Annotated in this window: 48 protein-coding genes and 2 pseudogenes (2 of these 50 cut by a window edge); 36 read left to right on the forward strand and 14 right to left on the reverse strand. The window is 71.5% G+C overall.

What is annotated here, in order from left to right; all coding sequences use genetic code 11:
- The 4 genes in view from ACZ6TV_RS32680 to ACZ6TV_RS32695 are tightly spaced (at most 10 nt apart) and all read left to right on the forward strand, a layout consistent with a single transcriptional unit that may run on beyond the window.
- Positions 1 to 1,288, forward strand: partial view of a branched-chain amino acid ABC transporter permease gene (locus tag ACZ6TV_RS32680; RefSeq protein WP_465301203.1) — the 3' portion only. 14 nt of this gene lie to the left of the window's left edge; 1,288 of the gene's 1,302 nt are visible here — the last part of the coding sequence; its start codon lies beyond the left edge, outside the window; its stop codon occupies positions 1,286 to 1,288.
- A gap of 10 nt (positions 1,289 to 1,298) precedes the next feature.
- A complete protein-coding gene (locus ACZ6TV_RS32685) occupies positions 1,299 to 2,294 on the forward strand; it encodes a branched-chain amino acid ABC transporter permease (RefSeq protein ID WP_465301205.1) in 996 nt (331 codons plus the stop codon).
- Positions 2,284 to 3,270 carry an ABC transporter ATP-binding protein gene (locus ACZ6TV_RS32690; protein WP_465301207.1) on the forward strand — a complete coding sequence of 329 codons (987 nt, stop codon included), beginning with the start codon at positions 2,284 to 2,286 and terminating at the stop codon, positions 3,268 to 3,270. The genes ACZ6TV_RS32685 and ACZ6TV_RS32690 overlap by 11 nt, the downstream gene beginning before the upstream one ends.
- Positions 3,267 to 4,067: an ABC transporter ATP-binding protein gene (locus ACZ6TV_RS32695; protein WP_465301209.1), complete on the forward strand. Its 801-nt coding sequence runs from the start codon at positions 3,267 to 3,269 to the stop codon at positions 4,065 to 4,067. Before ACZ6TV_RS32690 ends, ACZ6TV_RS32695 begins: the two co-directional genes overlap by 4 nt.
- A gap of 113 nt (positions 4,068 to 4,180) precedes the next feature.
- Here the strand turns inward: ACZ6TV_RS32695 and ACZ6TV_RS32700 are convergent, their stop codons facing one another.
- Positions 4,181 to 5,437, reverse strand: coding sequence for an ABC transporter substrate-binding protein (locus tag ACZ6TV_RS32700; RefSeq protein WP_465301211.1), 1,257 nt, complete (start codon positions 5,435 to 5,437; stop codon positions 4,181 to 4,183).
- 223 nt (positions 5,438 to 5,660) lie between these two features.
- Between ACZ6TV_RS32700 and polA the strand changes: the two genes are divergently transcribed.
- On the forward strand, positions 5,661 to 8,366 hold the full coding sequence (gene polA, locus ACZ6TV_RS32705) for a DNA polymerase I (protein ID WP_465301213.1): 2,706 nt from the start codon (positions 5,661 to 5,663) through the stop codon (positions 8,364 to 8,366).
- A gap of 111 nt (positions 8,367 to 8,477) precedes the next feature.
- Here the strand turns inward: polA and ACZ6TV_RS32710 are convergent, their stop codons facing one another.
- Positions 8,478 to 9,281, reverse strand: a complete 804-nt coding sequence (locus tag ACZ6TV_RS32710) for a class I SAM-dependent methyltransferase (protein ID WP_465301556.1) — start codon at positions 9,279 to 9,281, stop codon at positions 8,478 to 8,480.
- A gap of 263 nt (positions 9,282 to 9,544) precedes the next feature.
- Here ACZ6TV_RS32710 and rpsA point away from each other — a divergent pair, with 263 nt between their 5' ends.
- The gene (gene rpsA / locus ACZ6TV_RS32715) at positions 9,545 to 11,047 is read left to right on the forward strand and encodes a 30S ribosomal protein S1 (RefSeq protein WP_344503470.1); all 1,503 of its coding nucleotides are present in this window, start codon (positions 9,545 to 9,547) and stop codon (positions 11,045 to 11,047) included.
- A 527-nt stretch (positions 11,048 to 11,574) separates the two neighbouring features.
- On the opposite strand, the gene uvrB is transcribed toward rpsA, so the two are convergent.
- Positions 11,575 to 13,728 (reverse strand): excinuclease ABC subunit UvrB, encoded by a 2,154-nt coding sequence (gene uvrB / locus ACZ6TV_RS32720; protein ID WP_465301215.1) that lies wholly within the window; start codon positions 13,726 to 13,728, stop codon positions 11,575 to 11,577.
- 292 nt (positions 13,729 to 14,020) lie between these two features.
- A pseudogene (gene coaE, locus ACZ6TV_RS32725) lies at positions 14,021 to 14,590 on the reverse strand (dephospho-CoA kinase); the annotation flags it as partial.
- A gap of 137 nt (positions 14,591 to 14,727) precedes the next feature.
- On the opposite strand from coaE, the gene ACZ6TV_RS32730 reads away from it, so the two are divergent.
- Both ACZ6TV_RS32730 and ACZ6TV_RS32735 read left to right on the forward strand, forming a co-directional pair.
- Complete coding sequence (locus tag ACZ6TV_RS32730) at positions 14,728 to 14,970, forward strand: hypothetical protein (RefSeq protein ID WP_465301217.1); 243 nt, start codon at positions 14,728 to 14,730, stop codon at positions 14,968 to 14,970.
- 287 nt (positions 14,971 to 15,257) lie between these two features.
- Positions 15,258 to 16,103, forward strand: coding sequence for a hypothetical protein (locus tag ACZ6TV_RS32735; RefSeq protein WP_465301219.1), 846 nt, complete (start codon positions 15,258 to 15,260; stop codon positions 16,101 to 16,103).
- A gap of 4 nt (positions 16,104 to 16,107) precedes the next feature.
- Here ACZ6TV_RS32735 and ACZ6TV_RS32740 read toward each other — a convergent pair whose 3' ends face one another.
- Positions 16,108 to 16,401 (reverse strand): antibiotic biosynthesis monooxygenase family protein, encoded by a 294-nt coding sequence (locus ACZ6TV_RS32740; RefSeq protein ID WP_465301221.1) that lies wholly within the window; start codon positions 16,399 to 16,401, stop codon positions 16,108 to 16,110.
- A 21-nt stretch (positions 16,402 to 16,422) separates the two neighbouring features.
- Between ACZ6TV_RS32740 and pnuC the strand changes: the two genes are divergently transcribed.
- From pnuC to ACZ6TV_RS32775, 7 genes are read left to right on the forward strand one after another with little or no spacing between them, the layout of a single operon-like run.
- Positions 16,423 to 17,037, forward strand: a complete 615-nt coding sequence (gene pnuC, locus ACZ6TV_RS32745) for a nicotinamide riboside transporter PnuC (protein ID WP_465301223.1) — start codon at positions 16,423 to 16,425, stop codon at positions 17,035 to 17,037.
- Positions 17,034 to 18,095: an AAA family ATPase gene (locus tag ACZ6TV_RS32750; RefSeq protein ID WP_465301225.1), complete on the forward strand. Its 1,062-nt coding sequence runs from the start codon at positions 17,034 to 17,036 to the stop codon at positions 18,093 to 18,095. Before pnuC ends, ACZ6TV_RS32750 begins: the two co-directional genes overlap by 4 nt.
- Before the next feature lie 45 nt (positions 18,096 to 18,140).
- Positions 18,141 to 19,070, forward strand: coding sequence for an STM4015 family protein (locus ACZ6TV_RS32755; protein ID WP_465301227.1), 930 nt, complete (start codon positions 18,141 to 18,143; stop codon positions 19,068 to 19,070).
- Complete coding sequence (locus ACZ6TV_RS32760) at positions 19,067 to 20,722, forward strand: STM4014 family protein (protein WP_465301229.1); 1,656 nt, start codon at positions 19,067 to 19,069, stop codon at positions 20,720 to 20,722. The genes ACZ6TV_RS32755 and ACZ6TV_RS32760 overlap by 4 nt, the downstream gene beginning before the upstream one ends.
- Positions 20,719 to 21,513, forward strand: a complete 795-nt coding sequence (locus ACZ6TV_RS32765; RefSeq protein ID WP_465301231.1) for an STM4013/SEN3800 family hydrolase — start codon at positions 20,719 to 20,721, stop codon at positions 21,511 to 21,513. Before ACZ6TV_RS32760 ends, ACZ6TV_RS32765 begins: the two co-directional genes overlap by 4 nt.
- A complete protein-coding gene (locus ACZ6TV_RS32770) occupies positions 21,513 to 22,940 on the forward strand; it encodes an STM4012 family radical SAM protein (protein WP_465301233.1) in 1,428 nt (475 codons plus the stop codon). Before ACZ6TV_RS32765 ends, ACZ6TV_RS32770 begins: the two co-directional genes overlap by 1 nt.
- Complete coding sequence (locus ACZ6TV_RS32775; RefSeq protein WP_465301235.1) at positions 22,937 to 23,809, forward strand: STM4011 family radical SAM protein; 873 nt, start codon at positions 22,937 to 22,939, stop codon at positions 23,807 to 23,809. The genes ACZ6TV_RS32770 and ACZ6TV_RS32775 overlap by 4 nt, the downstream gene beginning before the upstream one ends.
- Positions 23,810 to 23,849: 40 nt before the next feature.
- On the opposite strand, the gene typA is transcribed toward ACZ6TV_RS32775, so the two are convergent.
- Positions 23,850 to 25,715, reverse strand: coding sequence for a translational GTPase TypA (typA, locus tag ACZ6TV_RS32780; RefSeq protein WP_465301237.1), 1,866 nt, complete (start codon positions 25,713 to 25,715; stop codon positions 23,850 to 23,852).
- A gap of 155 nt (positions 25,716 to 25,870) precedes the next feature.
- Between typA and ACZ6TV_RS32785 the strand changes: the two genes are divergently transcribed.
- Both ACZ6TV_RS32785 and ACZ6TV_RS32790 read left to right on the forward strand, forming a co-directional pair.
- Positions 25,871 to 26,764: a transglycosylase SLT domain-containing protein gene (locus tag ACZ6TV_RS32785; RefSeq protein ID WP_465301239.1), complete on the forward strand. Its 894-nt coding sequence runs from the start codon at positions 25,871 to 25,873 to the stop codon at positions 26,762 to 26,764.
- A gap of 11 nt (positions 26,765 to 26,775) precedes the next feature.
- The gene (locus ACZ6TV_RS32790) at positions 26,776 to 28,476 is read left to right on the forward strand and encodes a CocE/NonD family hydrolase (RefSeq protein ID WP_465301241.1); all 1,701 of its coding nucleotides are present in this window, start codon (positions 26,776 to 26,778) and stop codon (positions 28,474 to 28,476) included.
- Here the strand turns inward: ACZ6TV_RS32790 and ACZ6TV_RS32795 are convergent.
- Both ACZ6TV_RS32795 and ACZ6TV_RS32800 read right to left on the reverse strand, forming a co-directional pair.
- Positions 28,440 to 28,769, reverse strand: a complete 330-nt coding sequence (locus tag ACZ6TV_RS32795) for a hypothetical protein (RefSeq protein ID WP_344503486.1) — start codon at positions 28,767 to 28,769, stop codon at positions 28,440 to 28,442. The two genes, ACZ6TV_RS32790 and ACZ6TV_RS32795, sit on opposite strands and share 37 nt — an antisense overlap.
- Before the next feature lie 4 nt (positions 28,770 to 28,773).
- Positions 28,774 to 29,871 carry a DNA glycosylase AlkZ-like family protein gene (locus ACZ6TV_RS32800; RefSeq protein ID WP_465301243.1) on the reverse strand — a complete coding sequence of 366 codons (1,098 nt, stop codon included), beginning with the start codon at positions 29,869 to 29,871 and terminating at the stop codon, positions 28,774 to 28,776.
- Between the two features lie 113 nt (positions 29,872 to 29,984).
- Here ACZ6TV_RS32800 and ACZ6TV_RS32805 point away from each other — a divergent pair, with 113 nt between their 5' ends.
- Positions 29,985 to 30,182, forward strand: coding sequence for a hypothetical protein (locus tag ACZ6TV_RS32805; protein ID WP_465301245.1), 198 nt, complete (start codon positions 29,985 to 29,987; stop codon positions 30,180 to 30,182).
- A 691-nt stretch (positions 30,183 to 30,873) separates the two neighbouring features.
- On the opposite strand, the gene ACZ6TV_RS32810 is transcribed toward ACZ6TV_RS32805, so the two are convergent.
- Together ACZ6TV_RS32810 and ACZ6TV_RS32815 are read right to left on the reverse strand one after the other, a co-directional pair.
- The gene (locus ACZ6TV_RS32810; RefSeq protein ID WP_465301247.1) at positions 30,874 to 32,343 is read right to left on the reverse strand and encodes a DUF6745 domain-containing protein; all 1,470 of its coding nucleotides are present in this window, start codon (positions 32,341 to 32,343) and stop codon (positions 30,874 to 30,876) included.
- Positions 32,343 to 32,663 (reverse strand): hypothetical protein, encoded by a 321-nt coding sequence (locus ACZ6TV_RS32815; protein ID WP_354777737.1) that lies wholly within the window; start codon positions 32,661 to 32,663, stop codon positions 32,343 to 32,345. Before ACZ6TV_RS32815 ends, ACZ6TV_RS32810 begins: the two co-directional genes overlap by 1 nt.
- A gap of 242 nt (positions 32,664 to 32,905) precedes the next feature.
- Between ACZ6TV_RS32815 and ACZ6TV_RS32820 the strand changes: the two genes are divergently transcribed.
- Both ACZ6TV_RS32820 and ACZ6TV_RS32825 read left to right on the forward strand, forming a co-directional pair.
- Positions 32,906 to 33,883, forward strand: a complete 978-nt coding sequence (locus ACZ6TV_RS32820; RefSeq protein ID WP_465301249.1) for a terpene synthase family protein — start codon at positions 32,906 to 32,908, stop codon at positions 33,881 to 33,883.
- A 188-nt stretch (positions 33,884 to 34,071) separates the two neighbouring features.
- The gene (locus ACZ6TV_RS32825; protein WP_465301251.1) at positions 34,072 to 34,815 is read left to right on the forward strand and encodes a class I SAM-dependent methyltransferase; all 744 of its coding nucleotides are present in this window, start codon (positions 34,072 to 34,074) and stop codon (positions 34,813 to 34,815) included.
- 192 nt (positions 34,816 to 35,007) lie between these two features.
- Here ACZ6TV_RS32825 and ACZ6TV_RS32830 read toward each other — a convergent pair.
- Positions 35,008 to 35,460 (reverse strand): annotated as a pseudogene (locus ACZ6TV_RS32830) (SRPBCC family protein); the annotation flags it as partial.
- Positions 35,461 to 35,571: 111 nt separating this feature from the next.
- Between ACZ6TV_RS32830 and ACZ6TV_RS32835 the strand changes: the two are divergent.
- On the forward strand, positions 35,572 to 36,414 hold the full coding sequence (locus ACZ6TV_RS32835) for an MHYT domain-containing protein (RefSeq protein WP_465301253.1): 843 nt from the start codon (positions 35,572 to 35,574) through the stop codon (positions 36,412 to 36,414).
- Positions 36,415 to 36,425: 11 nt separating this feature from the next.
- On the opposite strand, the gene ACZ6TV_RS32840 is transcribed toward ACZ6TV_RS32835, so the two are convergent.
- Entirely contained in the window at positions 36,426 to 37,538 is a 1,113-nt protein-coding gene (locus ACZ6TV_RS32840; protein ID WP_465301255.1) for a LolA family protein, read from the reverse strand.
- A gap of 99 nt (positions 37,539 to 37,637) precedes the next feature.
- Here ACZ6TV_RS32840 and ACZ6TV_RS32845 point away from each other — a divergent pair, with 99 nt between their 5' ends.
- The 7 genes from ACZ6TV_RS32845 to ACZ6TV_RS32875 all read left to right on the forward strand — a co-directional run bounded on the left by ACZ6TV_RS32845 (position 37,638) and on the right by ACZ6TV_RS32875 (position 47,253).
- Positions 37,638 to 38,297 (forward strand): response regulator transcription factor, encoded by a 660-nt coding sequence (locus ACZ6TV_RS32845; protein WP_203849905.1) that lies wholly within the window; start codon positions 37,638 to 37,640, stop codon positions 38,295 to 38,297.
- An 82-nt stretch (positions 38,298 to 38,379) separates the two neighbouring features.
- On the forward strand, positions 38,380 to 39,723 hold the full coding sequence (locus tag ACZ6TV_RS32850; RefSeq protein WP_465301258.1) for an ATP-binding protein: 1,344 nt from the start codon (positions 38,380 to 38,382) through the stop codon (positions 39,721 to 39,723).
- An 18-nt stretch (positions 39,724 to 39,741) separates the two neighbouring features.
- The gene (locus ACZ6TV_RS32855) at positions 39,742 to 40,326 is read left to right on the forward strand and encodes a MerR family transcriptional regulator (RefSeq protein ID WP_465301260.1); all 585 of its coding nucleotides are present in this window, start codon (positions 39,742 to 39,744) and stop codon (positions 40,324 to 40,326) included.
- Positions 40,323 to 42,785: a VIT domain-containing protein gene (locus ACZ6TV_RS32860; RefSeq protein ID WP_465301262.1), complete on the forward strand. Its 2,463-nt coding sequence runs from the start codon at positions 40,323 to 40,325 to the stop codon at positions 42,783 to 42,785. Before ACZ6TV_RS32855 ends, ACZ6TV_RS32860 begins: the two co-directional genes overlap by 4 nt.
- A 1,313-nt stretch (positions 42,786 to 44,098) precedes the next feature.
- Positions 44,099 to 44,674, forward strand: a complete 576-nt coding sequence (locus tag ACZ6TV_RS32865) for a phosphoesterase PA-phosphatase (protein ID WP_465301558.1) — start codon at positions 44,099 to 44,101, stop codon at positions 44,672 to 44,674.
- 63 nt (positions 44,675 to 44,737) lie between these two features.
- On the forward strand, positions 44,738 to 46,741 hold the full coding sequence (thrS, locus tag ACZ6TV_RS32870) for a threonine--tRNA ligase (protein WP_465301264.1): 2,004 nt from the start codon (positions 44,738 to 44,740) through the stop codon (positions 46,739 to 46,741).
- Entirely contained in the window at positions 46,738 to 47,253 is a 516-nt protein-coding gene (locus ACZ6TV_RS32875; protein ID WP_465301266.1) for an HIT family protein, read from the forward strand. The genes thrS and ACZ6TV_RS32875 overlap by 4 nt, the downstream gene beginning before the upstream one ends.
- 6 nt (positions 47,254 to 47,259) lie before the next feature.
- Here the strand turns inward: ACZ6TV_RS32875 and ACZ6TV_RS32880 are convergent, their stop codons facing one another.
- On the reverse strand, positions 47,260 to 48,276 hold the full coding sequence (locus tag ACZ6TV_RS32880) for a hypothetical protein (RefSeq protein WP_465301268.1): 1,017 nt from the start codon (positions 48,274 to 48,276) through the stop codon (positions 47,260 to 47,262).
- Between the two features lie 37 nt (positions 48,277 to 48,313).
- Here ACZ6TV_RS32880 and ACZ6TV_RS32885 point away from each other — a divergent pair, with 37 nt between their 5' ends.
- Positions 48,314 to 48,781: a GNAT family N-acetyltransferase gene (locus ACZ6TV_RS32885; RefSeq protein WP_465301270.1), complete on the forward strand. Its 468-nt coding sequence runs from the start codon at positions 48,314 to 48,316 to the stop codon at positions 48,779 to 48,781.
- A gap of 7 nt (positions 48,782 to 48,788) precedes the next feature.
- Here ACZ6TV_RS32885 and ACZ6TV_RS32890 read toward each other — a convergent pair whose 3' ends face one another.
- Positions 48,789 to 50,951 (reverse strand): elongation factor G-like protein EF-G2, encoded by a 2,163-nt coding sequence (locus ACZ6TV_RS32890; RefSeq protein WP_465301272.1) that lies wholly within the window; start codon positions 50,949 to 50,951, stop codon positions 48,789 to 48,791.
- Between the two features lie 188 nt (positions 50,952 to 51,139).
- On the opposite strand from ACZ6TV_RS32890, the gene pgsA reads away from it, so the two are divergent.
- The 7 genes from pgsA to ACZ6TV_RS32925 all read left to right on the forward strand — a co-directional run.
- Positions 51,140 to 51,793: a phosphatidylinositol phosphate synthase gene (pgsA, locus tag ACZ6TV_RS32895; RefSeq protein ID WP_465301274.1), complete on the forward strand. Its 654-nt coding sequence runs from the start codon at positions 51,140 to 51,142 to the stop codon at positions 51,791 to 51,793.
- Positions 51,790 to 52,719: a phosphatidylinositol mannoside acyltransferase gene (locus ACZ6TV_RS32900; protein WP_465301276.1), complete on the forward strand. Its 930-nt coding sequence runs from the start codon at positions 51,790 to 51,792 to the stop codon at positions 52,717 to 52,719. The genes pgsA and ACZ6TV_RS32900 overlap by 4 nt, the downstream gene beginning before the upstream one ends.
- An 8-nt stretch (positions 52,720 to 52,727) precedes the next feature.
- Positions 52,728 to 53,867: a glycosyltransferase family 4 protein gene (locus tag ACZ6TV_RS32905; protein ID WP_465301278.1), complete on the forward strand. Its 1,140-nt coding sequence runs from the start codon at positions 52,728 to 52,730 to the stop codon at positions 53,865 to 53,867.
- A 30-nt stretch (positions 53,868 to 53,897) separates the two neighbouring features.
- On the forward strand, positions 53,898 to 54,365 hold the full coding sequence (locus ACZ6TV_RS32910) for a hypothetical protein (RefSeq protein WP_465301280.1): 468 nt from the start codon (positions 53,898 to 53,900) through the stop codon (positions 54,363 to 54,365).
- A gap of 208 nt (positions 54,366 to 54,573) precedes the next feature.
- Positions 54,574 to 55,482 (forward strand): pyridoxal 5'-phosphate synthase lyase subunit PdxS, encoded by a 909-nt coding sequence (gene pdxS / locus ACZ6TV_RS32915; protein ID WP_465301282.1) that lies wholly within the window; start codon positions 54,574 to 54,576, stop codon positions 55,480 to 55,482.
- 8 nt (positions 55,483 to 55,490) lie between these two features.
- The gene (pdxT, locus tag ACZ6TV_RS32920; RefSeq protein WP_465301560.1) at positions 55,491 to 56,102 is read left to right on the forward strand and encodes a pyridoxal 5'-phosphate synthase glutaminase subunit PdxT; all 612 of its coding nucleotides are present in this window, start codon (positions 55,491 to 55,493) and stop codon (positions 56,100 to 56,102) included.
- A 2-nt stretch (positions 56,103 to 56,104) separates the two neighbouring features.
- Positions 56,105 to 56,663, forward strand: the 5' portion of a protein-coding gene (locus ACZ6TV_RS32925) for a YebC/PmpR family DNA-binding transcriptional regulator (RefSeq protein WP_465301284.1). It continues 197 nt past the right edge of the window; the window shows 559 of its 756 coding nt (coding positions 1-559); it begins with the start codon at positions 56,105 to 56,107; its stop codon lies off the right edge, out of view.

Consider the following 56,663-nt stretch of genomic DNA (forward strand, 5'->3'; position numbering starts at 1 on the left):
GATCATGCTCACGGCCTTCCTGGCCTGCGTGATGCTCTCCTTCGGTCTGGGCGCCACAAGCGCGTGGGCCGAAGGGGAAGCGCTGCAGGGGACGTTGACGAACAACGGCGCTCCGGTCGCCGGTGTCAAGATCAAAGCGTCTACCCAGGACGGCGCGCCCGCCGGTGAGGCCACATCCGACGAGCAGGGCAAGTGGAGTATCCCGGTCACCGGTCCGGGCACCTACAAGGTGGACCTCGATGTCGCGTCGCTGCCCGCCGGGGTCGGCCTGACCAACAACCGGCCCAGCCTGACGCCGACCGTCGCTGACGGGCAGGCGCGCAATGTGCTGTTCCCGCTCGGCCCGGCCGGCACCAGCATCGGCGGCGGCAGCCAGCCCGGCACGAACGACAGCGGGGGAGGCTCGTCGTTCGACCGGTTCGCCGACCTGCTGTACTCCGGCCTGCACTTCTCGCTGATCATCGCGCTCGCGGCGCTCGGCATCTCGCTGATCTTCGGCACCACCGGCCTGACCAACTTCGCCCACGGCGAGATGGTCACCCTCGGCGGCCTGCTCACGTTCCTGTTCAACGTGACGATCGGCATGCCGCTGGTGCTGTCCGGGATCATCTCCGTGGTCATCGGCGCCGCCCTGGGCTACTTCCAGGACCGCGCGTTCTGGGGCTGGCTGCGCAAGCGCCGCACCAACCTGGTGACCATGATGATCATCTCGATCGGTCTGTCGCTGCTGGTGCGCTACGTCTTCCTGTACTTCTTCGGCGGTGAGTCGCGCAACTTCGCCGACTACAACGCCCAGGCGGGCGAGCAGTTCGGGCCGTTCCTGATCGCGCCGAAGAACCTGATCGCCGACGGCATCGCCCTCGTCGTCCTCGCGGCCGTGTCGTTCGCGCTGGTCGGCACCCGGCTGGGCAAGGCGACCCGCGCGGTCGCCGACAACCCGGCCCTGGCCGCCGCGTCCGGCATCAACGTCGACCGCATCATCCGCCTCGTGTGGACGATCGGTGGCGGCCTCGCCGCGCTCAGCGGCGTCATCCTCGGCGCCTTCCAGGGCGTCGGCTTCCAGATGGGCTTCCAGATCCTGCTGCTGATCTTCGCCGCGGTGACCCTCGGCGGCTTCGGCACGGCCTGGGGCGCGCTGCTCGGCAGCCTCGTCATCGGGTTGTTCATCCAGATCTCCACGCTGTGGATCCCGACCGAGTTGAAGTCTGTGGGCGCCCTCGCGGTGCTGATCGTGATCCTGCTCTTCCGGCCGCAGGGCATCCTCGGTCGCCGGGCCCGGATCGGCTGAGGGGACGACCATGAACTGGAGCAGTATCTTCAGCGTGTCGCTGGAAGCCATCATCGGTTCCACGACCATTGCTTACGCCCTCGCGGCCATCGGTCTCAACGTCCACTTCGGCTACACTGGCCTGCTCAACTTCGGCCAGTCCGCCTTCCTCGGCGTCGGCGCCTACGGCATCGCGATCACCGTGGCCACCTTCGGGCTGTCACTGTGGCTCGGCGTCGCCATCGGCCTGGCCGCGGCGGTGGTCCTCGCGCTGCTGCTCGGTATCCCGACGCTGCGCCTGCGCGCCGACTATCTGGCGATCGTCACGATCGCCGCGGCCGAGATCATCCGGCTCTTCTACCGCGCCACCGACCTGCGCAAGTGGACCGGTGCCTCGGACGGCCTGCAGAGCTTCTCGCAGGACTTCTACGACCTCAACCCGTTCGCCGGGAGCAAGGGCGTCGACCTCGGGCTCATCACGTTCACCGACCGTGAGCTGTGGATCCTGGTCGTCGGCTGGACCCTCGTCGCGATCAGCTGCCTCGTGGTCTACCTGCTGATGAGCAGCCCCTGGGGCCGCGTGCTCAAGGCCATCCGCGAGGACGAGGACGCCGTGCGCAGCCTCGGCAAGAACGTCTTCTCGTACAAGATGCAGTCGCTGGTCCTCGGTGGCGTCATCGGTGCCCTCGGCGGTTTCGTCTTCGCCCTCGACCGGGCGGCGGTCCAGCCGGACACGTACGGCACGGAGTTCACGTTCTTCGCGTACACCATCGTCATCCTCGGCGGCGCGGCCCGCGTCTTCGGTCCGGTCGTCGGCTCGATGATCTTCTGGGTGCTGCTGGTCTTCATCGACTCCACGCTGAGCGAGGCGTCCAACAACAAGGTCTTCCCGGAGTGGTTCATGACCACCTCGCAGGCCGGCTCGGTCCGCTACATCCTGGTCGGTCTCGGCCTCATCCTGCTGCTGATCTACCGGCCGCAGGGCATCTTCGGCGACAAGAGGGAGGTCATGCTCGATGGACGTTGAGAAGTCCGATCGGGCCGCCCGGACGCGAGCCGTGCAGGCCCTGGCCGGTCTGCCGTGCGAGCCCGGCGTCCCGAAGCCCGACCCGATCCTCGTCGCCGACAACGTGGTGCGCCGCTTCGGCGGCCTCACCGCCGTCGACGTCAAGCACGTCGAGATCCAGCGCGGCTCCATCACGGCCCTCATCGGCCCCAACGGCGCCGGCAAGACGACCTTCTTCAACCTGCTCACCGGCTTCGACGCGCCCGACGAGGGCTCGTGGACGTTCAACGGCAAGTCGCTGTCGGGGGTGGCGGCCCACAAGGTCGCGCGGGCCGGCATGGTCCGCACCTTCCAGCTCACGAAGGCCCTGTCCAAGCTCAAGGTCATCGACAACATGCGGCTCGGCGCCACCGGGCAGCGTGGCGAGACCTTCTGGCGCGCGCTGCTGCCCGGCACCTGGAAGCAGCAGGAGGCCGAGGTCACGGCCCGCGCCGAGGACCTGCTCACCCGCTTCAAGCTCATCGCCAAGAGGGACGACTTCGCCGGCAGCCTCTCCGGCGGCCAGCGCAAGCTCCTGGAGATGGCGCGGGCCCTCATGGTCCAGCCGGAGATGGTCATGCTCGACGAGCCGATGGCCGGGGTCAACCCGGCGCTGACGCAGTCGCTGCTCGGCCACGTCAAGCAGCTGCGCGAGGACGGCATGACCGTGCTGTTCGTCGAGCACGACATGGACATGGTCCACGACATCAGCGACTGGATCATCGTCATGGGGCAGGGCGGCGTCATCGCCGAGGGCACCCCGGACAAGGTCATGGCCGACCCTCGGGTGATCGACGCCTACCTGGGCGCTCACCACGACGGCGCGGTCAAGACCGTCGGCGGCGAGGAGGTGGACGCCTCGACGCTGGACGAGTCCGGCGGCGACGTCACGCTGATCGGGGCCGTCGACGAGCTCTCCGATTCCGCTGAGAACGACCCGAAGGGGGGACTGGCATGACCGAATCCATCGAGGAAGACGCTCCGGTCGCCAGCAACGAGATCCTCGACCGCGGCGACCACCTGTCGCGTGCGGACGGGGCGGTCCTGCGGGCCGACGACGTCACCGCGGGGTACCTGCCGGGCGTCAACATCCTCAACGGCGCTGACCTGTACGTGCACGACGGCGAGCTGGTGGGCATCATCGGGCCCAACGGCGCCGGCAAGTCGACCCTTCTGAAAGCCATGTTCGGCCTGGTCAACATCCGCTCGGGGGCTGTCACCCTGCGCGGGGAGAACATCACCAACCTCAAGGCGCACGCGCTGGTGGAGCGGGGCATCGGCTTCGTACCCCAGAACAACAACGTGTTCGCCGCGCTCACCATCGAAGAGAACCTGCAGATGGGCACGTTCCTGAAGCCGAAGCGCTACAAGGAGCGCTTCGACTTCGTGACCCAGCTGTTCCCGACCCTGGCCGAGCGGCGCAAGCAGCGGGCCGGGCTCATGTCGGGCGGTGAGCGGCAGATGGTCGCCATGGCCCGCGCGCTCATGATGGAGCCGACCGTACTGCTGCTGGACGAGCCCTCCGCGGGCCTCTCGCCGGCGCTGCAGGACGAGGTGTTCTTCCGGACCAAGCAGATCAACTCGACCGGCGTGACGGTCGTGATGGTCGAGCAGAACGCCCGCCGGTGCCTGCAGATCTGCGACCGCGGTTACGTGCTCGATCAGGGGCGCAACGCCTACACCGCCTCGGGTCAGGACCTCATCAACGACCCGCGGGTGATCGAGTTGTACCTGGGCACGCTCGCCCGCGCCTGAACCATCGTTTTTGCTATCCCGCGCCCCCTCCGGGGGCGCGGGATATGTGTTTGTGACGCCTGCACGAAAAGGGCCCCACCGCTTCCGCGGTGGGGCCCTTCCGGTTATTCAGATCAGATCTTGCCGGTCTGGTACTTCACGTCCGACGTGAGCTTGTTGTTCGCGTCGTAGGTGTAGACACCGATGGTGGCCTCGGCCGGGTCACCGGCGTCGTTGAAGGAGATCGGGCCGCTCAGGCCGTCGTAGTCGATGTCCTTCTTGGCCTTGATCAGGTCGGCGCAGGACTTGAAGTCCGTGCACTTCTCGCCGCCCTTGGAGACGGTGATCAGGTGCTTCGCGATCTCGGCCGGGTTGTCGCTGCCGGCCTCGAGGGCCGCGAGGGCCGCGAGCATGGTGGCGTCGTAGGACTCGACGGCGTAGTTCCAGTCCTTCAGGTCCTTGTTGATCTCAAGGGCGCGCTTCTTGAAGTCGTCCTTGGTCGCGGCGCCGGGCTGGGTGCCCTTGAAGCCGGTCAGCGTGCCGGGCTGGAAGTCCTTCGAGTAGTCGGCGATGTTGCCGTCCACGAAGTACCACTTCTTGCTCTTGAGGCCGGCCTCGATCAGCTTGGGGACGATCTTCTTGGTCTCGTCGAAGCCGATGATCGCGATCGCGTCCGGGTTGGCGGCCTTGATCTTCGCCACGTCGGCCGAGAAGTCGGCGGCCTTCGGGTCGTAGGTCACCGAGACGGCGACCTTGCCGCCGCCGCTCTCGATCTCCGCCTTGGCGTTCTCGGCGAGCCCGGTGCCGTAGGAGTCGTTGAGGACCAGCATGCCGGTGGTGGCGTTGCCGTCCTGGACGATGAGGTCACCGAGGACGCGGCCCTGCAGCGTGTCCGGCGGAGCGGTCCGGAAGTACAGGCCCTTGTCGTTGTAGGTGGTCAGCGCCGTCGACGTGTTGGCCGGCGAGATCTGGACCACGCCCGCGCCGGTGATCTTGTCGATCACGGACAGCGAGACGGACGACGAGGCGGCACCGATGATGACGTCGGTCTTGTCCGTGAGCAGCTTGTTGACCGACTGGGTGGCGATGTCCGTGGAGGTGTCGCCCGAGTCCATGTGCTGGATCGTGACGGGCTTGCCCAGGACGCCACCGTTGGCGTTGATCTCCTTGATCGCGACGTCGACGCCGGCGAACTCCGGAGGGCCGAGGAAGGCCAGCGAGCCGGTCTGCGGCAGGATCGTGCCGATCTTCAGCACACCGTCGCCGGGTGCGGCGCCACCGGTGGTTGCGCCCGTGCTGGGGCTATCTGCATCGTCACCACATGCACTGAGTGCCAGGACGGCAGCGCTCAGCACGGCGACCGAGCGCCATGCGAGGTTGGGGCGGATCATCACCTGTCTCCTTTTTACAGCGCGGTAGGCGTGGTTGCGCCTAGATGCCAAGACGCTGATAGGGGCAGAACCTAATGAAACTAGGGGGCCTGCACTAGGCCTTCGGCCCAACACGCACCAGGAAGTTGCGCAGTCGTAATCTTCCTGTTCGGAATCCCTTTGTCAGGTCACCGCGCGGGGTCCTGTGCTGAGAAGTGTCATACCCCCCGACTAGGCTCGCAGTGTGACGGGTTCAACAGAGGACACCAGGCTCCTGCTGCTCGACGGCCACTCCCTGGCCTACCGGGCGTTCTTCGCCCTCCCCGCGGAGAACTTCTCCACGAAGACGGGACAGGTGACCAACGCCGTCTTCGGCTTCACCTCGATGCTGATCAACATGTTGCGGGACGAGAAGCCCACGCATGTGGCGGTCGCCTTCGACGTGTCCCGCCAGACGTTCCGCCTCGAGAAGTATGCGGAATACAAGGCCAACCGCTCCACGACCCGGCCCGAGTTCTCCGGCCAGCTCGACCTGATCAAGGAGATCCTCAACGCGCTGCGGATCCCCTTCATCGAGAAGCCGGGCTATGAGGCCGACGACGTGATCGCCACCCTGGCCCGCGAGGCCGTCGCCGAGGGCATCCCCACCTCGATCATCACCGGCGACCGCGACGCCTTCCAGCTGGTCAACGATCTCGTGACGGTGCTCTATCTCAAGCGCGGCGTCTCCGAGATGGACCGCATGACCCCCGCCAAGGTCGAGGAGCGCTACGGCATCCCGCCGTCGCTCTACCGGGCGAAGGCCGCCCTCGTCGGCGAGGACAGCGACAACCTCCCCGGCGTCCCCGGCGTCGGCGACAAGACCGCCGCCAAGTGGATCCTGCAGTTCGGCGACCTCGACGGGATCATCGCCCGGGTCGACGAGATCAAGGGCAAGGCCGGCGAGAGCGTGCGCGCCCACCTCGCCGACGTCATGCGCAACTATGAGCTCAACGGCCTCGTCGACACCCTCGAGCTGCCGATGGCCCCCGAGGAGCTGCGCTGGCGCGGCTGGGACCGCGAGGCGGTGCACCAGGTCTTCGACGCCCTCGAGTTCCGCATCCTGCGCGACCGGCTCTATCAGTATCTCGACGCCGTCGAGCCCGAGGCCGAGAGCGGCTTCGACCTGTCCGGCACCATCCTGCGCAGCGGCGAGGGCGACGGCGTCGGCGCCTGGCTCGGCGAGCACGCGCCCGCCGGCACCCGGGTCGGCGTCGCCGTCGCCGGCAAGTTCGGCCGCGGCACCGGCGAGGTCACCGGCATCGGCCTCGCCGTCGCCGACGGCCCGGCCGCCTGGTTCGACCCGACCGAGCTCGACGCCGCCGACGACGCCGCCGTGGGGGAGTGGCTCGCCGCCGAGGACCGGCCCAAGGTCCTGCACGACGTGAAGCCGGCCCGGCTCGCGTTCGGCGTCCGCGGCTGGGACCTGCGGGGGGTGGCCAGCGACACCGCCCTGGAGGCCTATCTGGCCCGCCCCGACCAGCGCTCCTATGACCTCAACGACCTGGCCCTGCGCTATCTGAAGCGGGAGCTGCGGGTCGACACCCCGGACAACGGGCAGCTCGCGCTCGACGGCCTCGGTGGCAACACGGGCGAGGCCGAGGAGAATCTCATGCTCCGCGCCCGCGCCACCCTCGACCTCGCCGCGGCGATCACCGAGGACCTGGAGCGCGACGGCGACTCCTCGGCCCGGCTGCTCGCCGAGGTCGAGCTGCCCCTGGTCACCGTCCTCGCCGAGATGGAGAAGGTCGGCATCGCCGCCGACACCGACTATCTCAGCGAGCTGGAGTCGCGGTTCGCCGCCGACGTCAAGGGCGCCGCCCAGGGCGCCTATGACGTGATCGGCCGGGAGTTCAACCTCGGCTCGCCGAAGCAGCTGCAGGAGATCCTGTTCAACGAGCTCGGCCTGCCGAAGACCAAACGGATCAAGACCGGCTACACCACCGACGCCGAGGCGCTGCAGAATCTGCACAAGCAGACCGAGCACCCGCTGCTGGAGCACCTGCTGCGGCACCGCGACGTGGCCAAGCTCAAGACCACCGTCGACGGGCTGCTCAAGTCGATCAGCGACGACGGTCGCATCCACACCACCTATTACCAGACCGTCGCGGCCACCGGCCGGCTCTCCAGCACCGACCCCAACCTGCAGAACATTCCGATCCGCACCGAGGAGGGCCGGCAGATCCGCCGCGCCTTCATCGTCGGTGAGGGCTTCGAGACCCTCCTCACCGCCGACTACAGCCAGATCGAGATGCGGATCATGGCGCACCTGTCGAAGGACGAGGCGCTGATCGAGGCATTCAACTCGGGCTTCGACTTCCACGCCGCGACCGCCTCGTCGGTCTTCTCGATCCCGGCCGCCGAGGTCGTCCCCGACCAGCGCCGCAAGATCAAGGCGATGAACTACGGCCTGGCCTACGGCCTGTCCTCCTACGGCCTGGCCTCCCAGCTCGGCATCACCCCGGCCGAGGCCACGGTCCTCATGGAGGAGTATTTCGCCACGTTCGGCGGGGTCCGCGACTATCTGCGCCAGATCGTCGTGCAGGCCCGCCGCGACGGCTACACCGAGACGGTCCTGGGCCGCCGGCGCTACCTGCCGGACCTCAACAGCGACAACCGGCAGCGCCGCGAGATGGCGGAGCGGATGGCGCTCAACGCGCCGATCCAGGGCTCGGCCGCCGACATCATCAAGGTCGCCATGCTCCACGTGGACGCGGCCCTGCGCGCCGCCGGCCTGCGGTCCCGCATGCTCCTGCAGGTCCACGACGAGCTGGTGTTCGAGGTGGCCCCCGGCGAGCACGACGCCGTGGAGTCCCTCGTCCGCGAGCACATGGGCGCCGCCTATCCGCTCGACGTGCCGCTGGGCGTGTCGGTCGGCTCGGGCCGCGACTGGAACGCCGCGGACCACTAGGGCTCCGCTCGGGCTGAGGGCGCCCGTCGACCTGGGTTGGTCGACGGGCGCCCGCCCTCGTTTGGCTGCTTGTCGTCCGGGTGTGCCGCTTCGGGTGTGCCGCTTCGGGTGTCAGGCCGGTTTGGTGGCGACGAAGATCGCCGTTCCGGGGAAGATCCTGCCGCGCAGCGGGCTCCACTGCCCCCAGGTGCCGTTGTGGCCGTCGGGCCACTCCGGCTCCACCAGGTCGTCGAGGACGAAGCCCGCCGAGACCAGTTCGCGGATGCGGTCGCCCAGCGTGCGGTGCTGCTCGACGTAGGTGGGCACGTGCGCCTCGTCCTCCTCGACGTACGCGCGCCGGTCGAAGTACGAGTGCACCGCCACCAGGCCGCCCTCGCCCGGGTCGTCGAGGAACACCCACCGCATCGGATGGGTGATCGAGAACGCCCAGCGGCCGCCCGGGCGCAGCACGCGGAACACCTCACGCATGACCCGGCCCGAATCGGCGACGAACGGGACCGCGCCGAACGCCGTGCACGCGACGTCGAACACGCCGTCGCCGAACGGCAGGGCGGTCGCGTCGGCCTGCAGCAACGGCACAGGTACACCCGATCGGGTGGTCCCGGCGGCCGCCTGACGGAGCATCCCGGCCGACAGATCGCTGGCGACGACCCGCGCGCCCTGCGTACGGAGCCACCGCGAGCACGACGCGGCGCCGCAGCCGATCTCCAGGACGTCCTTGCCGGCGACGTCGCCGAGGAGCCGCGCGTCGGCCTCACGCAGGCCCTCAGGGCACCAGACGAAGTCGACGTCACCGAGGAACGCGCCGTGTTCGGCCTGGTAGGCGTCGGCGTCAGCGTCCCACCAGCCCCGGCTCGCACGGCGGCTCTCGGCTGGGTTCACTGCGCGTCGTGTGACGCCTGCGTCTGGTGACATTTCCATGGACTGCAACGGTAGGCCCCGCAAAAGTCGGCGGATCGGGTCTGGGGGAGGGTTGGACCATGTGGTATTGCGCAGGGTAGGCTGATCGGTGCACTCGTGGGTTGTGCGCCTCGGCATGGAGCAGGCTCACGGTCGTCCGACACATCCTGAGCTTCCAATGCACTGATCCTGCACTGCGACAGGCGGGTTGTGCCCGGCGATGATCCGCGAGAGCGCAGGTCCACCGAAGTCACCCACCGACCGGAGCAACAACCCACATGACGAGCAGCATCGAGGCCACCTCGAGCGCCAGCAGCAACAAGGTCGTCGACGAACTCGCGTCCGATGAGGCGTTCCTCGCCGCGATCGACGAGACCATCAAGTACTTCAACGACGGCGACATCGTCGAAGGCACCGTCGTCAAGGTCGACCGGGACGAGGTCCTGCTCGACATCGGCTACAAGACCGAGGGTGTCATCCCCTCGCGCGAGTTGTCGATCAAGCATGATGTCGACCCTGCTGAGGTCGTGTCGGTCGGTGACCACATCGAGGCCCTGGTCCTTCAGAAGGAGGACAAGGAAGGGCGCCTGATCCTCTCGAAGAAGCGCGCGCAGTACGAGCGGGCGTGGGGCACGATCGAGAAGATCAAGGAAGACGACGGCATCGTTCGCGGTTCCGTCATCGAGGTGGTCAAGGGTGGTCTCATCCTCGACATCGGGCTCCGCGGCTTCCTGCCGGCGTCCCTGGTCGAGATGCGTCGGGTCCGCGACCTGCAGCCCTACGTGGGCCGCGAGCTCGAGGCGAAGATCATCGAGCTGGACAAGAACCGCAACAACGTGGTCCTGTCCCGCCGCGCCTACCTCGAGCAGACCCAGTCCGAGGTGCGCACCGAGTTCCTGCACAAGCTGCAGAAGGGCCAGGTCCGCAAGGGCGTCGTGTCCTCGATCGTCAACTTCGGTGCGTTCGTCGATCTCGGTGGCGTCGACGGTCTGGTCCACGTGTCCGAGCTGTCCTGGAAGCACATCGACCACCCGTCCGAGGTTGTCGAGGTCGGCCAGGAGGTCGAGGTCGAGGTGCTCGACGTCGACCTGGACCGTGAGCGCGTCTCCCTGTCGCTGAAGGCGACCCAGGAAGACCCGTGGCGCCAGTTCGCCCGCACCCACGCGATCCAGCAGATCGTCCCGGGCAAGGTCACCAAGCTCGTCCCGTTCGGTGCGTTCGTCCGCGTCGACGACGGCATCGAGGGCCTGGTCCACATCTCCGAGCTGGCCGAGCGTCACGTGGAGATCCCCGAGCAGGTCGTGCAGGTCGGCTCCGACGTCATGGTCAAGGTCATCGACATCGACCTCGAGCGTCGCCGGATCTCGCTCTCGCTCAAGCAGGCCAACGAGGGCTTCGTCGAGGGCGAGGAGCACTTCGACCCGACCCTCTACGGCATGTCGGCCACCTACGACGAGCAGGGCAACTACATCTACCCGGAGGGCTTCGACCCGGAGACCGCCGAGTGGATGGCCGGCTTCGAGAAGCAGCGTGAGGCGTGGGAGCAGCAGTACGCTGAGGCCCGGCAGCGCTGGGAGGCCCACACCAAGCAGGTGCAGACGGCCCGCCAGGCCGACGCCGCCGAGCCCGCCGCGACTGCCGCGGCCGGCGCGACGAGCAGCGGCCCGGTGACCTCGTCGACCCCGACGGCGGCTCGCGCCCCGGAGGAGCCGGCAGGCACCCTCGCCACCGACGAGGCTCTCGCCGCTCTGCGCGAGAAGCTGGCCGGCGGCAAGAGCTGACAGCTCGCACAACATGAGGCAGGGCCCCGCAGCCGGTTTCGGCTACGGGGCCCTTCCCCTTTTCCGCCACCCATGATCCGGAAGACTTGTTGTCGCCAGGACAGCAACAACGCTTCCTGATCACGCGCCGGACGGCGCTCTGGGACGCACGCCGCTCCCTGAGGACAGAACCCGTCCTGTGCCGACGATGTCCGGCAGTTTGCTCGTGGTGCCGCCCGCCACGGACGGCAAGCCACGAACGCTGACCCGAGGCGGGCTGAGCGGGCTGAGCGGGCTGAGCGGGCTGAGCGGGCCAAGCGGGCTGAGCGGGCTGAGCGGGCTGAGCGGGCTGAGCGGGCTGAGCGGGCTGAGCGGGCCAAGCGGGCCAAGCGGGCCAAGCGGGCTGAGCGGGCTGAGCGGGCCAAGCGGGCCAAGCGGGCCAAGCGGGCCAAGCGTGGCGCACGATGTCAGGCCCGGCACGCGCGTCTGAACGCGGCCGGACCGGTGCTGGCGGCCGCGTGACGGTCGCCAGCACCTGCAGAGCCGGCCTACTTGACGCCGGCGACGTCCATGGCGCGGAGCTCCTTCTTCAGCTCGGAGACCTCGTCGCGCAGGCGGGCGGCCAGCTCGAACTGGAGCTCGCGCGCTGCCCCGAGCATCTGGTCGTTGAGGTCCTGGATGAGGGTGGCGAGCTCGGCACGGGCCATGCCCGCGCGGGCCGGGGTCGCGGAGCCGGCGGAGCCCTTGGTGCCGCCGCCCTTCTGGCGGGCGCGGGTGTTCTCGGGGGACTTGCCGCGGCTCATCTGCCGGCCGCCGCCGACCGTGATGGCGCCGCCCGGGCCGTGGCCGCTGACGGCGCCGGCGGTGTCGTCGGCCTCGCGGTAGATGTCGTCGAGGATGTCGCCGAGCTTCTTGCGCAGCGGCTGGGGGTCGATGCCGTTGGCGGTGTTGTAGGCGATCTGCTTGTCGCGGCGCCGGTTGGTCTCGTCGATGGCGAGGGTCATCGACGGGGTCATCTTGTCGGCATACATGTGGACCTGGCCGGAGACGTTACGCGCGGCGCGGCCGATGGTCTGGATGAGGCTGGTGCCGGAGCGCAGGAAGCCTTCCTTGTCGGCGTCGAGGATGGCGACGAGGCTCACCTCGGGCAGGTCGAGGCCCTCGCGGAGCAGGTTGATGCCGACGAGGACGTCGAACTCGCCGCGGCGCAGCTCCCGCAGCAGCTCGACACGGCGCAGGGTGTCGACCTCGGAGTGCAGGTAGCGCACGCGGATGCCGTGCTCCAGCAGATAGTCGGTGAGGTCCTCGGCCATCTTCTTGGTCAGGGTGGTGACGAGGACCCGCTCGTCGAGCTCGACCCGCTGGTTGATCTCGTGCATGAGGTCGTCGATCTGGCCCTTGGTCGGCTTGACGACGACCTCGGGGTCGATGAGGCCGGTCGGGCGGATGACCTGCTCGACGAACTCGCCCTGGGTGCGGCCCAGCTCCCACGGGCCCGGGGTGGCCGACAGGTAGACGGTCTGGCCGACCCGCTCCTCGAACTCGTCGAAGCGCAGCGGCCGGTTGTCCTGGGCGCTGGGCAGCCGGAAGCCGTGCTCGACCAGGGTGCGCTTGCGGGAGGCGTCGCCCTCATACATGCCGCCGATCTGCGGGACGGTGGCGTGCGACTCGTCGATGACGGTGAGGAAGTCGTCGGGGAAGTAGTCGAGCAGGCAGTGCGGCGGGCTCCCCGCCTCGCGGCCGTCGATGTGGCGGGAATAGTTCTCGATGCCGTTGCAGAAGCCGACCTGGCGCATCATCTCGATGTCATACGTGGTGCGCATGCGCAGCCGCTGCGCCTCCAGGAGCTTGCCCTCGCGGTCGAGCTCGGCGAGGCGCTCCTCCAGCTCCACCTCGATCTGGGAGATCGCCCGCTCCATGCGCTCGGGACCGCCGCCGTAGTGCGTCGCGGGGAAGATCATCAGCTGGTCGACCTGGCGGATCTCGTCGCCGGTCAGCGGGTGCAGATAGGACAGGCGCTCGATCTCGTCGCCGAAGAACTCGATGCGGATCGCGAGCTCCTCATAGGCGGGGATGATCTCCAGCGTGTCGCCGCGGACCCGGAACGTGCCGCGGTTGAACGCGAGGTCGTTGCGCGTGTACTGGATGTCGACCAGCCGCCGCAACAGTTTGTCCCGCTCCAGCTCCTGGCCGACGGTCACCTTGGCGGCCCGGTCCAGATACTCCTCGGGCGTGCCCAGACCGTAGATCGCGGAGACGGTCGCGACCACGATGACGTCGCGCCGGGTCAGCAGGCTCATCGTCGCGGAGTGCCGCAGCCGCTCGACCTCCTCGTTGACCGACGAGTCCTTCTCGATATAGGTGTCGGTCTGCGGGATGTAGGCCTCGGGCTGGTAGTAGTCGTAGTAGCTGACGAAGTATTCGACCGCGTTGTTGGGCATGAGCCCGCGGAACTCCGTGGCCAGCTGTGCGGCGAGGGTCTTGTTGTGGGCGAGCACGAGCGTCGGGCGCTGCAGCCGCTCGACGAGCCACGCGGTCGTCGCGCTCTTGCCGGTGCCGGTCGCGCCGAGCAGCACCGAGTGCCGCTCGCCGGCCCGGACGCGACGCGCCAGCTGCTCGATGGCAGTGGGCTGGTCTCCGGACGGGACGTATTCGCTGACCACCTCGAAGCGGTTGTCCAAGCGGGGGATGTCGAGCGCCATGACCCAACCGTACGCGGGGGGTATGACAACTTTCGGGGTCCTCGCCCTGGGTGGTCGATCGTATTCAACCTGACGATTGTGTGGGGAAGATCACCGGACTACCGTAGACACGTAGGCCGCTCGCGGCGGCCGACCGGAGAGCCGGCGTGCCACTACACGGCACGCCCTCCCGGCGCCAGGTTGCTGCCCCGAGCCCGTCACGGCCGGCGAGCGCACCGTGGTGGGATCGCGCGACACGCGCGACCGGCCGCCGCGAGCGCCCCCTGCGTCAGCTCCCGCCCTGCAGGGCGGGCCAGGCCGCCGTGACCGCCGCGTCCAGTTCCTCGGGCGTGCCGTCGTTCTCGATCGCCACGTCCGCCACCGCTCGGCGCTCCTCGTCCGTGGCCTGTGCCGCGATCCGGGCGCGGGCCTCCTCCGGCGTCATGCCGCGCAGCCGCACGAGCCGGTCGAGCCGGGTGGGCAGGGACGCGAAGACGACGACGACCACCTCGTACAGGCCGGACATCCGCTTCTCGACGATGAGCGGCACATCGTTGACGATGACGGCGTCCTGCGGCGCGGCGGCGATGAGCTCCGCGGTCCGCGCCCTGACGAGGGGGTGCACGATGCCCTCGAGGGTGGCGCGTGCCTCGTCGGAGCCGAAGATCCGGCTCGCCATCGCGGTCCGGTCCAGCGCCCCGTCCGGGGTGAGGACGCCGTCGCCGAACGCCTCGACGATCGCGGCCAGCCCGGGCGTGCCGGGCTCCACGACCTCGCGGGCGAGGCGGTCCGCGTCGATGACCACGGCGCCGAGCGCGGCCAGCCGGGCCGCCACGGCGCTCTTGCCGGCACCGATGCCGCCGGTCAGCCCCACCATCCTCATCGGTCCATCACAGCAGAGCCGGTGGCCGCGCCGCGAACCGGACAGGTGACCGCCCGGCGTGTACACCGCAAAACCGGCAATTGTAGAGATAACCTCCGTTCTGAGGAAGACCCTCAGAAGGACAAAACGGGGCGAACATGACACAGGGGCGACACTGCATCGGCCGGCCGGGCCTCGGGCGCCGCGACATCACCATGATCGTGGCGGCCGCGGAGGTCACCGAACGCAGGCCACGGCACCGGCGCGACCGCTCGGTGCGGCGGGCGACGACCGAGGCCGCCGGGATTCTGGCGGCTGCGGCGGTACTGGCGCTGCTCGCCGTCAGCGGCTGGTACACGGCGTCGGGCGCGACCGCGGTCGTGCAGATGCTCGCCCGCTGAGTGAGCATCTGAGCGAGCCGCTGAGCGAGCCGCCGGCCCCGACGTCGACCGGCGCCGCCGCCAAAGGCTGAGCCATCAGCCGTGGCGCAAGGCGCGGGCTGTCAGCGATACTCTGCCCGGGCGAGTGCACGAGTGCCGTGCGCAAGTGCACGACCTGCACCCACGCCAGGACCAGAAGGACACGCTGCATGGAGCCGGGACACCCCCCACGGCAGGATCCACCGACGGAGCCGAGCCGCGACCAGGTCAACGGGTCGCCACCGCGACCCGGCAGCCGGCGTGGCTGGATGTCGGACTCGCCGCTCGACGGCGGCTCCGGCTGGCCCACCTCGGCCTACGCGATCGTGCCCCGGCAGGCCACCCCGCAGCCCCCGCCTGCACCGCCCGCCCCGGAGGAGGTATCCCAGGAAGCGCCGCCGGCGGAAGTCGTAGAAGCGCCGCAGGAGGAGCCGCCCAGCCGCCGCTGGCGGATCGCGGCCCTCGTCATCGGCCTGATCGTGCTCATCGTCGCCGCCGTCGGCGGGGTCCTGGCCACGCGCGGCTCCGGCAGCGACTCCGAGGTCCCGGCCGGTGAGACACGCGCGGTCACCGCACCCGCGACGCGGCAGACGACACCCGCCGCGACGGCGACCGCCGAAGCGTCCGCGTCCGTGACCCCGAGTCTCGACGCGAGCGGATCGCCGGTGCCCGCGACCAGCGGCACGCCCGACCCGAGCGCCGTCGTGACCAGCCCCGTCGTGCCGGGCGCCGGCACCGACGTGCTGCGGGCGGGCACCGTCCGGATGACCGTCATCGCCGGGCAGGCGGACGAGACCTTCGACTTCGACAGCGGCGCCAAGCAGGCGCCGGGCGCCGACGCGGCCGCCGGGGCACTCGGCCTGACCGCCGTGGGCGGCGCGGCCTTCGCCCCGGTGCTGCAGGCGCCGACCCTCGCCGTCTGCTCGGCGGTCCCGGCCGCCCAGTGGACCGACCGGGTCCTGCTCAGCGCGCTGCTGCCCACCACGAAGGTGTGCGTCCGCACCGGGGACCAGCGCTACGGCTGGTTCAGCCCCCGGTCCGGCGACGCCGTGATCAGCGGCCAGCTCTACACCACGTATCTCGACTTCACGGTGTGGAAGAAGGCCGGCGACTGACCGCTCAGGCGGGCACGTCGACGAAGTGCTCGACGGTCGGTGCGCCGTCGAAGAACGGCCCGATCAGTCCGCGCCACTGCGTGAAGCGGTCGGTGGCGCGGAAGTTGTCCAGGTGCGCGTCGACCGAGTCCCACTCGACCAGCAGCACGAACCGGCTCGGTGACTCGACGCCGCGCGTCATCCGCACCGACCGGCAGCCGGGGGTGGTGGCGAGCAGCGCATGCCCCTTCGCATACGCCTCGGCGAACTCTTCCTCGCGACCCGCGAGCACTTCGATGAGCGCAACTTCCAAGACCATTCGGACAGGGTAGGGGACATCGTGCTCGACTGGCTCACCTCCACCGCCTTCCACGCTTTCGGTGCCCCGACCACGTGGGCGGAGCTGCTGGGCTTCCTGACCGGTCTCGTCACGGTCTGGCTGGTCGTGCGGCAACACATCGCGAACTGGCCGATCGGGATCGCCAACGTGCTGCTGCTCATGGTCGTGTTCCAGCACATCGGCCTCTACGGCGACGCCTGGCTGCAGGTGGTCTACGTGATCCTCGGTGCCTACGGCTGGTGGCGCTGGAGGCCCGGGGCCACGACGGTGGTGCGTCGCACGACCCGCGTCGAGTGGGGTGCGCTCGTCGTCGCCGGTCTGCTGCTCACCGTGACGCTGTGGTGGTACCTCGACCGGTTCACCGACTCCACCGTGCCGCTGCCGGACGCCGCGACCACGGCGGTGTCGCTGCTCGCGACGTACGGGCAGACCCGCCGCCTCGTCGAGAGCTGGTGGCTGTGGATCGCCGTCGACGTCGTCTACGTGCCGCTGTACGGGTACAAGGACCTGTGGCTCACCGCGGTCCTCTACCTCGCGTTCCTCGCCCTCTGCGTCCTCGGGCTGCGGGCGTGGCGGCAGGCCCTCGACGCCCAGCGCGCGACGGTCCCCGCGTGACCCACGGCCTCGTCGTCGGCAAGTTCTACCCTCCGCACGCCGGCCACCACCTCCTGATCGATGCCGCCGCCCGTACGTGCGACCGCGTCACCGTCGTCGTCGCACCGTCGAGCGCGGAGTCCATCCCGCTGGAGCTCCGCCTCGGGTGGCTGCGTGAGGTGCACGCGTCCAGCCCGCACGTGCGCTTCGCCGGCGTGTACTGCGACCTGCCCATCGACTACGACGACCCGGACATCTGGCAGGCGCACTATGAGGTGTTCCGTGGCGCCGCCGGTCCTGACCGGGTCGACCTGGTGTTCTCCTCCGAGGCGTACGGCGACGAGCTCGCCCGCCGGTTCGACGCCCGGCACGTGCCGGTCGATCCGGCCAGGCTCGGCGCCCCGGTCTCGGGCACGGCGGTGCGCGCGGATCCCGTCGCCAACTGGGCGTTCCTCGCCCCGCCGGTGCGCGGCTGGCTGGCCCGCCGGGTGGTCGTCGTCGGCGCCGAGTCGACCGGCACCACCACCCTGGCACGTGCCCTGGCCGCCCAGCTCAGGCTGCGCGGCGGAGCGTTCGCCGGCACGCGCTGGGTCCCGGAGTACGGACGGGAACTCACCGAACTGAAAATGGCCGGCGGTGTGAAGGTCGAGGACCTGGTCTGGGACCGCGAGGACTTCCTGACCGTCGTGCGGGAGCAGAACGCCGCGGAGGACGCCGCCGCGCGGGCCGGCGGGCCGCTGCTCATCTGCGACACCGACGCGTTCGCGACCGCGATCTGGGAGGAGCGCTACCTCGGCTCCTCCTCGCCGCAGGTCCGTGCCGCCGCCCGCGAACCGGCCCTGTACCTGCTGACCCCCGACGACGACGTGCCGTTCGAGAACGACGGGATGCGCGACGGCGAGCATCTGCGGGGATGGATGACCGGGCGGTTCCGCGCCGAGCTCGCCGCCCGTGGGGTGCCGTGGATCGAGCTCACCGGGGCGTACCGGACGCGCCTGCGCACCGCCCTCGCCGCCTGCGACGAACTGCTCGGCAAGGGTTGGCGGTTCGCCGCGCCGCAGCTGCCCCGCCGGCGGTAGGGCGCCCGCCGGGAAATGTCGGTGGGTGCTGTTATGGTCCCGCGCATGAGGCACATCACGACGTTCGCCGGGCTTCCGGTGATGCAGTTCGGCCCCGGCGTCGTCGACAAGCTGGACGCCGAGGGCACCCCGCGCAGCGCCGTCGCGTGGCGGATCGAGACGGACTATGAGGACAGTGAGGACGTGTTCCGCGAGATCCTCGACCGGTGCCTCGACGTCGTCGGCGGCGAGTCCGTCCACGCGCTGGTCATCGGCCAGTGGGGCGAGGCGTATGACACCGCGGCGCCGCTGCATCTGCTCACCGCCGCCCGTGCCCGGCTGCCCCACCTGCGGGCGCTGTTCCTCGGCGAGATGACGGGCGAGGAGTGCGAGATCTCCTGGATCACCCACTCCGATGTGGCGCCGCTGCTCGCCGCGTTCCCGGGGCTGGAGATCCTGCGCATCCGCGGTGCCACCGGGCTGACCCTGTCGCCGGTGCGGCACATGCGCCTGCGTGAGCTGGCGGTCGAGAGCGGCGGCCTGCCCGCGGGCTTCCTGCGCGGCGTCCTGGACTCCCACCTGCCCGCCCTGACCGACCTGGAGCTCTGGCTCGGCGTCAGCGAATACGGCGGCGACATCACGGCCGAGGACCTGGCGCCGGTGTTCAGCGGCGCGGGCCTGCCCCGGCTGCGCAGGCTCGCGCTGCGCAACGCGGAGATCGCCGACCAGGTCGCGACCGCGCTCGCCGGCGCCCCTGTCGTGCCGCGCCTCGAAGAGCTCGACCTGTCCATGGGCATCCTGTCCGACCGGGGCGCCGAGGCGCTCCTGCTCGGCCAGCCGCTGACCCACCTGAGCAGGCTCGACCTGTCCCACCACTTCATCTCGGCCGAGCTGGCCGCCCGGCTCCGGGCCGAGCTGCCCGGCGTCGACGTCGACCTGTCCGACGAGCAGGAGGCGGAGGACGAGGGCGAGCGCTACACGGCAGTGTCGGAATGACCACCGTCATCGTCGTGGGCGTCCCCGGCCACCGGCGGGTCAGGCTGTTCCGCGACGCGGCCGTCGCCGCGGGCCTGCCCGAGCCCACCATGGTGAGCTGGCGCGACGTCTGCGCCGATGACGTTCCGCTGCCCCCGGGAAGCGGCGACGGGGCCGGCGTGCCCCAGGAGATCGGCGACGAGGTCGGCGTGCCCTTGGAAAGCGGCGACGGGGTCCGCGCGCGTCCGGGAGGTGGCGAGCCCGCGGGTGGGGATGGGGGCGCCGGCCTGTTCGCTGCCGGCGCCTCGGGTGCGGGCGTTGCCATGCTCTCGGGCGGCGCCGCTCGGTGGGGCGACGGCGTGCATCAGGGCTTCGGTGGGCAGGTGTGTGCCGGGGTGCCGGCAGGTCCCGGTGCGGGGACGGGTGTTGGCGGGCCAGGGATCGCCGGGCCTTTTGCGAGTTCGGGCGGGTCTGTGGGTGTCGGCGGTGGCGGGGCGACGTGGGTGCGGCTGGAGTCGCCGGGCGAGGATGTCGAGATCGACCGGCTGCTGCGGGGCGCGGCGACCGGGGCCGCGCACGGTGAGATCGTCGGGCTGGGTGCGTGGCATCGGGGTCTGGTGGAGGCGGCCCGTCGGGTCGAGGGGTGGGGCCTGCCGATGCTGACGGCGGTGGACGAGCTCGAGGTCATGTTCGACAAGCGGCGTTGCCATGCGCTGTTGCGGTCCCGGGGTGTGGCCGTGCCTGAGGCGTTCACTGCGGCCGGCTATGAGGAGATCCGCGACCGCGGCTGGCGGCGGGTGTTCGTCAAACCACCGCACGGCTCGTCGGCGTCCGGAGTCATCGCCCTCGCCTTCGGCGGGCCGCGGACGAGCGGCGGATCACGGGAGAGCGGGGTGCGGGCGAGCGGCGGATCACGGGAGAGCGGGGTGCGGGCGAGCGGCGGATCGGGCGAGAGCGGGTCGCGGGCGGGCGGCACGGTCCTCGGCAGCGCTGGATCGCGGGGGAGTGGCACGGTTTCGGAGAGCCGCGGTTCGAGGGACGGCGGTTCGGGGAGCAGCGGTTCGGGGGACGGCGGGGCGCGAGACAGCGGCGGGGTGCGGGGAAACGGGCGGCGGATCAGTGCCTACACGTCCGCGGTCCTCGACGACGGGCGGCTCTACAACGAGCTGAAGGTCCATCACTACACCGATGAGCGGACCGTCGCCGCGATCATCGACCGGCTCGCCGTGGACGGGCTGCACGTCGAGCGGTGGCTGCCGAAGGCGTCGCACGACGGGCTGGTGTTCGACCTGCGGGTGCTCGTCGTCGCGGGTCGGGTCAGCCACGTCGTGGTGCGCACGGGAGAGTCCCCGATGACCAACCTGCACCTCGGCAACGCCCGCGGCGACCTGCCCGGGGTCCGGGCCGCGGCGGGGGAGGAGCACTGGGCCGCCGCGATGCGCACCTGCGAGGCGGCGGCGGCCTGCTTCCCCGGGACGCTGCACGTCGGTGTCGACCTGATGTTCGGGCGCGACTACAGCAGCCACGCGGTCGCCGAGGTCAACGCGTTCGGCGACCTGCTGCCGGGGCTGCTCGTCGACGGCCGCGACACGTATGCCGCGGAGATCGACGCCCTCCTGTCCGGCCGGTTCCCCGTCGCCGTGGCCGGCGGGTGTGCGGCGGGCGTGCGGTGAAGGCGCTCATCGGCAGTCATGACCTGCTCCTCGTCACGCTCGACACCTTGCGGCACGACGTGGCTGCCGGGGAGCTGGCGGCGGGGCGGACGCCCAACATCGGCAAGGTGCTGCCCGGCGGGGTGTGGGAGCGGCGGCACACGCCGGCGTCGTTCACGTATGCGGCGCACCACGCGTTCTTCGGTGGGTTCCTGCCGACACCGGTGACGCCGGGGCCGCACGAGCGGCCGTTCGCGGCGAGGTTCCCGGGCAGCACGACGGTCGGCGGGCGGACGTGGGAGTTCGACGCGCCCGACGTGGTCAGCGGGCTGCGGGCGGCCGGGTATCACACCATCTGCGTCGGCGGGGTCGGCTTCTTCGCGATGACGTCGGCGCAGGGCGGGGTGCTGCCGGGGCTGTTCGACGAGGCGCACTGGACGCGGGAGTTCGGCGTCACCAACCCGGCGTGCTTCGAGGCCCAGCTCGACCGGCTCGAGACGGTGCTGCCCGCGCGGGGGCCGCTGTTCACGTTCGTCAACGTCGCCGCCATGCACCAGCCCAACCGGCACTACCTGCCCGGCGCGGCCGAGGACACGGTCGCGTCGCACGCGGCGGCACTCGAGTACGTCGACCGGCACCTGCCGGTGCTGTTCAGGCTGGTCACGTCGCGGGGGCGGCCCTGTCACGTGATCATGTGCAGCGACCACGGCACGGCGTACGGGGAGGACGGGCACACCGGGCACCGGTTCGCGCACGAGGTCGTGTGGACGGTGCCGTATGCGGAGTTCACGCTCGAGCCAGGGGAGTGGTGATGCTCGGTTCGCCGTATCAGGGGTATCTGTACGCATACCCGCACAAGACCGCGTACCGGCCGCTGCGCCCGAGGCCGAGGCTCGCCGACGTGTGGGCCGCGGAGCCGGTGGACGCGTTGTTCCTGTACGTCCACGTGCCGTTCTGCGAGATGCGGTGCGGGTTCTGCAACCTCTTCACCCGCGCCCGCCCGCCCGAGGAGCAGGTCACCGCCTACCTCGACCAGCTGCGCCGGCAGGCGGGCCGGGTCGCGGCGGCGGTGCCGGGCGCGTCGTACGCGCGGGCCGCGATCGGCGGCGGGACCCCGACGTATCTGACCGCGGCGGAGCTGACCCGTCTGTTCGACGTCCTGGCCGAGGCCGGGCTGCGGCACGTGCCGATGTCGGTCGAGACGTCGCCCGCCACCGCGACCGCCGACCGCCTCGCGGTACTGCTGGAACGCGGCACGACCAGGGTCAGCATCGGCGTGCAGAGCTTCCTCGACGCCGAGGCGCACGCCGCCGGCCGGCCGCAGCACCGGGCCGAGGTCGACCGCGCGCTGGACACGATCCGCGCCGCCGGGCCGGTCGAGCTCAACATCGACCTCATCTACGGCATCCCCGGGCAGAGCGTGGAGACCTGGACGGAGTCGCTGCGCACCGCGCTGACCTGGCGGCCCGAGGAGCTGTACCTGTACCCGCTGTACGTGCGCCCGATGACCGGCCTCGGCCGGCGCGCACCCGGCACGGCCGACCCCGAGCGCGCCCCCGGCCCGGCCGACCCCGAGCGTGCACCCGGCACGGCCGACCCGGAGTGGGACGCGCAACGGCTGCGGCTCTACCGGCACGCCGTGGACCTGCTCGCCGAAGCCGGCTACGAGCAGCAGTCGATGCGCGCATTCCGCCGCCGCGACGCGCCGGGCGTGGGCGGGCCGGGCGTGGGCGGGCCGGGCGTGGGCGGGCCGGGCGTGGGCGGGCCGGGCGTGGGCGGATCAGACAAGGGTGCGGCCGGGCCGGAGTACTGCTGCCAGGACGACGGGATGGTCGGCCTGGGGTGCGGGGCCAGGTCGTACACGACGGAGCTGCACTACTCGTTCGACTACGCGGTGAGCGTCCGGCAGGTCCGCGGCATCCTGGACGACTACCTGCGACGACCGGCGGAGGACTTCGACTTCGCCGAGGTCGGGTTCACCCTCGACGGCACCGAGCAGCGCCGCCGCTGGCTGCTCAAGTCGCTGCTCAGAGCGTCTGGCGTCGACCCGGCCGGATACGCGCGGCGGTTCGGCACCGGCGTGGACGACGACTTCCCGGCGCTCGGCCGGCTCCGCGACACCGGCCACCTCGACGGGCACCGGCTCACGAGGGAGGGCCTCGCGTACTCGGACGCGATCGGCCCCTGGCTCATCTCCGAGGACGTCCGCGCCGCCATGGCGGGACACGTGCCGCGATGAGGATCCTCTACCGGGGGCCGCTGGCGAGCTGCAACTACGACTGCCCGTACTGCCCGTTCGCCAAGCGGCGCGACCCGCCCGACCTGCTGCGCGAGGACCGCAGGGCGCTGGAGCGGTTCACCGGCTGGGTCGCGGCGCACCCCGGGGAGCCGGTCGAGGTGCTGTTCACGCCGTGGGGTGAGGGGCTGACCCGGACCTGGTACCGCGACGCGCTCATCCGGCTGTCGCACCTGCCGCACGTGGGGCGGGCCGCGATCCAGACCAACCTCGCGGGACGGCTCGCCTGGGTCGCCGACGCCGACCCGGACACGCTGGCGCTGTGGTGCACGTACCACCCCGGTCAGGTGGCGCGGGACAGGTTCCTGGCGCAGCTCGCGGTCCTGCGGCGGCACGGGATCCGGCACTCGGTCGGCGTGGTCGGCCTGCCGGAGCACCTCGTGGAGGCGGTGGCGCTGCGGGAGACGCTGCCGCCCGACGTGTACCTGTGGGTCAACGCCGCCGACGGGCACACGTACTCGCCGGAGGAGGAGGCGGCGTGGACGGGCGTCGACCCGTTGTTCGGCTACAGCGTCAGGCCGCACCCGTCGCGGGGCGCCGCCTGCCGCACCGGCGACGAGGTGATCTCCGTGCTGGGCGACGGCACGGTCCGCCGCTGTCACTTCGTGCCGGACACGCTCGGCAACCTGTACGACGGGACCTGGCGGCGGACGAGGGAGCCCTGCCCGAAGGGTGAGTGCGACTGCCACATCGGCTACGTCCACCTGCGGACCCTGCCGCTGTACGACGTGTTCGCCGGCGGGATCCTCGAACGCGTCCCCCACGAACGGCCGCTCTGGTCCGTGCCGCGAAGGGCACTGACAGACACGTGAGGGGCCGCCGGATCGGCGGCCCCTCACGAGCAAGACGACGTCAGGCGTGCGACCGCTTCCGGGCCACCCGCTCGCGGTCCTTCTGGTCGAGCATGACCTTGCGGATGCGCACGGCGGTCGGGGTGACCTCGACGCACTCGTCCTCGCGGCAGAACTCGAGCGCCTGCTCCAGGGTGAGCTTGCGCGGCGGGATCAGCTTCTCCGTCTCGTCGGAGGCCGACGAGCGCATGTTGGTGAGCTTCTTCTCCTTGGTGATGTTGACGTCCATGTCGTCGGCGCGGGAGTTCTCGCCGACGATCATGCCCTCGTACACCTCGGTGGTGGGCTCGATGAACATGGAGCCGCGCTCCTGCAGGTTCATCATCGCGAACGGGGTCGCGACGCCCGCCCGGTCGGCGACGAGGGAGCCGGTGGCCCGCATGCGCAGCTCGCCGAACCACGGCTCGTACTTCTCGAAGACGTGGTGCAGGATGCCGGTGCCGCGGGTGTCGGTGAGGAACTCGGTCCGGAAGCCGATGAGGCCACGCGCCGGGACCAGCCACTCCATCCGGATCCAGCCGGTGCCGTGGTTGACCATCTGCTCCATGCGGCCCTTGCGGGTGGCGAGCAGCTGGGTGATCGCGCCGAGATACTCCTCCGGGGCGTCGATCGTGAGGCGCTCGACCGGCTCGTGGACCTTGCCGTCCACCTCGCGGGTGACGACCTGCGGCTTGCCGACGGTCAGCTCGTAGCTCTCGCGGCGCATCTGCTCGACGAGGATGGCCAGGGCGAGCTCGCCACGGCCCTGCACCTCCCACGTGTCGGGGCGCTCGGTCGGCAGGATGCGCAGCGACACGTTGCCGACCATCTCCCGGTCGAGGCGGTCCTTGACCAGGCGGGCGGTGACCTTGGTGCCCTTGACCTTGCCGGCGAGCGGCGAGTTGTTGGTGCCGATGGTCATCGAGATCGCCGGCTCGTCGACGGTGATGAGGGGCAGCGCGACCGGGTTCTCCGCGTCGGCGAGGGTCTCGCCGATCATGATCTCGGGGATGCCGGCGAGCGCGATGATGTCGCCCTGCCCGGCCTCCTCGGCGGGCTTGCGCTCCAGGCCCTGGGTCATCAGCAGCTCGGAGATCCGCACGTTCTGCACGGTGCCGTCGGTGCGGATCCAGGCGACGGTCTGACCCTTGCGGATCCTGCCCTCGCGGACCCGGCACAGCGCGAGACGGCCGAGGAACGGCGAGGCGTCGAGGTTGGTGACGTGCGCCTGCAGCGGCGCGCCCTCCGTGTAGGACGGGGCGGGGATCGTGTTGAGCAGCGTCTGGAACAGCGGCTGCAGGTCGTCGCTGTCGGCCGGGACGGTGCCGTCCTCCGGCTGGCTCAGCGAGGCGACGCCGTCGCGGGCGCACGCGTAGACGATCGGGAACTCGATCTGGTGCTCGTCGGCGTCGAGGTCCAGGAAGAGCTCATACGTCTCGTCGATGACCTCCTTGATCCGCGCGTCGGGGCGGTCCACCTTGTTGATCACCAGGATGATCGGGAGGCGGGCCTTCAGCGCCTTGCGGAGCACGAACCGGGTCTGCGGCAGCGGGCCCTCGCTGGCGTCGACGAGCAGGACGACGCCGTCGACCATGGTCAGGCCGCGCTCGACCTCACCGCCGAAGTCGGCGTGGCCGGGCGTGTCGATGATGTTGATGGTGGTCGGGTCTCCACCGTCGGCGGGGACGTAGCGCACGGCGGTGTTCTTCGCGAGAATGGTGATGCCCTTCTCGCGCTCCAGGTCCATCGAGTCCATCACCCGGTCGACCTGCTCCGCGCGCGCGTGGAACGCGCCGCTCTGCCGCAGCATCGCGTCGACAAGGGTGGTCTTGCCGTGGTCGACGTGAGCGACGATGGCGACGTTGCGGAGGTCTGAACGGGTCTGCATGACCTCCATTGTCTCAGGCGCCTCCGTGGAGCCGTCACGCACAGTGCGCGATGTGACGTATGGCGCCCCCGCTCATCGAAATCGGTGTCCAAGGCGTCATAGGGGGCAGCGGGCATCCGCCGTCCGCGATACCGTGCCCGAACGGGGAGGCATCGATGAGCTACGGCAGCTTCTATGAGGACGACCAGACCGCTGAGCAGCGCTGGGGCGTGGAGGAGGACCGGCCGCGCAACCGGCGCACCGGCCTGATCTTCCTCCTCGGCGCGCTGGTCGTGGTCGGCCTGGTGGCCATCGGCGGGGTCGCGGTGCTCGCCAAGGGCAAGGACCCTGTCCCGGCGTCGGCGCAGGGCCGCCCGTCCGCGTCGGCGGTGGTGCAGAGCGACGAGCCCGAGGAGGTCGTGGAGACCACGTCGCCCCCGCCGCCGAGCCCGACGCCGTCGGCCACCCCGTCGAAGCCGCCGGCGACGAAGAAGTCGATCGCGCCGCCGAAGCAGACCGCGCTGCCCCCGCCGCCGCCGAAGGTCAGCACCAAGCCCGGCTGCCAGCCCACGTACAAGGGCACCCAGCTGCCGAAGTCGTCCGTGCGCGAATATCTCGACGCGGCGTCGGAGAAGCAGTTCTGGGGCGGCAACACCCCCGCCGAGGTGCAGGCCATCAGGGTTCCGAAGCGGCTGATGTACGGCGTGGCCGACCAGGAGAGCGGATGGCAGTCCAACATCTACGCCTGCGACGGCGGGGTCGGCGTCATGCAGGTCATGCCGAACACCGAGACGTGGATGAACCAGCGCTTCGGCACCAGCTGGAAGATCGACACCCCGAAGGACAACGTGATGCTCGGCGGGCAGTACCTCGCCTGGGCGATCCGCTACTTCGGTGAGCAGCTCGGCACGTTCGACATGTCCGACCCGACGCTGCTCAACGCGGTGATCTCCGCGTACAACAACGGCGCGGGCGCGGTTGACCTCACCAAGGGTGACGCGGGAATCACCAACTGGAGTTACGTCAACAACGTCAAGGCGCTCATGGGACGCTGCTGCAACAACTACTAACGTAGGGCGGCATGAGGCTCGACCCTGTAGGCCGCCTGCTGAAGCTGCCACCCGCCCTGACCGGACGGGTCCGCGTCACCAAGGGCATCCCCGTCCGGATGCGCGACGGCGCGATCCTGCGCGCCGACCACTACGGACCGGCGATCGAGGCCGAGCTGCCCACGGTGCTGGTGCGCACGCCCTACGGCCGCGGCGCGCCCACCAGCGTGCTGTGCCGGGCGGTCGCGCAGCGCGGCTTCAACGTGCTCATCCAGTCGTGCCGCGGGACCGCCGACTCCGGCGGCACGTTCGAGCCGCTGCTGCAGGAGCGCGAGGACGGCCTCGACACGCTCGACTGGGTGCGGCTGCAGCGATGGTACGACGGGCGCCTGCTCACCTACGGCCCCAGCTACGTCGGCTTCGTGCAATGGGCCCTGGCGGCCGAGGCGGGCGACGAGCTCAAGGCCATGGCCACGATCGTCACCGCCTCCGACTTCGGCCCGCCCACCTACGCCGGTGGCGCCTTCTCCCTCGACACGGTCCTCACCTGGTCGGCGCTGCTCGACGCGCAGCGCGGCCCGCGGCTGGAGAACGCCGTCGAGCTGCTGCGCGGCCAGCCGCGACTGCAGCGCGGCCTGGCCCGGGTGCCCCTGGCCGAGGCGGACCGCATCACCACCGGCGCGGAGATCGAGTTCTTCCAGCGCTGGCTCGCCGAGGCGGACCCCACCTCCTCCTACTGGACCCAGCGCGGCCACACCCACAGCCTCCCGAAGGTCACCGCGCCGGTCCTGATGATAGGCGGCTGGTATGACATCTTCCTGCCCTGGCAACTGGCCGACTACACGGCGCTACGGGCGGCGGGGCTCCAGCCGCACCTGACCGTCGGCCCCTGGCACCACGGCAGCGCCGGGCTGTTCCAGCACTCCGCGGCCGAGGCCGTCGCCTGGTTCCGGGCGCACACCGGCGGCCCGGAGCGCATCCGCGAGCGCCCCGTCCGTGTCCATGTCGGAGGCACGGACGCGTGGCGCGAGCTGCCGGAGTGGCCGCCCGCTTCGAGCGCGACGCAGCACTGGTACATGCGGCGCGACGGAATCCTGAGCACCACCGCGGAACCGGCCGGCACGCATCTGGAGGAGTTCACCTACGACCCGAGGAACCCGACGCCGGCGCTCGGCGGCCCGAGGCTCGTCGGCAAGATCGCCGGCCGTCGCGACAACCGCCCCCTCGAGGACCGGCCGGACGTCCTGACGTTCACGTCCGAGCCCCTGGAGGAGGCCATGGAGCTGATCGGCCAGGTCTCCGCGGACGTCACCGTCCACGCGGCCTGCGTCCGCCCGGACGGCTCGACGCCCACCCGCCGCGACCTGGTGCCGTATTTCGACGTGTTCGTCCGGCTGTGTGAGGTCGACGAGCAGGACCGCTCGTGGAACATCTGCGACGGCCTCGCCCGCGCCTCGGCCGAGCCGGACGCCGACAGTGTCGCGGTGCGGGTGGAGCTGTGGCCGACCGCCTACCGGTTCGCGGCCGGTCGCCGCATCCGGGTGCAGGTCAGCGGGGGTGCCCACCCCCGCTTCTCCCGCAACCCGGGCACCGGCGCGCCGCTCGGTCACGAGCTGGAGCTGCGCGCCGTCCGGCAGGAGATCCTCGCCCCGTCCTCGATCAGCCTGCCGGTGTCGCCGATCAGCCTGCCGGTCGCTCAGTCCTGGAACGTGGACGGACCCACGTCCGTGTAGGTGCCCGAGTCGGCGTCCCACTCGAACTGCCGCCCCTCGGATCCGGCACTGACGACCTTGCCGAACGCCGGGTAGCGCTCGACGAGCCACTCCAGGTCGGGCATGAGCAGCTCGCCCGCGTCGGCGAGCTGCTCGTCGGTCTCGTCGCCGACCAGCAGGTTCCACCCGCTGGCCTTCCGCCCGTCGGGCGCGGCCGGCAGGGTGGCGTCCTCGGGGTCGTGATACACGTAGCCGGGGAGCAACGACTCGTCCTCCACCAGCCGCCGCGACGCGAACGCGATCAAGTAGCTCATGCGCTCAAGTATCCCCGCGCTCGACCGTCACCTCGGCGGTGGGGATGCCCCGCGCCGCCGCCAGCCACTGCGCCTCCTCCTCGACCGCGGCCAGCACCGCCTTGCGGGGGGCCGACCACGCGGTCACGGTCACCGCCAGCCGCTTGCCCGCCACCTTGGCCCGCCACGACCCGGCGAGGTCCCCGTCGACGAGCAACGCGCCGGGATTGCCGAGGACGCGCCACACCTCCCGCTCCCTGACCTTGTCCGGCGTCAGCACCGACCGGTCGCGTGCCTGCAGGAACGGGTCCGACGCGAGCAGCAGCCGTACGCCGCTCACCGGCTCGGCGCCGAGGAGCCGCCCGAGGTCCTCCTCCGGAACCCACGCCCTGCGCCCGTCGACGCGCACCTCGGCCAGCCCGCCGGGCCACGCGGGCCTGATCGCCGTGACGGTCGTGCCGAGGTACTTCGCGACGTCGCCGGGCGCCGCGGGCCCCAGCAGCTTGAGATACGCGCGGATCAGCGCCGCCGGGTCACCCGGCCCGTCCGGCACGGCCACGGGCTCGTCCAGCGGCATGATCACCGACTGCGCCGCGTCCTCATCGAGCTGCACCCCACCGGCGAGACCAGCCTGCTGGAAGATCGAACCCGCGATGTGGCGTGCCTTGCACGGGCCGCAGAAGTAGGTCAACGCCTCGGGGACACGGTCGCTGACGCTCCGGCTCGCGTCGCCCTTGGAGGTCGGCCCGGTGACGGCGGCCGCGAACGCCTCGGCCGTCGCCCGGAACGCCGCGATCCCGAGCTTGCCGCCGTCCGGGATCTGGTTGCTGCCGAACCGCGCCTCCGCGTCGGCGTCACTGACCGGCCACAGCGCCTCGACCAGCTTCGGCAGGTCCGCCCGCCGGTGCAGGTGCCGGGCGCCCCTGGCCGACCACACCATCGCCAGGGGCCCGTCGAACCTGCTGGTCCGCGCGGCGAGCGCCTGCCGCGCCGTCCCGGCGGGCACGTTGGCCACGCCGAGGTCGAGGATCTCCAGGTCCGCTGGGTCGGCGTCGACCCGCTCGTGCAGCTGGTTGGTCACGACCCGGTACGCGAGCACCTTCGCCCGCCCGACGCTAGCCATCGCCCCATTCTCATGCCACCCACCCACCCCCGCACGCCACGGCGACCGGTTCAGCCGGAAGCGGAGGAGGGGGTGCCTTGCGCGGGTCGGACGCGGGACGGACGATTGGCCGTATGACCAGTGAGGCGGACGGCGAGATCAGGTTCACCGATCCCGAGATGGCGTTTCTGCGGCATGTGAGGTTCGGGGAGCTGCCCGCCCGGGTCCGCCCTTCCGACATGGTCGAACTGACCGAGACCGACCCGCGGCGGGACTGGCCCGACGCCGGGCCCAGCCGGGAGCAGGCCGAGGCCCAGGGCGCGGGAGGCTGAGGACCGGCGCCGGCGGCCGGGTCCGACGCTCACCGGTGCCGAGGCCGGCGCCCGACGACCTGCCCGGCTGCGTGATCGACCTGGCCCCTGAGTCACCCGGGTGACCACACTCGAAGCGGATGTCGGCGGCGGCGATCGAGCACGTCCGTCCGCCGGCAGACCGAACCGTGCGGACCGCGCCCGCGCCGCACCCGCCGGAAGCACTGGCCGCCATCAGCGAGGCCGACTCGGCTCGGGATGCCCGACCCTGCCGAACGGCTCCGGGAGCCGCGCTGCCCTGACTCGGCTCCCGGAGGCGCCCCCGAGCTGCTGACCGCTCCGACTCGGCCGCTCCGACTCGGCCGCTCCGACTCGGGATGTCCGACCCTGGCAGGACTGGCTCTTGGAGGCGCACCGACCTGCTGGCCGCGTCGACGTGCCGCTCCGACGCGGGACGTCCACTCGCCCGCACCGACTCCCGGGGCGCATCGACCTGCCACGCCGACCTGCCACGCCACGGTCAGCGGGCGCCGAGGCGATCCGCCCAACCAGGAGCCGCACGCCCTTCCGCCGAGGCGTACCGGCCTGACGCCGTCCGGTGAGAAGGCAGCACCGACCCTCAAGGGAACAGCATCGGATCCCCAAAGGGCGAGCACCGACCCCACCGGCCGGGGCCGTTGACGGTCGAGGACTACGGTCGCCGGCGGGACGGTCAGGTCTGGACCAGCGGGTGATACTCCTCCTCGGTGAGGCCGAAGGTCCAGGCGACCCCCGCGCGCGGGGTGCGGGTGGTCGGGGGCACGCGGAGCCAGTAGACCCGGCTGGTGCCGTCGGGCTCCGGGGTGCTGTTGATGACCTCGACCATGGTGAGGGGCTCGTCGTCGTTGAACCGGAGCTGCCACAGCACGCCGCAGGCGTCGGAGCCGAGGCGGCGGGCGCCGGCCTCGCGGAGATAGCGCTCGTAGCCGAAGTGCTCGAGCATGACGCGGCGCAGCTCGGCGTTGCGCTCGGCGGCGATCTGGGCGTGGGTCAGGTGGGCGAGCCGGTGGACGAGGTCGGAGGGGATCGGCATGCCCCGCCAGGCGTGCAGGGCGAAGCCGTCGCTGTAGCGCAGGGCCGGGGTCTCGGCGGCGTGCAGCCGGCCGACGTTGTCGCGGTGCAGCTCGTCTGGGCGGTCGGTGAGGATCGCGACGTTGGCATACGGCCACCACCAGCCGGTCGACCTGGCGACTCCGGCGAGGCCGGCGAGGCGCTGGGCCGCGCGCAGCACCGCCCCGGCCGCCTCCCCGCTCAACCCGCCCGGAGCGCCGTCACCCCGCCCGCCGCCCGCCTGGGCAGCCACCCGCTGCCCGATGTCACCCCTCGACCCGCCGCCGAGACCACCACCGCCGAGACCGCCACCGCCCTGACCAGCACCGTCCCGGGAAGCCCGGGGTGCGGGGATCGAGGCGCCGGCGGTGTCGGCGCGGGAGGCGGCGGCGTCGAAGGCCGCGAGCCAGCCCGCGTCGTGCTGGCCGCCGACCGCGTCGAGCAGCACGGCGCGCACGTGAGTGGGCAGCTCGTTGCGCAGGTGGGTGCGCAACGGCGTGGCGACGCGGTCGTTCACCATCCGCCAGACGTCGGCGCCGCACGCCGCCCACAGCCGGGCCCAGCCGTCGGGCCCGAGCGACTCGTGCACCTCGGCGCGGGCCGCGGCCCACGGCGCGGTGCGGACGGCGGCGCGGACCGACACGCCGGCCGTGCCGGGCGACGGCGGGCAACCCTGCGCGCGCAGCTGCTCGGCGACGATCGCGTCGTCGTCGCCGAGCGCGGCGATCGTGGCGACGGGACCGGCGTCGGGCAGCGTGCCGCCGGCGCGGGCGTCGCGCCGGGCCGCGTCGGTGGGCAGGGTGAGCCCGGCCCGGGCCGCGCGGCGGGCGGCGGTGGTCAGCGGACGGGCCGGCCCGGGCAGGTCACGGCGGCCGGTGAGCAGCGCCGCGGCCCTGGCGCCCGCGGCCGGTGAGGCGAACCACACGATGTGCGCCGGCTCGGGCAGCCCGGCCGAGCGATACGCCAGGCGGACCGCGTCGGCGGCCGCGTCGCGGTCGGCGGGCGCGGTGGACAGGCCCGCCGCGAGCCACTTGGCCGCGTTGGCGCCCAGCGCCGCGGCGCTGGTCTCGTCGGTGAGCGGGGTCGTGGTCATCAGTCGGCCACCGGTCGCCACGAGCCGGGCACGTATTCGCGCTGGCGGACGATCCGATAGGACCCGGCGGGGATCGCGATCGTGCCGTGCTCCTCGTGCACGACGCGGGCCCGGGTCACGATCTTCACGAAGAGGCGGTCGATGTCGTCGCGGTCGGCGAGCAGCAGCGTGTCGGGGCCGACGATCACGTGGGCGTGGCCGGTGGCCTCGCCGCGGGCGAGGATCATGCGGCCGGAGCGGTCGCGCGGGGCGGGCACCGCGGTCAGCGGCACCTCGCCGGCGGCGATGGGCACCAGCAGGACGTCACCTTGTCGATACACGGCCGGACCTCCCAGGCGGGAAAAAGACAGATGTTCGAACCAGCACCCCGCACGATAGCCGCGGGGTACGACAATTTTTCCGAGCGAGAGACATATGGATCCCGGTCAAGCCAATAGCGGTGTCTGTGCGACGGCCGTCAGATCAGACAAACGTCGAGAAACCGCCCGAAGCCCTCGAACAGGGTCGCGGAAAGCGTGAAAAGACGCGACCATGAAGCCTCCTGGGGCAAGAGGGGTGCATCATGCAGTTGACGCTGGCGGTCCTGTGCCCGTTCGCGCCGCGCCTCTCACCGCACGCCGACATGGTGCAGCGCTGGTCGTTGCACTGGGCCACGAGACACGGGCTGCTCGACCGGCCGGGCGCCCGGGCCGCGTTCGCCAGGGCGAAGTTCGCCAACCTCATGGCCCGCACGTATCCGGACGCCGCCCCCGCCGACCTGCAGCTCGCCACCGCCTGGCTGATCAGCGTCTTCGCCCTCGACGACCGCCTCGAGCGGGCCGGTGGCCCGGTCGCGACCGGGCAGCTCGTCGACGAGGTCAAGCGGCTGCTGCGCGACGACGAGCTGCCCGGGGGGCAGACCTACCTGCGCGCCCTCGGCGAGGTGTGGCGGCGCACCCGGCCGCGGGTCGGCGACGCCTGGCGGGAGCGCTTCGTCGCCCACGTCGGCGACTATCTCGACGCCACCGTGTGGGAGGCCGGCAACCGGGCCGCGCACCGGCCGCCGCCCGTCGCCGAGTACCGCACCATGCGCTTCCGCACCGCGGCGATCGACATGTTCTTCGACCTCATCGAGCCGATGCACGGCGTCGAGCTCGACGCCGGCGTGTTCGCCGACGAGGACTTCGCCGCGATGCGCCGCTCCGCCGGGATGATCACCGCGATCTTCAACGATCTCGTGTCGTGGCCGAAGGAAGAGGCCGCCGGCGACCACCACAACATCGTGCTCGCGCTGCGGCACGAGCACCGCATGCCGGTGGAGGACGCGGTGCGGGTGGCGGTCGCCGAGCACGACGCCCTCGTCGAGGACTTCGTCGCGGCGCGGGAGCGGTTCGCGGCCGGGCCGCTCGCGACCGACCCGGCCGTCGCGGCCGTCGCCGGGGACTTCGCGCACTGGATCCGCGGCAACGTCGACTGGTCCACGGAATCCGGCCGGTACACCCCCTCGGACACGACCATCGAGGAGACCCGGATCCCCGCCCAGCGCCGGCAGCTCGATTAATCCGGTTCCGTTCGGCGCCGCGCCGCCGGTACAGTCGGCGCAAATCCAACGTGGAGGATGCCATGCCTGCCCGGGACACAGTCCCGGGTCGCCGGTGAGCCACGGACCCGTCGCGGTCCGATGGTCCGCCGAGGTGTGCCCGGGCGACGACTTCGCCTGATGACGCACACCTCAGAGGAGATCCTCAGTTGTCCGAGCACGTCCCTTCCGCGTGGTACGCGGACTTCTTCACCGAACTTCCCAACGAGTTCTGGCGCCGCGCGGCGGCACCGGAGCTCACCTCCGCCGACATCGGCTTCCTCCGGGAGCGGCTCGCACCGGCGTCGCGGGTGCTCGACGTGCCCTGCGGCAGCGGCCGGCACAGCCTGGCGCTCGCGGCCGAAGGGCACCGGGTCACCGGCGTCGACATCTCGCAGGAGGCGATCGGGCACGCCCGGCGGGCAGGCGCCGCGAACGCGGAGTTCCTGGTCGCCGACATGCGGGACATCCCGCGGACCGGCGAGTTCGACGCCGTGCTGTGCCTCGGCAACAGCTTCGGCTACCTGGAGCCGGCCGACCTGACCGTGTTCGTCGCGGCGGCCGCCGCGGCGCTGCGGCCGGGCGGCCTGTTCGTCGTCGACTTCGGCGCGGCGGCGGAGTCGGTCCTGCCCGGATTCACCGCGCAGGACCGGACGATGCGCACCGGCGACATCACCGTCGAGGCGAGCATCGCCTACGACGTCGACCGGAGCAGGATGCTCAGCACGTACACCTTCATCCGCGGCGACGAACGGCTCACCGCGACGGCCGTGCACCACGTCTACACCAGCGGCCACATCGGTGCGCTGCTGCGCGACGGCGGGTTCACGGACGTCACGCTGTTCGCCGGGCCGGACGGTGCGCCGTACACGATGGGCAGCGGCCGCCTGCTGGTCACCGCGCTGCGGAGCTGACACGGACCGGCCGGCGCCCGAGATGGGCGCCGGCCGGTTTTCCGGTGCGGTGGAGAGTGGAGGTCAGATGGCGTGCCGGGAGTCGTCCGGGTCCGGAATGCGGTTGAGGTCGGTGCTCTGCGTGAGGTCCGGCGCGGCCTGTACGGCGTCACCCGCCAGCCACGAGCCGGGCTTCGGCGCCCCGGACTGCGGGGGTGGCGCCACATCGCCCCGCCACGCGCCCGTCTCGGTGCCCCGCTGCTCGATGAACTCGCGGAACTTCGCCATGTCGGACTTCACCAGGCGGTCCACGATCCCGGCCTTGTCGGCGACGTTCTCCACGAAGCCGTCCGGGTCGATGTCGAGCTGCGCGGTCACCCGGCTGTGCGTGTCGTCGAGCCGATGGAAGGTCACGACGCCGGCGTGCTTCGGGCCCTCGGTCGACGTCCAGGCGACCCGTTCGTCCGGGTGCTGCTCGGTGATCCGGGCGTCGAACTCGCGGCGAACCCCACCGAACTCCACCACCCAGTGCCTCCTGGTGTCGTCGAGCTGGCGGATCTCCCGCACGGTGTTCATGAACGCCGGGAACTCCTCGAACTGCGTCCACTGGTTGTATGCGGTCCGGACGGGCACGGCCACGTCGACGGTCTCCACAACCTGACTCATGTGCGCTTCACATCCTCTCGTGCTCACCTTTGAGCTACCCCTGTGGGGTGAGGGCAAACCCGCACAAGTTGTCCGACCGGGTCACCCATCGGGCTGGCTGAATGGGCGTCCGTGGAGCACTTCGCCTACGGCGCCATCACGCCCGCGCTCGCCCTCGCCCTGGCGTTCCTCGGATGCCTGCTCGGCGTGTACATCGCCGCCCGGTCCAGGGCGTCCAGCGGCGGCAGCAGGGCGCGGTGGCTGACCCTGTCCGCGGTGGCCATCGGGGGAGCCGGCAGCTGGGTGCCGCATTTCATGGCGCTGCTCGGCACCGACGTGCCCAACTCCGTCGTCCGCTACGACGTGCCGATCACCGCGCTCGGGTTCGGCATCGCGGTGGTGGTGTACTGCCTGGGCCTGTACATCGTCGGCTTCGGCCGGCCGTCGCTGTGGAAGGTGCTGCCGGCCGGGCTCGTCACCGGCCTCGGACTGGCCGCGGTGTACAGCACCGCGCCGCTCGCGATGCGCGTCGCCGGGACGGTCGGCTACGACCCGGCGACCGCGGTGGCCGCCCTGGTCGCGTCGGTGGTCGGGGCGACGGTGACCCTGTGGTGCGTGTCGTCGGTCCGGGGCAACAGGGCGTTCGTCGCGGCGGCGGCGATCATGGCCGTTGCCGCCTGCAGCACTCACTACACGGTGATGGCGTCGGTACGGGTGGACGCCACGCCGTCCGGTACACCGGTGAGCGGTGCGAGCCCGCTGGAGCTGCTCACACCCGTGTGCGTGCTCGCGTGCCTGCTGCTGAGCGTCCTGGCGTACACGACCGTCGGGTTCTCGGTGCGGCAGAACACGGCGTCGGAGGAGGAGCTGCTGCGGCGGGCCCGCGACATGTACTCGATCGCGACGCTGCACAGGGCGGCGGCGGCCCGGTACGAGGAAAGGGACCGGGGCAAGGCCGCCCCGGTCCCTCAATGAAACTCGTCGAGCTACTTGAGCGCTGCCGCCGGGTCGGCGGCGACCTGCGAGAGCCGCTCCGGGCTCACCGCGCCGGCCAGGACCCGGCCGTCGTCGGTGATGAGGACGCTGAACAGCTTGCTGTTGAACGTCCGGCCGCCGTTGCCCAGCGGGAGCTGGTTGATGGCGTCCTGCGCCTTCTTCGCGTCCTCGTCGCTCGCCGCCTGCCCGGGCTGTCCCGTGCGGATGACGAAGACCGAGGTCCAGCCGGTGCCGATGACGGTGCTCTTCGGCTCCTCACCGGTCTTCGCCTCGGGCTGCTGGTCGCTGCCCTCGACCTTCTTGCCCGGGTCCGCCTCCTCGACCTTGGTGCCGGCCGGCGGGTTGAACACGAACTGGGAATCGTCGGGCCGGGCGAAGCTCACCTGGGTGAACGTCACCTCGAACGCCGGGTTGGACTCGCTCTTGGCGAAGACCTGCACGCGCAGCGGCAGCTTCTCCTGGGCGTCGATCGCCAGGCGGACCTGACCGATCAGCGACGCCGTGTCACGGGGACGGAGGATCAGCTCGTACGCGTCCCGGCCGGCGATCTTGGCCGAGTTGCCGATGGAGACCTGCGTGGTCGGGTCGATCGCCTTGAGGGCGAGGTCGGCCGCTTCCTGCGGGCTCTTCGGCATCTCGCTCGGCACCGGGCCCTTCGGGGCCTCCTCGGCGGAGCCGTCGCGCTTGAAGTGCTGCGCCGTGCCTGACTTGCTGTTCCAGGTCCAGGTGTCGGCACCGTTGTGGATGATGTCGCTCTGGCCCTGGGTGCCCAGCAGCGACAGGCGGGCCTTGTCCGGGCCGGAATACCACACCCGCAGGGTGTGCTTGCCCGACACGAGCGACGTGAGCTCCGAGCTCTGGTCGCCCAGCAGCGACGGCAGGGCCGGCAGGCCCAGGTCGGCGCGCTCGACGACGGTGCCGGACAGCCCGTCCAGCTGCGCGGTCTGCAGGTCGACCAGCAGCTGCGCGGCGGTGCGCGGCGGCAGGTTCGGCTCGGCGGCGACGGCGAGGGTCTTCGCGGCCACGCCCGCGCCCACCACAGCGACCGCGGCGACCGCGGGCACCGCCCACCGTAGGACGGGTCGTGACGTGAACTTCGACATTTGGTAACACCTCCTGCCGACCATGGTGCGCGGGGTCGGCTGTGACATCGCTGAGACCGCCTGTGCGCTCCCACAGCACAGCGTGCCACGCTGGTGCTCGTGCGGCTGCTGGTGGTTGAGGACGAGATTCGGATGGCGGGCGCGTTGCAGCGCGGCCTGCAGGCGGAGGGCTTCGCCGTGGACGTCGCCGGGGACGGGCCGACCGGCCTTGAGCTGGCCAGACACGGCGGCTACGACGCGGTGATCCTGGACATCATGCTGCCCGGGCTGTCCGGGTATCGCGTGGTGTCGGCGCTGCGCGCGGAGAAGAACTGGGTGCCGGTGCTCATGCTGTCCGCGAAGGACGGCGAGTACGACCAGGCGGACGGCCTCGACTGCGGCGCCGACGACTACCTGACCAAGCCGTTCTCCTACGTGGTGCTGGTCGCGCGGCTGCGCGCCCTGCTGCGCCGCGGCGCCCCCGAGCGGCCGAGCGTGCTGACGGTCGGCGAGCTGACCCTCGACCCCGCCCGGCGGCGGGTCACCAGCGGCGGGGAGGAGATCGTGCTGACGGCGCGGGAGTACGCGCTGCTGGAGTACCTGATGCGCCGCCCGGGACAGGTGGTGTCGAAGACGGAGCTGCTCGACCACGTGTGGGACGCGAGCATCGACACCGCGCCGAACGCCGTCGAGGTCTACGTCGGCTACCTGCGGCGCAAGCTGGGCCGCGACGCGCTCGAGACGGTCCGCGGGGCCGGCTACCGGCTGCGGTCGGCATGAGCGGGCCGGAGCGGAGCGGAAGGCCCGTGAATCAGCGGGCTCAGGGTCGAAGGTCATGTCGCCGGAGCGAAGCGGAGGCGGCATGATCTGGTGGTCGAGGTTGTCGCTGCGAGGGCGGCTGGTCCTCCTCGGCACCAGCGGGCTCATCGTCGGGCTGGCGATCGCCGGTGTCGCGATGGCGACGGCGATGACGTACAGCATCCGCGGCACCCTGGACCGCTCCGCCGACAACACGATCGGCGAGATCACCGTGCTGCTGGACGAGGGCTCGACGCTGCCGTCGCCGCTGCCGGCGCCCGCCGGCCAGGTCGTGCAGGTCCTCGACGCCCAGCACCGGGTCGTCGCCGGCGACCGTAACGCCGACCTGCTCGTATCGCTGCTGCACGCCTCGGAGCTCGACTCGGCCCTGCACGAGCGGATCACCGTGCCCGGCGACCGGGCGCTGCAGCCGGACCCGTTGCGGGTCACCGCCAAGCGGGTCCAGGACGGCCGGATCATCGTGGTCGCGGTGCCGCTCGGCGACTACAACCGCAGCCTCGAGCTGCTCAAGACGTCGCTGTGGGTGACGTACCCGGCGCTGGTCAGCATCCTCGTCGCCATCGCGTGGAAGGTCGTCGGGCAGGCCCTGTCGCCCGTCGACCGGCTCAGCGCCTCCGCGGAGCGGATCACCGGCGCGGCCACCGACGAGCGGCTGCCGGTGCCGCCGTCCAGCGACGAGATCCAGCGGCTCGCCGTCACGCTCAACCACATGCTGGACCGCCTCGCCACCACCCGGGCCAGACAGCGGTCGTTCATCGCGGACGCGGCGCACGAGCTGCGCAGCCCCCTGGCCAGCATGCGCATCCAGGTCGAGGTGGCCGCCGCGCTGGGCGACTGGCAGACGGTCGGCGACGACCTGCTGACCGACCTGGACCGCCTGTCGCGGCTGGTCGACGACCTGCTGCTGCTGGCGCGGGCCGACGAGCGCGACGGGCGGCGGGTGGCGCGCGAGCCGGTGGAGATGCAGAGCCTGCTGAGGAACCTGGCCAAGCGCTTCGCCACCGTCGACGTCGAGCCGTCCAGCGAGTCGCTGTGGGTGGAGGGGGAGCAGGACGCGCTGATCAGGGTCGTGCTCAACCTCGTCGACAACGGTGTGCGGCACGCCCGGACCCGGGTGGTGCTGCGGGCGGAGGCCGAGGGCCAGGAGGTCCTGGTCACTGTCACCGACGACGGTGAGGGCATCCCCGGCCCGCTGCGGGAGCGGGTCTTCGACCGCTTCACCCGGCTGGACGACGGGCGGGCCCGCGACGCCGGCGGCACCGGCCTGGGCCTGGCCATCGTGCGTGAGCTGGTCCGGCGGCACGGCGGCACGGTGCGGCTGCTCGACGCGCGGCCGGGGGTGCGGGCCGAGGTGCGGCTGCCCCGCTTTGTTGACAGTGTCATGTGACAGTGTCATAGTTGGCGTGTGACCGCGACGGGATGGACGCTTGAAGAGCTGACGGCACGGGTTGCCGCCGTGCTCGAGGGCGCCACCTATGCGGGCGCACCCAACGGTCGGGTGCGCGACGTTCCCGACGCCCGTGCCATCAGGTGGTATGCGACGATCGGCCTCGTCGACCGCCCGACCATGCGGGGCCGCACCGCGCTCTACGGTCCGCGACACCTTGCGCAGCTGGTGGCGATCAAACGCCGCCAGTCGGAAGGCAGGCGGATCGCCGACATCCAGGTTGAGCTTGCCGAGGCACCCGACGCCCTCCTCTGGGAGATCGCCGACCTGCCCAAGCACGAGCAACCCCGCACACGGTTCTGGACCGAGCCGCCCGCACCGCACACACCACCACCGGCACCGCCGCCCGCACTGCTCAGCGGGGTGCCGCTGAGCAGTGACGTGACGCTGCTGCTGCCCGGCACGCCGGGACCCGACGACGTGGCCGAGATCCTGGCGGCCGCCCAGCCGCTGCTGGACCTGCTGGCCGCCCGGGGACTGACGCGGGAGCCGGCGCCTGATGCGAGCCGTGACACGAGCGCCGAGCGAGGGAGTGGGCAATGAGAGTCGCCACGATGAGCGAGGCGGAGGCCCTGCGGGTCGCCGCACCGAAGGACGACGCCGGTCTCGGCGCGCTGCGCACAGAGCGGGGCAACCTGCCGCTCGACCGGATCGACGTCCGCACGGCCATCACCGGCCTGGTCGCACGGATCGACCTCACGCAGGAGTTCGTCAACGTCCACGACGAGCCCCTCGAGGCGACCTATGTCTTCCCGCTGCCCGACCGGGCCGCGGTGACACGCATGGCCATGACCGCCGACGGCCGGGTCGTCGAGGCGGAGCTGCAGGAGCGCGGCGCCGCCCGTGAGACCTATGACCGCGCGGTCGCCGCCGGTCAGCGCGCCTCGATCGCCGAGGAGGAGCGCCCCGACGTGTTCACCATGCGCGTCGGCAACATCCTGCCCGGCGAGCGGGTCAGCGTGTCACTGTCACTTGCCGGGCCGCTGTCGTTCGAGGACGGCGAGGCCACCTTCCGGTTCCCGCTGGTCGTCGCGCCCCGCTACATCCCCGGCGGCGCGCTCGACGGTGACAGTGTCGGGGTCGGTCACGCCCTGGACACCGACGCCGTGCCCGACGCGTCCCGCATCTCACCGCCGGTGCTGCTGCCCGGCTTCCCCAATCCGCTGCGCCTGAGCATCGAGGTCGACATCGACCCGGCCGGGCTGCCGCTGGGCGAGGTCCGCTCCAGCCTGCACACCGTGCAGCAGACCGACCGCACCGTCTCGGTCCTGCCGGGGGAGCGGGCCAACCGCGACTTCGTGCTGCGCCTGGCCTATGGCCCGGGCGAGGCCGGTCTCGCGCTGGCGCCCGACACGTCCGGCGAGGAAGGCACCTATCGGCTGACCGTGCTGCCGCCGCAGTCGCAGGCGCCGCCGAAGGCCAAGGACGTGGTGCTGCTGCTGGACCGCTCCGGCAGCATGGGCGGCTGGAAGATGGTCGCCGCGCGCCGCGCCGCCGCCCGCATCGTCGACACGCTCACCGCCGGCGACCGCTTCGCCGTGCTCTCCTTCGACGACCGGGTGGAGACACCCGACTCGCTGCCGTCCGGCCTCGCCGACGGCACCGACCGGCACCGCTTCCGCGCGGTGGAGCACCTGTCGCGGGTCGACGCCCGCGGCGGCACCGAGCTGCTCCAGCCGCTCATCGACGGGCTGAAGCTCCTCGACGCCGCGACGGGCGACCGTGACCGGGTCCTGGTGCTGGTCACCGACGGCCAGGTCGGCAACGAGGACCAGATCCTGCGGACCGTCTCGGCGGCGCTGCGCGGGGTGCGGGTGCACACCGTCGGCATCGACCAGGCCGTCAACGCGGGGTTCCTCGGCCGCCTCGCGATCGCCGGCGGCGGCCGCTGCGAGCTCGTCGAGAGCGAGGACCGCCTCGACGAGGCGATGGACCGCATCCACCGGCGGATCGGCGCGCCCGTCGTCAGCGGCGTCACCGTCACCGCCGAGGGCCTCGACCTGATCGACGACACCCGGGCACCGGCCCGGCTGCCCGACGTGTTCCCCGGCGTGCCGTTCGTGGTCACCGGGCGCTATCGCGGCAAGGCAGCAGGCGCGCTCACCGTCGCCGGCACCATGCGCGACGGCACGCCCTGGTCGACCACGGTCACCGCGACCCGCCACGACAACCCGGCGCTGACCGCGATCTGGGCCCGCGCACTGCTGCGCGACCTGGAGGACGCTTATGTCGCCGGCCCGGCCTATGGCGGCGACGAGCTCGAGCAGCGGATCACCGCGGTGTCGCTGCGCTTCCAGGTGCTGTGCCGCTTCACCGCCTATGTCGCCGTCGACAAGCGGGTCGTCACCGACGGCGACGAGCCGCGCCAGGTGGTGCAGCCCGTCGACTCACCCGCCGGCTGGGAGCTGCCGACGGCGGTGCCACCGCCGCCGCTGCACCCGACGTCGATGCCGTTCGCGGCGGCCGCCGCCGCCCCTGACCTGTCCAGGTCCGTGAACATGCCCGCACCGGGCGCACCGCCGATGCCGGCGCCGATGATGCCGCCGCCGGTCAGCGGCGCACCGCAGCGCAAGGCGGCCGGGGGCAGCGTCTTCGCCCGGCCGGGCGGCGGCGGGGTCGCACGGTCGCTGCGGTCGCGGGGCTCGGTCCGCCCGCAGCCACCCGCGTCGACGCAGCCGTCGGTGCAGCCGTCGGTGGAGGCGGAGCAGCTGCGGGCCGACTCGGCGGAGCTGCGCACCCTCGCGGCCGAGGAGGCCCGGCGCCTTCGGGACGCCGCGGACCGCCCCGACTTCGAGCGCCGCGAGCTCCTCGAAGACCTCGGCTCCCGCCTGGCCGTGCTGGGCATCGGCGCCCTGCGCGTCCTGGCGGACCGCCTCAACCCGGCGGCCATCGCCTCCCAGCCCCTCGACACGCTGTGGCAGGACGTCCTGTCAGAGCTGGACAAGCTCGCCGGCGACCAGCCCGGCCCGACGAAGCCCAGGGGAGCGTTCTGGAAGCGCTGACCACGACAGACACCAGCCCCGGCCCGCCCGGCACCCACCCGGGCACTGGGCAGGCCGGGCCCTGGCCATCCGCCAGCTGACCGGCCGGGGCCTCGCAGGGACCCGCGGTCAGGCCTGCCTTCGACGGACCGACGGGTCCGGCTCTGCCTTCGACGGACCGACGGGTCCGGCTCTGCCTTCGACGGACCGACGGGTCAGGCCCTGCCTTCGACGGACCGACGGGTCCGGCTCTGCCTTCGACGGACCGACGGGTCCGGCTCTGCCTTCGACGGACCGGCGGCCAGGCCTTGCTTTCGAGGGGCCAGTGGTCAGGCACTGGCTTCGGCGGACCAGCGGTTTGGTCTGTGCTCGACGGGCCAGCGGTCCGGTCTTTCCTCGACCGGCCATCGGTCGGGCCGAACCCATGGCGGCCCACCGACACGACCGAACCACCAGTTCCACCGGACCGGCGATCAGTTCAATGCTCGGCCGGGCCGTTGCTCGGACGGACGCCGGGTCAGCTCGGCGACCGCCCGGACCGATGGCTCAGCCGGGCAGGCGACCGGTGCGGCGCCCGGCCCTGGACCGCGGCCTGGCCGCTGGACCAGCTCAGCGCCGGACCGGAGCACCAGTTCCACCGGACCGGGTGATCAGTTCAGCGCTCGGTGGGGTCATCGCTTGGACGGACGCTGGTCAGCTCAGCGCTCGTCCGAGCCGACGGCTCAGCCGGGCCGGCGACCGGTGCGGCTTCTGGCCGGACCCTGGCTTGCACGCCGGACCAGTTCGGCATCGGACCGGAGCACCAGTTCCACCGGACCGGGGACCAGTTCAGCGCCCGGTTGGGCCGTTGCTCGGTCGGACGCTCGCCCGAACAACGACGGCTCATCCGGTGCGGCGTCCGGCCGGACCGTGGCCTGGCCGCCGGACCAGTGCGGCGCCGGACCGGAGCACCAGTTCCACCGAACCGACGACCAAGCTCGACGCCCGGTTGGACCGGCGTCGGGGGAGGGCCGACGTTCGACCAGCTCAGGGCCACTTCGGACCGACACCCTGGACGGATCGGACACGAACAAGCTCACCATCTCGATGCATGCCGGGCCGGACACGAACCGCTCGCGTTCACCCCAGCCCGGCAGAGGAGCGGACCAGGACGACCGGCTCAGCCGGAAGGCGGCTCGGGGCGGCAGGCCGATGTGCTTCAAACGGGGGAGCGCATCGGCCGTCCGCTGAAGGTCCGGTCCGGGACCGCCGGTCGATGTGCTTCAAACGGGGGAGTGCATCGGCCGGCGGTTCGCCCGCTGCCGAGATGCGGGCGCTACGGTACTGCGGTGATCATGCAGCGGGTGGCCCGGGTCGTGACCGAGGTCCTGGCGCCGGCGGTGCTGGTGTCGGTGCTGCTGGTGCTGCTGGCCGTGCACGGAGCGCCGAGTGTCGGGCGCGGGCTGCTGCTCGGCGTGGTGGCGGCGGCGTTCGAGAGTGTGCTGCCGTTCCTGTACATCCTGCGCGGCGTCAGGCGCGGGGACCTCACCGACCGGCACGTGGGGGATCACCGGCAGCGGCGCGGGCCGCTGCTGGTGGGGCTGGGGTCGGTGAGTGTGGGGTTCGTGGTGCTGGTCGCGCTCGACGCCCAGCGGGAGCTGCTCGCCGCCGTCGTCGCCGGAGGGGTCGGGCTCGTCGTCGCGGCGGTCGTCAACCACTGGTGGAAGATGTCGATCCACACCGCGGTCGCGGCAGGGGCCATGGTGATCCTGATGCTCGTGTACGGCTGGCCTCTGGTGGTCACCGCCCCGCTGGTGGGAGCGGTCGGGTGGTCGCGGGTGGCGCTGAAGGACCACACGGTGGCGCAGGTGGTGGTCGGGGCGGTCGTCGGCGCGGTCGTGGCGGGCGGGGTGTTCTCGGCCCTGCGGTGAGGCGGCGGATAGAGTTCTGAGGGAATCAGACCTCTTCACGCTTGGGAGCAGACCGTGTCCACAGTGCGCTCGAATACCCTCGTGGTCACGGCCGGCACGACCGCCGCCGCCGCGGTCGCCGAGGCCGGGCTGCCGACCAGCGGACCCAAGGCGATCGTCGTCGTCCGCGAGGCCGGGGGAAGCCAGGCCGGCCGGCTGCGGGACCTCGACTGGACGCCGGAGCAGGACACGGAGGTCGAGGCCGTCGACCTGTCCTCGCCGGACGGGCTCAACGTGCTGCGGCACTCGACGGCGCACGTGCTCGCCCAGGCGGTGCAGGACCTGTTCCCGGAGGCGAAGCTCGGCATCGGGCCGCCGATCGAGCACGGGTTCTACTACGACTTCCAGGTCGCCAAGGCGTTCCACCCCGATGACCTGGACAAGCTCGAGAAGCGCATGCAGGAGATCATCAAGTCGGGGCAGAAGTTCCGGCGGCGGCGGTTCGAGTCGGTCGAGCAGGCGAAGGCCGAGCTCAAGGACGAGCCGTTCAAGCTGGAGCTCGTCGACGTGAAGAGCGACAGCACCCAGACCGTGGACGCCAACGAGGCGATGGAGGTCGGCGGCGGCGAGCTGACGATCTACGACAACCTCGACCCGCAGTCCGACAAGGTCTGCTGGTCCGACCTGTGCCGCGGGCCGCACCTGCCGTCGACGCGGATGATCCAGGCGTTCAAGCTGACCCGCATCGCCGCCGCCTACTGGCGCGGTTCGGAGAAGAACCCGCAGCTGCAGCGGGTCTACGGCACCGCGTGGCCGACCCGCGACGCGCTCAAGGAATACCAGAAGCTCCTCGAGGAAGCGGCGCGGCGGGACCACCGCAAGCTCGGCGCCGACCTGGACCTGTTCAGCTTCCCCGACGAGATCGGCTCCGGCCTCGCGGTCTTCCACCCCAAGGGCGGCATCATCCGCCGGGAGATGGAGGCGTATTCGCGGCAGCGGCACGAGGAGTCGGGCTACGAGTTCGTCAACACGCCGCACATCAGCAAGTCCAACCTGTTCCAGACGTCGGGTCACCTGCCGTACTACGCCGACACCATGTTCCCGCCGATGGAGATGGAGGGCGCGGAGTACTACCTCAAGGCGATGAACTGCCCGATGCACAACCTCATCTTCCGGGCCCGCGGCCGCTCCTACCGGGAGCTGCCGCTGCGCATGTTCGAGTTCGGCACGGTGTACCGCTACGAGAAGTCCGGCGTCGTGCACGGCCTCACCCGGGTGCGCGGCCTGACCCAGGACGACTCGCACATCTACTGCACCAAGGAGCAGATGCCGGGCGAGCTGCGCGGGCTGCTGCAGTTCGTGCTCAACCTGCTGCGCGACTACGGCCTCGACGACTTCTACCTCGAGCTGTCGACCCGCGACGACTCGCCGAAGTTCATCGGGGACGCCGCCGACTGGGAGGAGGCCACCGAGGCGCTGCGCGCGGCGGCGGTCGACTCCGGTCTGGAGCTCGTGCCCGACCCGGGCGGCGCGGCGTTCTACGGCCCGAAGATCTCCGTGCAGGCCCGTGACGCGATCGGCCGGACCTGGCAGATGTCGACGATCCAGGTCGACTTCAACCAGCCGAAGCGCTTCGAGCTGGAGTATCAGGCGTCCGACGGCAGCCGCCAGCAGCCGGTGATGATCCACCGGGCGCTGTTCGGGTCGATCGAGCGGTTCTTCGGCGTGCTCACCGAGCACTACGCGGGCGCGTTCCCGGCGTGGCTCGCCCCGGTGCAGGTCGTCGGCATCCCGATCCGCTCCGACCACGCCGACTACCTCGCGGAGTTCGCCGCCCGGCTGCGCAAGGAAGGCATCCGGGTCGAGGTCGACCACTCCGACGAGCGCATGCAGAAGAAGATCCGCACCGCGCAGCAGCAGAAGATCCCGTTCATGGCGATCGCCGGCGACGACGACGTCAGCGGCGGCACCGTCTCGTTCCGCTACCGCGACGGCTCGCAGCGCAACGGCGTCGCCCTCGACGAGGCCGTCGCACACGTGGTGGAGGTCGTCCGGTCCCGCACCAATGTGGGACCCTCAGCGGCATGACGACGGGTACGCCGGATGATCTGGAACGGCTGTGGACGCCGCACCGGATGGCCTACATCAAGGAGGACCGGGCCGGCGACCACGACGAGCCGACCGGGTGCCCGTTCTGCCGGGCGCCCGGGCTGCCGGACGAGGACAGTCTCGTGGTCGCCCGCGGCGAGCTCGTGTTCGCGGTCCTCAACCTGTACCCGTACAACCCCGGCCATCTGATGGTGTGCCCGTATCGGCACGTCGCCGACTACACGGAGCTGACCGCCGAGGAGACGGTGGAGCTGGCGACGTTCACGCAGACCGCGATGCGGGTGATCCGCCGGGCCAGCGGCGCGCACGGCTTCAACCTGGGCATGAACCAGGGCTCGGTCGCCGGTGCCGGCATCGCCGCCCACCTGCACCAGCACATCGTGCCCAGGTGGGGCGGCGACACCAACTTCATGCCCGTCGTCGGCCGGACCAAGGTCCTGCCGCAGCTGCTCGGCGACACGAGGAAGCTGCTGGCGTCCGTCTGGGACTGAGCGACGTCAGGACAGGTGCCCCACGGCCTCGAAGCCGGGGTCGTGGGCACGCTTGACCTTCGCCTTGCCGTCCGGCCAGCCGGCGGCCGCCGCGACGAGGTCGTCCCCGGCGGCGGACTCGCCGTCGACGTAGTAGTGCAGGGTGCGCGCGCCGCCGCTGGTCTCCAGCGCGACCAGCTCCCCGTCGCCGCGCAGCGCCGCGTCGAGCGGGCCGTCCTCGAAGGCCCTCAGCGCGTCGAGCGCCTCGTCGGAGGGCAGCCCGTCGCCGCCGCGGCCGCTGTACTGCAGCGTCACCGCCACATGCGTGTCGAAGCGGGGCCACCGGGCGGCCCGCAACGGCCGCTGCGCCAGTCCGGTCACCGGGGCGCCGCGCCGGGTGCCCGAGAAGACCACCCACTTCGGCTCGCGGTACTCCTCGCGCAGGGCGTCGACGGCGGCGGCGAGCTCGAGCGGGTCGCGGGCGCCGGCGGGCTCGTCGGCGCTGAAGTCGACGGCGCCGATCCACAGCTCGACGCCCTCCTCACCGAGCAGCCAGTCGAGGGACAGGAAGGTGATCTGCCCGCGCACCGGCTCCGGCAGCTTGCGGAACAGCGGGTGGTGACCGACGACGTCGATCGCGGCCGAGTCCTCGTCGCGGGTGAACGCGAACCGCAGCTGGTCCAGGTCGAGCCGCGCGCCGGCGATCTCGATGCTGGCGCTCAACGTGTCGTGGTCCGGCTGCCGGGCGGTGTGGAACTCCCACTCCGGGTCGGCGGCGGGCGCGAGCGCACCCCAGCGGGCGACGAGGGCCCGCAGCGCCGGGTTGCCGCCGGGGGAGACGACCAGTGCGTGCCGCGCGTCGCCGCCCTTGCTGAACTCCCAGGCCAGGTCCTTGTGCATGGCCGCGACCCGCTTGCTGATCTGGGGCGTGAGCGGCTCGAACTCACCGGAGGAGACGGCGGCGGTGACGGCGGGGCGGATCGTCGGCCACCAGGCCCAGAACTCGACCACCGGATCCTGTTTCCTGCCCCGCGAGAAAATCATGCCGCGCAGTGTAGGCGGACCTGCCAGGGTGGGGGTCGTGCGAGTGGTGGAGTACGACGGCGACCGGGCCGATGTGCGGTGGCTGTTCGAGCTGGCGGAGGACTCCGCGACCGAGCTCGACGGCTACCTGGAGCTGGGCCGGGTCCTGGTCGCCGAGGAGGACGGGCAGGCCGCGGGGCATCTGCAGCTCGTCGGTGACGAGATCAAGAACATGGCGGTGGTCGAGGACCGGCGCGGGACCGGCGTCGGTGCCCGGCTCGTCGAGGCGGCCGTCGCGCTGGTACGAGCCGAGGGCGGCGGGACGGTGCGGGTGGCGACGGGTGCCGCCGACGTCGGCAACCTGCGCTTCTACCAGCGGCAGGGTTTCCGCTTCCGGTCCGTGGAGCGCGACGCCTTCACCCCCGCGAACGGGTACCCGGCCGGCATCATGGTCGACGGCATCGAGCTGCGCGACCGGGTCTGGCTGGACCTGGACGTGCGCCCAGAGGTCCGGCCGGACCCGTGACCAGCGCTCAGCGGGCCGCGGCGTGCTCCTTCTTCACCGCGTCGGCGAGGTGTGACGGCATCGGGTCGTGCCGGGTGAACGCCCGGGTGAACGTGCCCGAGCCGGACGTCATCGCCCGCAGCTCGACCGCGTAGCGGACCAGCTCCGTGGCGGGGACCTCGGCGCGGACCAGGGTCCGCTCGTGCCCGGCGGGGTCCGGCTCGTTGCCCAGGACCCGGCCGCGGCGGCCGGACAGGTCGCTCATGACCGCGCCGACGAACTCGTCGGGGACGCGGATGGTGACCTCGTCGATCGGCTCGAGCAGCGTCGTCTGCCCCTGCTCGGCGGCCTCGCGCAGGGCGAGCGCGCCCGCGGTCTGGAACGCCGCGTCGGACGAGTCCACCGAGTGCGACTTGCCGTCGACGAGGGTGACCCGCACGTCGACGACCGGGTAGCCGGCGACCATGCCGCGCTCCATCTGGTGGCGGACGCCCTTCTCCACCGACGGGATGTAGTTGTGCGGGACGACCCCGCCGACGATCTTGTCGACGAACTCGAAGCCGGTGCCGCGCGGCAGCGGCTCGACCCTGATGTCGCAGACCGCGTACTGGCCGTGCCCGCCGGACTGTTTGACGTGCCGGCCGTGGCCCTGGCTGGGCGCGGCGAACGTCTCGCGCAGCGCGACCTTCACCGGCTCGGTGGACAGCTCCACGCCGCCCGCCCGCAGCCGGTCGAGCACGACGTCGGCGTGCGCCTCACCCATGCACCACAGCACCAGCTGGTGGGTCTCCGCGTTGCGTTCCAGGCGCAGCGTCGGGTCGCCGGCGACGAGCCGGCCGAGGTTCTTGGCCAGGGCGTCCTCGTCGGAGCGGGTCTTGGCGACGATCGCGATCGGCAGCAGCGGCTCCGGCATCTCCCACGGCGCCATGAGCATCGGGTCGTCCTTGCCGGAGATCGTGTCGCCGGTCTCCGCCGTCGCCGACTTGGTGATCGCGACGATGTCCCCGGCGACCGCGTACGGCACCTCCCGCAGCGCCGCGCCGAGCGGGGAGAACAGGTGCGCGAAGCGCTCGTCGGCGTCGTGGTCCGGGTGGCCGCGTTCGGCCATGCCGTGCCCGGAGATGTGCACCGGGCTGTCGGGGCGCAGCGTGCCGGAGAAGACCCGCACGAGGGAGACGCGGCCGACGTACGGGTCGATCGTCGTCTTCACGATCTCGGCGATGAGCGGGCCGTCGGGGTCGCAGCGCAGCGGGGCGTGCGGCTCGCCCTCGATGTCGGTGACCGGCGGCACGACGTGCTCCAGCGGCGACGGGAAGCCGCTGGTGAGCACCTCCAGGAGGGCGTCGAGGCCGAGGCCGGTCAGCGCGCAGACGGGCACGACGGGGTAGAAGGTGCCGCGGGCGACGGCCTTCTCCAGGTCCTCGATGATCACCGACGTCTCGATGACCTCGCCGCTGACGTACCGCTCCATGAGCGTCTCGTCCTCGCTCTCGGCGATGATCCCTTCGAGCAGGCTGTTGTGGGACTCCTCGATCGCCGGCAGGTGCTGCGGCTCGGGGTCGCGCACGGCCGGCGGGTAGCCCGCGGAGTAGTCGAAGACCCGGTGGGTGATGAGGCCGATGAGCCCTTCGACCGCGTCGCCGTCGTCGCCGAGCATCGGCAGGTACAGCGGCAGGACGTTGTCGCCGAACGCGTCCTGGCACAGGTCGAGGGTGTCCTGGAAGTCGGCGCGCGGGTGGTCGAGGCGGGTGACGGCGACCGCGCGGGGCATGCCGACGGCGGCGCACTCCTCCCACAGCGTGGCGGTGGCGGCGTCGACGCCGTCGACGGACGACACGACGAACAGTGCCGCGTCCGCCGCCCGCAGGCCGGCGCGCAGCTCCCCGACGAAGTCGGCGTAGCCGGGGGTGTCGAGCAGGTTGACCTTCACCCCGTCGTGCACGAGCGGGGCGCACGACAGCGTCACCGACCGCTGCTGCCGCACCGCCGCCGGATCGTGGTCGGTCGTCGTGGTGCCGTCGGTGACCGTGCCGGTCCGGCCGATCGTGCCGGTCGCCGCGAGCAGCGCCTCCACGAGGGTCGTCTTCCCGGCGCCGGAATGCCCGACGACGACCACGTTGCGTACCCTGCCGGGGTCATCAACCGCCGGCACCGGACCGGCGACACCCTTCTCCTGGACCTTCTGCGCCATCACGCGCCTCCCGTCATGCCCTCTGTGAGCAGTCTCACAGTCACGACCTGTTCACCGATCCCACACCCGAACCATCACCGACACAAGCCCGTCCTCTCCCACAGACGGCATACGGTTTACTCAAGCACCGTGAGCAGGCCCACGCGCAGGTATCCGGCAAGCTCCGCCGCCGTTATCGTGGGAGCGCCATGGCGAAGATCCTCAGCGTAGACATCAAGGCCGGACTGGCCCGCATCGTGAACCCCGTCGCGGCCGCGTTGCTGCGCGCCAGGGTGACGCCCAACGCGGTGACCGTCGCGGGCACGGTCGGAGTGCTCATCGGCAGTGTCGGCTTCGCCACGCGCGGCCACATGGTCGTCGCGCTCGTTATCGTCACCGTGAGCTGCCTCACCGACATGCTCGACGGGGCCATGGCACGACAGCTCGGCGTCAGCAACAAGTTCGGCGCCCTGCTCGACTCGGCCATGGACCGCGTCTCCGACGGCGCCATCTTCGGCTCCGTGGCGTTCTGGTTCGCGTCGCAGGGCCAGCTGCGCGAGTGCGCCGCGGCGCTGCTGTGCCTGCTCACCGGGCAGGTGGTGTCGTATGTGAAGGCCCGCGCGGAGGGCCTCGGGATGACCGCCAACGTGGGGCTGGCCGAGCGGACCGAGCGGTTGATCCTCGTCGGCATCGGCGGCCTGCTGTTCGGCTTCGACGTGAAGTACGGCATGGAGTCGGCGCTGTGGCTGCTGGTCCTGCTGTCGGTGATCACCATCGGGCAGCGGATGACGCATGTGTACCGGCAGGCCCGCGACATCGCCGCTGCGCAGGACGCCGCCGCCGGTGACCGGGTGGCTCCGTGAACCTCGCGGAGCTCGGCTACGGCGCCGCCTTCTCCCTGATCCCGAAGCTTCCCCGGTCCGTGACGTGGCCGCTCTTCGCCGCCGCCGCGTCGCAGGGCTCCCGGCGGTACCGACGCGGCAAAGGCGGCAAGGGCACCCTGAGGCTCGCGTCGAACCTGCGCCGGGTCGTCGGCGACGGGCCGTCGGACGCGGAGCTCGCCGACCTGGTGGAGCGGGGCCTGCGCTCCTACGCGCGCTACTACCTGGAGGCGTTCCGGCTGCCGGGCCGCTCGAAGGCGGAGCACCTCTCCGGGTTCACCCTGGAGCGCCACGAGCTGCTCGCCCAGAACGTCGCCTCCGGCGAGGGCGCCGTGATCGCCCTGCCGCACGCCGGCAACTGGGACGCCGCCGGCGCCTGGGTCGCGGCCAACGGCTGGCCGATCGTGACGGTCGCGGAGCGGCTCAAGCCGGAGAGTGTCTACCGGCGGTTCCTGCATTTCCGGCGCTCGCTGGGTATGGAGATCCTCCCGACGGTCGGCGGCGAACGGCCCGCGTTCGACGTGCTGGAGGAGCGCCTGCGGGCCGGGTACGTGGTGCCGCTGCTCGCCGACCGGGACCTCACCGCCAGGGGTGTGGAGGTCGACTTCTTCGGCGGCCGGACGAAGATGCCGGCCGGGCCGGCGCTGCTCGCCCTGCGCACCGGCGCGCCGCTGTACGTGGTGTCGATGTGGTTCGACCCCTCGTGCGCCGCCGGCCGGCTGGAGGGACCGATCCCGCTGCCGGATCCCGCGGAAGGGGCCCTGGACGTGCGGGTGCGGCTGCTCACGCAGCGGATCGCGGACGTCCTCGCCGAGGGCATCGCCCGCAACCCGCAGGACTGGCACATGCTGCAACGGCTCTGGCTCGACACCCCCGCCGTCGGCTCGCCCTTCGTCGTGAAGGCCTAGGAGGCGTGTTGCGTATCGGGATCGTCTGCCCGTACTCGTTCGACGTGCCCGGCGGGGTGCAGAACCACGTCCGCGACCTGGCCGAGACGCTCATCGCCCTCGGCCACCACGTGAGCGTCCTGGCGCCCGGCGACGAGGAGAGCGGCGAGCAGCCGTACGTCGTGCCGGCCGGCCGGGCCGTGCCCGTGCCGTACAACGGATCCGTCGCGCGGGTGTCGTTCGGCCTCATCTCCGCGACCCGGGTCCGGCGCTGGATGGCCGCGGGGCGCTTCGACGTGCTGCACGTGCACGAGCCGCTGACGCCGAGCCTGTCGATGCTGGCGGTGCTGTCGGCGCGCGGGCCGGTCGTCGCGACGTTCCACACGGCGATGACCCGGTCGCGGGCCCTCGCGGCCGCGCAGGGGCTGCTCCAGCTGGTGCTGGAGAAGATCACTGGGCGGATCGCGGTGAGCGAGCTGGCGCGCAAGGTGCAGGTCGAGCACCTGGGCGGGTCCGCCTGGGAGATCCCCAACGGTGTGCAGGTGTCGCGGTACCGCGCCGCGACGCCGCTGCCCGGATGGCCGGGTTCCGGTGGGACGCTGGGCTTCCTGGGACGGTTCACCGAGCCCCGGAAGGGTTTCCCGTTCCTGCTGACCGCGTTCGTCGCGCTGGCGCGGTCGCGGCCCGGGCTGCGGCTGCTGGTGGCCGGGCCGGGTGACGTCGACGAGGTGATGTCCGATTTCCCGGACATCCTGCCCTTCCGCGACAGGATCGTGTTCCTCGGCAAGGTGTCCGAGGAGGACAAGGCGCGGATGCTGCGCAGCGTCGACATCTACGTGGCCCCCAACACCGGCGGCGAGTCGTTCGGCATGATCCTCACCGAGGCCATGTCGGCCGGCGCCACCGTCGTGGCCAGCGACCTCGACGCGTTCCGGCGGGTCCTGGACGGCGGGCGGGCCGGCGCGCTCTTCCCCGTCGGCGACAGCGCCGCCCTCACCACGACCATCGCCGGGCTGCTCGACGACCCCGCCCGCCGGGCCGCGCTCACCGCGCGGGCGGCCACGGTGGTGTCGGCGTACGACTGGCCCGTCGTCGCCGAACGGGTCCTGGAGGTGTACTCGACGGTGATCGAGGTCGCCGGGGCCGTGGTGGAGCAGCCCGTCCCGTAGGCGGCCGGCCGGTCCCGTAGGCTTCCCGCCGTGTGGTGGGTGATCACGGTGGTGGCGGTGGTGGTCCTGGTGGCCACCTATCTCACCTGGCTCGCGGCCCGGGTCGACCGGCTGCACGCGCGGGCGGTCGCGGCGTACGCCACGCTCGACGCCCACCTGCTGCGACGGGCCGTGGCGGCGGTGGCGCTCGCCGAGGCGGCCCAGCTGCCGACACTCATGTACGCGGCGCGGATCGCCGTCGACGCCCAGCCGGAGGACCGCGAGGTCGCCGAGAACGACCTGACCCGGCACCTGCGCGACGCGGCGGCCGGCCCGGAGGACGTCGTCGCCCCGCTCGTGCAGGTCAGCCGGCGGGTGGCCCTGGCCAGGCAGGTGCACAACGACGTGGTCCGCGACGCGCTCGCCGTGCGGCGCCGGGTGCTCGTACGGTTGTTCCGGCTGACCCGCAAGCACCCCCGGCCCGCGTACTTCGACGTCGACGATCCCTCGCTGCCGTGATCTTCCTGTCCTGACTTTGTTTCCGGTTTATCAGGCACTCCGTGCCCGCTAAACCGGAAATATCAGCATTTTCTGGGTTTTGCGGTGCTTGTGTGCTCCCGCTGGGTCCAACGAGGGCCGCGGGGTTCCCATTGGACGTCGGAACCTGTCACCCGGTCGGCGTAAACTCAAGGTGAATCCCGTTCATCCCTGTGAGGAGTGCTTCGTCGTGTCCGAGTCGCCCAGCACCAGCACGTCAGTCACCGGCACCGCGCGGGTCAAGCGGGGCATGGCAGAGATGCTCAAGGGCGGCGTCATCATGGACGTCGTCACCCCTGAGCAGGCGAAGATCGCCGAGGACGCCGGCGCCGTCGCCGTCATGGCCCTGGAGCGCGTCCCCGCGGACATCCGCGCGCAGGGCGGGGTGTCCCGCATGAGCGACCCCGACATGATCGACGGCATCATCGCCGCCGTCTCGATCCCCGTCATGGCGAAGGCCCGCATCGGCCACTTCGTCGAGGCCCAGGTCCTGCAGGCGCTCGGCGTCGACTACGTCGACGAGTCCGAGGTCCTCACCCCCGCCGACTACAGCAACCACATCGACAAGTGGGCGTTCACCGTGCCGTTCGTCTGCGGCGCCACCAACCTCGGCGAGGCCCTGCGCCGCATCACCGAGGGCGCCGCCATGATCCGCTCCAAGGGCGAGGCCGGCACCGGCGACGTCTCCAACGCCACCACCCACATGCGCAAGATCCGCGGCGAGATCCGCAAGCTGACCTCGCTGCCCGAGGACGAGCTGTTCGTCGCCGCGAAGGAGCTCCAGGCGCCGTATGAGCTGGTCAAGGAGATCGCCGAGACCGGCAAGCTGCCCGTGGTGCTGTTCACCGCCGGCGGCATCGCCACCCCGGCCGACGCCGCGATGATGATGCAGCTCGGCGCCGAGGGCGTCTTCGTCGGCTCCGGCATCTTCAAGTCGGGCAACCCCGAGCAGCGCGCCGCCGCGATCGTCAAGGCCGTCACGTTCCACGACGACCCCGACGTCCTCGCGAAGGTGTCCCGCGGCCTCGGCGAGGCCATGGTCGGCATCAACGTCGAGGAGATCCCGCAGCCGCACCGTCTCGCCGAGCGCGGCTGGTGACCGCCGGCATGATCATCGGTGTGCTCGCCCTGCAGGGCGATACGCGCGAACACCTGCACGCCCTGGCCGAGCTGGACGTCATCGCCCGGCCGGTGCGGCGCCCCGAGGAGCTCGACTCGGTCGACGCGCTGGTCATCCCCGGCGGCGAGTCCACGGCCATGAGCAAGCTGGCGATCGAGTTCGGCATGACCGAGCCGCTGCGCAAGCGGATCGCCGGCGGCATGCCCACCTATGGCTCCTGCGCCGGCATGATCATGCTCGCCGGCACGATCCTCGACGGCCGCGCCGACCAGGTGCCCTTCGGCGGCATCGACATGACCGTCCGGCGCAACGCCTTCGGCAGGCAGGTCGACTCGTTCGAAGGCACCGTCGACATTTCGGACATTGAAGGCGGCCCGTTCTCGGCGGTCTTCATCCGCGCCCCCTGGGTCGAGGAGGTCGGCGCCGACGTGCGGGTGCTGGGTCGTGTGAATGGCGGACCGGGCGCCGGTAGGATTGTCGCGGTTCGGCAGCAGCACCTGCTCGCGACCGCCTTCCATCCCGAGCTCACCGGCGACCTCCGAGTTCATCGGTACTTCGTGGAGATGGCGCGTGAGGCGGGCCAGACGACGGAGGGTTAGCCATGTCCGGGCATTCAAAATGGGCGACGACCAAGCACAAGAAGGCGGTCATCGACGCCAAGCGCGGCAAGCTCTTCGCCCGCCTGATCAAGAACGTCGAGGTCGCCGCCCGCACCGGCGGCGGCGACGTCAGCGGCAACCCCACGCTCTTCGACGCCATCCAGAAGGCGAAGAAGAACTCGGTACCTAACGACAACATCAACAACGCCGTCAAGCGTGGCTCCGGCCAGATCGGCGGCGGCGCCGACTGGCAGACCGCGATGTATGAGGGCTACGGCCCCAGCGGCGTCGCGATCCTCATCGAGTGCCTCACCGACAACCGCAACCGCGCGGCGACCGAGGTCCGGGTCGCGCTCACCCGCAACGGCGGCAACCTCGCCGACGCCGGCAGCGTCTCCTACATGTTCTCCCGCAAGGGCGTCATCATCGTGCCCAAGGCCGGCGAGCTCACCGAGGACGACCTGCTCCTCGCCGTCCTCGACGCCGGCGCCGAAGAGGTCAACGACCTCGGCGAGGCCTTCGAGATCATCAGCGAGGCCACCGACCTCGTCGCCGTCCGCA

Source organism: Dactylosporangium sp. NPDC051087 (assembly GCF_055586325.1).

Coding starts and splice junctions, on each gene's coding strand:
- ACZ6TV_RS32865 (WP_465301558.1), top strand. CDS start 44,099: ATGCAGCGGGTGGCCCGGGTCGTGACCGAGGTCCTGGCGCCGGCGGTG.
- ACZ6TV_RS32800 (WP_465301243.1), bottom strand. CDS start 29,871: ATGGCTAGCGTCGGGCGGGCGAAGGTGCTCGCGTACCGGGTCGTGACC.
- ACZ6TV_RS32730 (WP_465301217.1), top strand. CDS start 14,728: ATGACACAGGGGCGACACTGCATCGGCCGGCCGGGCCTCGGGCGCCGC.
- ACZ6TV_RS32690 (WP_465301207.1), top strand. CDS start 2,284: ATGGACGTTGAGAAGTCCGATCGGGCCGCCCGGACGCGAGCCGTGCAG.
- ACZ6TV_RS32685 (WP_465301205.1), top strand. CDS start 1,299: ATGAACTGGAGCAGTATCTTCAGCGTGTCGCTGGAAGCCATCATCGGT.
- ACZ6TV_RS32710 (WP_465301556.1), bottom strand. CDS start 9,281: ATGTCACCAGACGCAGGCGTCACACGACGCGCAGTGAACCCAGCCGAG.
- ACZ6TV_RS32850 (WP_465301258.1), top strand. CDS start 38,380: ATGATCTGGTGGTCGAGGTTGTCGCTGCGAGGGCGGCTGGTCCTCCTC.
- ACZ6TV_RS32760 (WP_465301229.1), top strand. CDS start 19,067: ATGACCACCGTCATCGTCGTGGGCGTCCCCGGCCACCGGCGGGTCAGG.
- typA (WP_465301237.1), bottom strand. CDS start 25,715: ATGCAGACCCGTTCAGACCTCCGCAACGTCGCCATCGTCGCTCACGTC.
- ACZ6TV_RS32775 (WP_465301235.1), top strand. CDS start 22,937: ATGAGGATCCTCTACCGGGGGCCGCTGGCGAGCTGCAACTACGACTGC.
- ACZ6TV_RS32695 (WP_465301209.1), top strand. CDS start 3,267: ATGACCGAATCCATCGAGGAAGACGCTCCGGTCGCCAGCAACGAGATC.
- ACZ6TV_RS32840 (WP_465301255.1), bottom strand. CDS start 37,538: ATGTCGAAGTTCACGTCACGACCCGTCCTACGGTGGGCGGTGCCCGCG.
- ACZ6TV_RS32805 (WP_465301245.1), top strand. CDS start 29,985: ATGACCAGTGAGGCGGACGGCGAGATCAGGTTCACCGATCCCGAGATG.
- ACZ6TV_RS32795 (WP_344503486.1), bottom strand. CDS start 28,769: ATGAGCTACTTGATCGCGTTCGCGTCGCGGCGGCTGGTGGAGGACGAG.
- ACZ6TV_RS32790 (WP_465301241.1), top strand. CDS start 26,776: ATGAGGCTCGACCCTGTAGGCCGCCTGCTGAAGCTGCCACCCGCCCTG.
- ACZ6TV_RS32755 (WP_465301227.1), top strand. CDS start 18,141: ATGAGGCACATCACGACGTTCGCCGGGCTTCCGGTGATGCAGTTCGGC.
- ACZ6TV_RS32820 (WP_465301249.1), top strand. CDS start 32,906: ATGCAGTTGACGCTGGCGGTCCTGTGCCCGTTCGCGCCGCGCCTCTCA.
- pdxT (WP_465301560.1), top strand. CDS start 55,491: ATGATCATCGGTGTGCTCGCCCTGCAGGGCGATACGCGCGAACACCTG.
- ACZ6TV_RS32700 (WP_465301211.1), bottom strand. CDS start 5,437: ATGATCCGCCCCAACCTCGCATGGCGCTCGGTCGCCGTGCTGAGCGCT.
- ACZ6TV_RS32810 (WP_465301247.1), bottom strand. CDS start 32,343: ATGACCACGACCCCGCTCACCGACGAGACCAGCGCCGCGGCGCTGGGC.
- ACZ6TV_RS32785 (WP_465301239.1), top strand. CDS start 25,871: ATGAGCTACGGCAGCTTCTATGAGGACGACCAGACCGCTGAGCAGCGC.
- ACZ6TV_RS32740 (WP_465301221.1), bottom strand. CDS start 16,401: ATGGTCTTGGAAGTTGCGCTCATCGAAGTGCTCGCGGGTCGCGAGGAA.
- ACZ6TV_RS32860 (WP_465301262.1), top strand. CDS start 40,323: ATGAGAGTCGCCACGATGAGCGAGGCGGAGGCCCTGCGGGTCGCCGCA.
- rpsA (WP_344503470.1), top strand. CDS start 9,545: ATGACGAGCAGCATCGAGGCCACCTCGAGCGCCAGCAGCAACAAGGTC.
- ACZ6TV_RS32880 (WP_465301268.1), bottom strand. CDS start 48,276: ATGATTTTCTCGCGGGGCAGGAAACAGGATCCGGTGGTCGAGTTCTGG.
- ACZ6TV_RS32735 (WP_465301219.1), top strand. CDS start 15,258: ATGTCGGACTCGCCGCTCGACGGCGGCTCCGGCTGGCCCACCTCGGCC.
- ACZ6TV_RS32875 (WP_465301266.1), top strand. CDS start 46,738: ATGACGACGGGTACGCCGGATGATCTGGAACGGCTGTGGACGCCGCAC.
- uvrB (WP_465301215.1), bottom strand. CDS start 13,728: ATGGCGCTCGACATCCCCCGCTTGGACAACCGCTTCGAGGTGGTCAGC.
- ACZ6TV_RS32890 (WP_465301272.1), bottom strand. CDS start 50,951: ATGGCGCAGAAGGTCCAGGAGAAGGGTGTCGCCGGTCCGGTGCCGGCG.
- pgsA (WP_465301274.1), top strand. CDS start 51,140: ATGGCGAAGATCCTCAGCGTAGACATCAAGGCCGGACTGGCCCGCATC.
- ACZ6TV_RS32770 (WP_465301233.1), top strand. CDS start 21,513: ATGCTCGGTTCGCCGTATCAGGGGTATCTGTACGCATACCCGCACAAG.